The 56175-nt window shown below is 46.2% G+C and carries 64 protein-coding genes; 46 read left to right on the plus strand and 18 right to left on the minus strand.

Translation table 11 applies throughout. The features are described from left to right. Nucleotides 1-249: 249 nt before the first annotated feature. The 8 genes from AC6ESP_RS18555 to AC6ESP_RS18590 all read left to right on the plus strand — a co-directional run bounded on the left by AC6ESP_RS18555 (nt 250) and on the right by AC6ESP_RS18590 (nt 7633). Complete coding sequence (locus tag AC6ESP_RS18555) at nt 250-843, plus strand: TetR/AcrR family transcriptional regulator (RefSeq protein WP_497098225.1); 594 nt, start codon at nt 250-252, stop codon at nt 841-843. A gap of 81 nt (nt 844-924) precedes the next feature. Beyond that, a complete protein-coding gene (locus tag AC6ESP_RS18560) occupies nt 925-2310 on the plus strand; it encodes a DHA2 family efflux MFS transporter permease subunit (protein WP_497098354.1) in 1386 nt (461 codons plus the stop codon). Between the two features lie 132 nt (nt 2311-2442). Then, the gene (locus AC6ESP_RS18565) at nt 2443-3774 is read left to right on the plus strand and encodes a sensor histidine kinase (protein WP_497098226.1); all 1332 of its coding nucleotides are present in this window, start codon (nt 2443-2445) and stop codon (nt 3772-3774) included. Between the two features lie 3 nt (nt 3775-3777). After that, nucleotides 3778-4419, plus strand: a complete 642-nt coding sequence (locus tag AC6ESP_RS18570) for a response regulator (protein WP_497098355.1) — start codon at nt 3778-3780, stop codon at nt 4417-4419. A gap of 106 nt (nt 4420-4525) precedes the next feature. Further along, complete coding sequence (locus tag AC6ESP_RS18575) at nt 4526-4978, plus strand: thiol-disulfide oxidoreductase DCC family protein (RefSeq protein ID WP_497098227.1); 453 nt, start codon at nt 4526-4528, stop codon at nt 4976-4978. Beyond that, nucleotides 4975-5880, plus strand: a complete 906-nt coding sequence (locus AC6ESP_RS18580; RefSeq protein WP_497098228.1) for a DoxX-like family protein — start codon at nt 4975-4977, stop codon at nt 5878-5880. The genes AC6ESP_RS18575 and AC6ESP_RS18580 overlap by 4 nt, the downstream gene beginning before the upstream one ends. Before the next feature lie 25 nt (nt 5881-5905). Further along, entirely contained in the window at nt 5906-6577 is a 672-nt protein-coding gene (locus AC6ESP_RS18585; protein WP_497098229.1) for a DUF4166 domain-containing protein, read from the plus strand. 99 nt (nt 6578-6676) lie between these two features. Next, a complete protein-coding gene (locus AC6ESP_RS18590) occupies nt 6677-7633 on the plus strand; it encodes a phosphotransferase family protein (protein ID WP_497098230.1) in 957 nt (318 codons plus the stop codon). Between the two features lie 39 nt (nt 7634-7672). Here AC6ESP_RS18590 and AC6ESP_RS18595 read toward each other — a convergent pair whose 3' ends face one another. Both AC6ESP_RS18595 and AC6ESP_RS18600 read right to left on the minus strand, forming a co-directional pair. Next, complete coding sequence (locus tag AC6ESP_RS18595; protein ID WP_497098231.1) at nt 7673-7891, minus strand: hypothetical protein; 219 nt, start codon at nt 7889-7891, stop codon at nt 7673-7675. Between the two features lie 83 nt (nt 7892-7974). Beyond that, entirely contained in the window at nt 7975-8397 is a 423-nt protein-coding gene (locus AC6ESP_RS18600) for an organic hydroperoxide resistance protein (protein WP_497098232.1), read from the minus strand. A gap of 228 nt (nt 8398-8625) precedes the next feature. Between AC6ESP_RS18600 and AC6ESP_RS18605 the strand changes: the two genes are divergently transcribed. The 3 genes from AC6ESP_RS18605 (at nt 8626) to AC6ESP_RS18615 (ending at nt 12370) form a co-directional block, all read left to right on the plus strand. Then, the gene (locus tag AC6ESP_RS18605) at nt 8626-9525 is read left to right on the plus strand and encodes a glycerophosphodiester phosphodiesterase (RefSeq protein WP_497098233.1); all 900 of its coding nucleotides are present in this window, start codon (nt 8626-8628) and stop codon (nt 9523-9525) included. Between the two features lie 159 nt (nt 9526-9684). Continuing rightward, nucleotides 9685-10911, plus strand: coding sequence for an MFS transporter (locus AC6ESP_RS18610; protein ID WP_497098234.1), 1227 nt, complete (start codon nt 9685-9687; stop codon nt 10909-10911). 184 nt (nt 10912-11095) lie between these two features. Further along, the gene (locus AC6ESP_RS18615) at nt 11096-12370 is read left to right on the plus strand and encodes a Na+/H+ antiporter (protein ID WP_497098235.1); all 1275 of its coding nucleotides are present in this window, start codon (nt 11096-11098) and stop codon (nt 12368-12370) included. Nucleotides 12371-12529: 159 nt separating this feature from the next. Here AC6ESP_RS18615 and AC6ESP_RS18620 read toward each other — a convergent pair whose 3' ends face one another. Further along, nucleotides 12530-13576, minus strand: coding sequence for a ParB/RepB/Spo0J family partition protein (locus tag AC6ESP_RS18620; protein ID WP_497098236.1), 1047 nt, complete (start codon nt 13574-13576; stop codon nt 12530-12532). A gap of 308 nt (nt 13577-13884) precedes the next feature. On the opposite strand from AC6ESP_RS18620, the gene AC6ESP_RS18625 reads away from it, so the two are divergent. Both AC6ESP_RS18625 and AC6ESP_RS18630 read left to right on the plus strand, forming a co-directional pair. Beyond that, entirely contained in the window at nt 13885-14517 is a 633-nt protein-coding gene (locus AC6ESP_RS18625) for a nitroreductase family protein (RefSeq protein ID WP_497098237.1), read from the plus strand. Nucleotides 14518-14551: 34 nt separating this feature from the next. Further along, nucleotides 14552-15094, plus strand: a complete 543-nt coding sequence (locus AC6ESP_RS18630; protein ID WP_497098238.1) for a GNAT family N-acetyltransferase — start codon at nt 14552-14554, stop codon at nt 15092-15094. 55 nt (nt 15095-15149) lie between these two features. On the opposite strand, the gene AC6ESP_RS18635 is transcribed toward AC6ESP_RS18630, so the two are convergent. Both AC6ESP_RS18635 and AC6ESP_RS18640 read right to left on the minus strand, forming a co-directional pair. Then, on the minus strand, nt 15150-15674 hold the full coding sequence (locus tag AC6ESP_RS18635) for a GNAT family N-acetyltransferase (RefSeq protein WP_497098239.1): 525 nt from the start codon (nt 15672-15674) through the stop codon (nt 15150-15152). Nucleotides 15675-15898: 224 nt separating this feature from the next. Then, a complete protein-coding gene (locus AC6ESP_RS18640; RefSeq protein WP_497098240.1) occupies nt 15899-16090 on the minus strand; it encodes a hypothetical protein in 192 nt (63 codons plus the stop codon). 214 nt (nt 16091-16304) lie between these two features. Between AC6ESP_RS18640 and AC6ESP_RS18645 the strand changes: the two genes are divergently transcribed. The 6 genes from AC6ESP_RS18645 (at nt 16305) to AC6ESP_RS18670 (ending at nt 22479) form a co-directional block, all read left to right on the plus strand. Further along, nucleotides 16305-16964, plus strand: coding sequence for a class I SAM-dependent DNA methyltransferase (locus tag AC6ESP_RS18645; protein WP_497098241.1), 660 nt, complete (start codon nt 16305-16307; stop codon nt 16962-16964). After that, entirely contained in the window at nt 16961-17884 is a 924-nt protein-coding gene (locus AC6ESP_RS18650; protein WP_497098242.1) for a PLP-dependent cysteine synthase family protein, read from the plus strand. The genes AC6ESP_RS18645 and AC6ESP_RS18650 overlap by 4 nt, the downstream gene beginning before the upstream one ends. 1 nt (nt 17885) lies before the next feature. Continuing rightward, nucleotides 17886-19022, plus strand: coding sequence for a bifunctional cystathionine gamma-lyase/homocysteine desulfhydrase (locus AC6ESP_RS18655; protein ID WP_497098243.1), 1137 nt, complete (start codon nt 17886-17888; stop codon nt 19020-19022). Nucleotides 19023-19319: 297 nt separating this feature from the next. Next, the gene (locus AC6ESP_RS18660) at nt 19320-20798 is read left to right on the plus strand and encodes an Lsa family ABC-F type ribosomal protection protein (protein WP_497098244.1); all 1479 of its coding nucleotides are present in this window, start codon (nt 19320-19322) and stop codon (nt 20796-20798) included. 99 nt (nt 20799-20897) lie between these two features. Beyond that, the gene (locus AC6ESP_RS18665) at nt 20898-21887 is read left to right on the plus strand and encodes an inorganic phosphate transporter (protein WP_497098245.1); all 990 of its coding nucleotides are present in this window, start codon (nt 20898-20900) and stop codon (nt 21885-21887) included. 220 nt (nt 21888-22107) lie between these two features. Then, the gene (locus AC6ESP_RS18670) at nt 22108-22479 is read left to right on the plus strand and encodes a winged helix-turn-helix transcriptional regulator (RefSeq protein WP_497098246.1); all 372 of its coding nucleotides are present in this window, start codon (nt 22108-22110) and stop codon (nt 22477-22479) included. Between the two features lie 58 nt (nt 22480-22537). On the opposite strand, the gene AC6ESP_RS18675 is transcribed toward AC6ESP_RS18670, so the two are convergent. Together AC6ESP_RS18675 and AC6ESP_RS18680 are read right to left on the minus strand one after the other, a co-directional pair. Continuing rightward, entirely contained in the window at nt 22538-23608 is a 1071-nt protein-coding gene (locus AC6ESP_RS18675; RefSeq protein ID WP_497098247.1) for an SDR family oxidoreductase, read from the minus strand. A gap of 136 nt (nt 23609-23744) precedes the next feature. Beyond that, a complete protein-coding gene (locus AC6ESP_RS18680; protein ID WP_497098248.1) occupies nt 23745-24644 on the minus strand; it encodes a LysR family transcriptional regulator in 900 nt (299 codons plus the stop codon). Nucleotides 24645-24746: 102 nt separating this feature from the next. On the opposite strand from AC6ESP_RS18680, the gene AC6ESP_RS18685 reads away from it, so the two are divergent. The 4 genes from AC6ESP_RS18685 to AC6ESP_RS18700 all read left to right on the plus strand — a co-directional run bounded on the left by AC6ESP_RS18685 (nt 24747) and on the right by AC6ESP_RS18700 (nt 28721). Further along, nucleotides 24747-26027 (plus strand): adenylosuccinate synthase, encoded by a 1281-nt coding sequence (locus tag AC6ESP_RS18685; protein WP_497098249.1) that lies wholly within the window; start codon nt 24747-24749, stop codon nt 26025-26027. A gap of 316 nt (nt 26028-26343) precedes the next feature. After that, nucleotides 26344-26934, plus strand: a complete 591-nt coding sequence (locus tag AC6ESP_RS18690; RefSeq protein ID WP_497098250.1) for a GNAT family N-acetyltransferase — start codon at nt 26344-26346, stop codon at nt 26932-26934. Beyond that, nucleotides 26921-27349, plus strand: coding sequence for a GNAT family N-acetyltransferase (locus AC6ESP_RS18695; RefSeq protein WP_497098251.1), 429 nt, complete (start codon nt 26921-26923; stop codon nt 27347-27349). Before AC6ESP_RS18690 ends, AC6ESP_RS18695 begins: the two co-directional genes overlap by 14 nt. 31 nt (nt 27350-27380) lie before the next feature. Next, the gene (locus AC6ESP_RS18700; protein WP_497098252.1) at nt 27381-28721 is read left to right on the plus strand and encodes a phosphotransferase; all 1341 of its coding nucleotides are present in this window, start codon (nt 27381-27383) and stop codon (nt 28719-28721) included. A gap of 123 nt (nt 28722-28844) precedes the next feature. Here AC6ESP_RS18700 and AC6ESP_RS18705 read toward each other — a convergent pair whose 3' ends face one another. Further along, nucleotides 28845-29249, minus strand: a complete 405-nt coding sequence (locus tag AC6ESP_RS18705; RefSeq protein ID WP_497098253.1) for a LysM peptidoglycan-binding domain-containing protein — start codon at nt 29247-29249, stop codon at nt 28845-28847. A gap of 142 nt (nt 29250-29391) precedes the next feature. Beyond that, complete coding sequence (gene clpP / locus AC6ESP_RS18710; RefSeq protein WP_497098254.1) at nt 29392-29976, minus strand: ATP-dependent Clp endopeptidase proteolytic subunit ClpP; 585 nt, start codon at nt 29974-29976, stop codon at nt 29392-29394. Between the two features lie 179 nt (nt 29977-30155). Here clpP and AC6ESP_RS18715 point away from each other — a divergent pair, with 179 nt between their 5' ends. Further along, the gene (locus AC6ESP_RS18715) at nt 30156-30824 is read left to right on the plus strand and encodes an RNA polymerase sigma factor (protein ID WP_497098255.1); all 669 of its coding nucleotides are present in this window, start codon (nt 30156-30158) and stop codon (nt 30822-30824) included. A 250-nt stretch (nt 30825-31074) separates the two neighbouring features. Here AC6ESP_RS18715 and AC6ESP_RS18720 read toward each other — a convergent pair whose 3' ends face one another. Further along, nucleotides 31075-31359, minus strand: a complete 285-nt coding sequence (locus tag AC6ESP_RS18720) for a DUF4183 domain-containing protein (RefSeq protein ID WP_497098256.1) — start codon at nt 31357-31359, stop codon at nt 31075-31077. Nucleotides 31360-31443: 84 nt separating this feature from the next. Continuing rightward, nucleotides 31444-32193: a DUF4183 domain-containing protein gene (locus AC6ESP_RS18725; protein ID WP_497098257.1), complete on the minus strand. Its 750-nt coding sequence runs from the start codon at nt 32191-32193 to the stop codon at nt 31444-31446. Between the two features lie 378 nt (nt 32194-32571). Here AC6ESP_RS18725 and AC6ESP_RS18730 point away from each other — a divergent pair, with 378 nt between their 5' ends. From AC6ESP_RS18730 to AC6ESP_RS18745, 4 genes are all read left to right on the plus strand, one after another. Then, nucleotides 32572-32871 (plus strand): GNAT family N-acetyltransferase, encoded by a 300-nt coding sequence (locus tag AC6ESP_RS18730; RefSeq protein ID WP_497098258.1) that lies wholly within the window; start codon nt 32572-32574, stop codon nt 32869-32871. A 231-nt stretch (nt 32872-33102) separates the two neighbouring features. Continuing rightward, entirely contained in the window at nt 33103-33567 is a 465-nt protein-coding gene (locus tag AC6ESP_RS18735; RefSeq protein WP_497098259.1) for a VOC family protein, read from the plus strand. 24 nt (nt 33568-33591) lie between these two features. Continuing rightward, on the plus strand, nt 33592-34287 hold the full coding sequence (locus AC6ESP_RS18740; protein WP_497098260.1) for an SDR family oxidoreductase: 696 nt from the start codon (nt 33592-33594) through the stop codon (nt 34285-34287). A 30-nt stretch (nt 34288-34317) separates the two neighbouring features. Further along, a complete protein-coding gene (locus AC6ESP_RS18745; protein WP_497098261.1) occupies nt 34318-34980 on the plus strand; it encodes a ThuA domain-containing protein in 663 nt (220 codons plus the stop codon). Nucleotides 34981-35090: 110 nt separating this feature from the next. Here the strand turns inward: AC6ESP_RS18745 and AC6ESP_RS18750 are convergent, their stop codons facing one another. Then, nucleotides 35091-35729, minus strand: coding sequence for an acyl-CoA thioesterase (locus AC6ESP_RS18750; RefSeq protein WP_497098262.1), 639 nt, complete (start codon nt 35727-35729; stop codon nt 35091-35093). A 138-nt stretch (nt 35730-35867) separates the two neighbouring features. On the opposite strand from AC6ESP_RS18750, the gene AC6ESP_RS18755 reads away from it, so the two are divergent. The 5 genes from AC6ESP_RS18755 to AC6ESP_RS18775 all read left to right on the plus strand — a co-directional run bounded on the left by AC6ESP_RS18755 (nt 35868) and on the right by AC6ESP_RS18775 (nt 40986). Continuing rightward, complete coding sequence (locus tag AC6ESP_RS18755; protein WP_497098263.1) at nt 35868-36773, plus strand: LysR family transcriptional regulator; 906 nt, start codon at nt 35868-35870, stop codon at nt 36771-36773. A 70-nt stretch (nt 36774-36843) separates the two neighbouring features. Further along, nucleotides 36844-37854, plus strand: coding sequence for a TIR domain-containing protein (locus tag AC6ESP_RS18760; RefSeq protein ID WP_497098264.1), 1011 nt, complete (start codon nt 36844-36846; stop codon nt 37852-37854). Continuing rightward, complete coding sequence (locus tag AC6ESP_RS18765; protein ID WP_497098265.1) at nt 37851-38021, plus strand: hypothetical protein; 171 nt, start codon at nt 37851-37853, stop codon at nt 38019-38021. The genes AC6ESP_RS18760 and AC6ESP_RS18765 overlap by 4 nt, the downstream gene beginning before the upstream one ends. A gap of 78 nt (nt 38022-38099) precedes the next feature. Next, a complete protein-coding gene (locus tag AC6ESP_RS18770) occupies nt 38100-38606 on the plus strand; it encodes a metallophosphoesterase family protein (protein ID WP_497098266.1) in 507 nt (168 codons plus the stop codon). 163 nt (nt 38607-38769) lie between these two features. Next, nucleotides 38770-40986 carry a heavy metal translocating P-type ATPase gene (locus AC6ESP_RS18775; RefSeq protein WP_497098267.1) on the plus strand — a complete coding sequence of 739 codons (2217 nt, stop codon included), beginning with the start codon at nt 38770-38772 and terminating at the stop codon, nt 40984-40986. Between the two features lie 108 nt (nt 40987-41094). Here AC6ESP_RS18775 and AC6ESP_RS18780 read toward each other — a convergent pair whose 3' ends face one another. Next, nucleotides 41095-41496 (minus strand): dienelactone hydrolase family protein, encoded by a 402-nt coding sequence (locus AC6ESP_RS18780; RefSeq protein ID WP_497098356.1) that lies wholly within the window; start codon nt 41494-41496, stop codon nt 41095-41097. Between AC6ESP_RS18780 and AC6ESP_RS18785 the strand changes: the two genes are divergently transcribed. The 3 genes from AC6ESP_RS18785 to AC6ESP_RS18795 are packed head-to-tail and all read left to right on the plus strand — an operon-like array spanning nt 41488 to nt 42771. Beyond that, complete coding sequence (locus AC6ESP_RS18785; RefSeq protein WP_497098268.1) at nt 41488-42258, plus strand: metallophosphoesterase; 771 nt, start codon at nt 41488-41490, stop codon at nt 42256-42258. The two genes, AC6ESP_RS18780 and AC6ESP_RS18785, sit on opposite strands and share 9 nt — an antisense overlap. 16 nt (nt 42259-42274) lie before the next feature. Next, complete coding sequence (locus AC6ESP_RS18790; protein WP_497098269.1) at nt 42275-42469, plus strand: hypothetical protein; 195 nt, start codon at nt 42275-42277, stop codon at nt 42467-42469. A 17-nt stretch (nt 42470-42486) separates the two neighbouring features. Beyond that, a complete protein-coding gene (locus AC6ESP_RS18795; RefSeq protein ID WP_497098270.1) occupies nt 42487-42771 on the plus strand; it encodes a HesB/YadR/YfhF family protein in 285 nt (94 codons plus the stop codon). 53 nt (nt 42772-42824) lie between these two features. Here AC6ESP_RS18795 and AC6ESP_RS18800 read toward each other — a convergent pair whose 3' ends face one another. Both AC6ESP_RS18800 and yxiS read right to left on the minus strand, forming a co-directional pair. Continuing rightward, nucleotides 42825-43472, minus strand: a complete 648-nt coding sequence (locus AC6ESP_RS18800; RefSeq protein WP_497098271.1) for a metal-dependent hydrolase — start codon at nt 43470-43472, stop codon at nt 42825-42827. A gap of 102 nt (nt 43473-43574) precedes the next feature. Next, nucleotides 43575-43883: a protein YxiS gene (gene yxiS / locus AC6ESP_RS18805; RefSeq protein ID WP_497098272.1), complete on the minus strand. Its 309-nt coding sequence runs from the start codon at nt 43881-43883 to the stop codon at nt 43575-43577. A gap of 73 nt (nt 43884-43956) precedes the next feature. On the opposite strand from yxiS, the gene AC6ESP_RS18810 reads away from it, so the two are divergent. Together AC6ESP_RS18810 and AC6ESP_RS18815 are read left to right on the plus strand one after the other, a co-directional pair. Continuing rightward, complete coding sequence (locus tag AC6ESP_RS18810; RefSeq protein ID WP_497098273.1) at nt 43957-44550, plus strand: YdeI/OmpD-associated family protein; 594 nt, start codon at nt 43957-43959, stop codon at nt 44548-44550. Between the two features lie 49 nt (nt 44551-44599). Beyond that, entirely contained in the window at nt 44600-44968 is a 369-nt protein-coding gene (locus AC6ESP_RS18815) for an ArsR/SmtB family transcription factor (RefSeq protein WP_497098357.1), read from the plus strand. Between the two features lie 95 nt (nt 44969-45063). Here the strand turns inward: AC6ESP_RS18815 and AC6ESP_RS18820 are convergent, their stop codons facing one another. Beyond that, nucleotides 45064-45954, minus strand: a complete 891-nt coding sequence (locus tag AC6ESP_RS18820) for a cation diffusion facilitator family transporter (protein ID WP_497098274.1) — start codon at nt 45952-45954, stop codon at nt 45064-45066. A 233-nt stretch (nt 45955-46187) separates the two neighbouring features. Between AC6ESP_RS18820 and AC6ESP_RS18825 the strand changes: the two genes are divergently transcribed. From AC6ESP_RS18825 to AC6ESP_RS18860, 8 genes are all read left to right on the plus strand, one after another. Then, nucleotides 46188-47390, plus strand: a complete 1203-nt coding sequence (locus tag AC6ESP_RS18825) for a D-alanyl-D-alanine carboxypeptidase family protein (RefSeq protein ID WP_497098275.1) — start codon at nt 46188-46190, stop codon at nt 47388-47390. A 230-nt stretch (nt 47391-47620) separates the two neighbouring features. Then, nucleotides 47621-48580, plus strand: a complete 960-nt coding sequence (locus AC6ESP_RS18830; RefSeq protein ID WP_497098276.1) for a nucleoside hydrolase — start codon at nt 47621-47623, stop codon at nt 48578-48580. A gap of 70 nt (nt 48581-48650) precedes the next feature. After that, nucleotides 48651-49163: an acyl-CoA thioesterase gene (locus AC6ESP_RS18835; protein ID WP_497098277.1), complete on the plus strand. Its 513-nt coding sequence runs from the start codon at nt 48651-48653 to the stop codon at nt 49161-49163. Nucleotides 49164-49524: 361 nt separating this feature from the next. After that, nucleotides 49525-50097 (plus strand): hypothetical protein, encoded by a 573-nt coding sequence (locus tag AC6ESP_RS18840; RefSeq protein ID WP_497098278.1) that lies wholly within the window; start codon nt 49525-49527, stop codon nt 50095-50097. A 282-nt stretch (nt 50098-50379) separates the two neighbouring features. Continuing rightward, entirely contained in the window at nt 50380-51192 is an 813-nt protein-coding gene (locus tag AC6ESP_RS18845; RefSeq protein ID WP_497098279.1) for an alpha/beta fold hydrolase, read from the plus strand. Nucleotides 51193-51216: 24 nt separating this feature from the next. Next, a complete protein-coding gene (locus AC6ESP_RS18850; protein ID WP_497098280.1) occupies nt 51217-51651 on the plus strand; it encodes a YciI family protein in 435 nt (144 codons plus the stop codon). After that, complete coding sequence (locus tag AC6ESP_RS18855) at nt 51648-52910, plus strand: RNA polymerase sigma factor (RefSeq protein ID WP_497098281.1); 1263 nt, start codon at nt 51648-51650, stop codon at nt 52908-52910. Before AC6ESP_RS18850 ends, AC6ESP_RS18855 begins: the two co-directional genes overlap by 4 nt. Before the next feature lie 2 nt (nt 52911-52912). Next, nucleotides 52913-53254 (plus strand): DUF1801 domain-containing protein, encoded by a 342-nt coding sequence (locus AC6ESP_RS18860; RefSeq protein WP_497098282.1) that lies wholly within the window; start codon nt 52913-52915, stop codon nt 53252-53254. Nucleotides 53255-53789: 535 nt separating this feature from the next. On the opposite strand, the gene AC6ESP_RS18865 is transcribed toward AC6ESP_RS18860, so the two are convergent. Beyond that, nucleotides 53790-54467: an NAD(P)-dependent oxidoreductase gene (locus AC6ESP_RS18865; RefSeq protein WP_497098283.1), complete on the minus strand. Its 678-nt coding sequence runs from the start codon at nt 54465-54467 to the stop codon at nt 53790-53792. A gap of 20 nt (nt 54468-54487) precedes the next feature. Beyond that, nucleotides 54488-55075, minus strand: a complete 588-nt coding sequence (locus AC6ESP_RS18870) for a TetR/AcrR family transcriptional regulator (protein ID WP_497098284.1) — start codon at nt 55073-55075, stop codon at nt 54488-54490. Between the last annotated feature and the right edge of the window lie 1100 nt (nt 55076-56175).

Here is a 56175-nt window from a genome sequence, read left to right on the forward strand (position 1 = left end):
CCATTTTTCTTGCTTGTATAAAATTCGAAACGGCATAGGACTATTTCCTATGCCGTTTCGGATTCATTTTCTATTCACGATCTTGTCTCTGAGTTTAACTTAATGACATTGTCCTAATGGGCAGCCTTTTTTGTATAGGGTTTGAACATTCTGTTATCGAACGTATGTGCTTGACTAGTATTGACAGGAGAAACGAAAGCATGCTAATAATATATAGACCAATCGTTATAATGAAGGTGGTGTTAATAAGTGCCGGGGAAAACGAATTCGCGTCAGTCTATTGTAGAGACAGCCTCTCGTTTGTTTTTCACACAGGGTTATCATGCTACTGGACTGAATCAGATTATTAATGAGAGCGAATGCCCCAAAGGCTCGCTGTACTATTATTTTCCGCATGGAAAAGAAGAACTGGCTTTAGAGTGTATCGAGCGGACCAAGCTTATCGTTATGGATGCATGGAAGTCCACATTCGCTTCGGAGCTGAACGTTGTAAAAGCCATTCAATTGTTCATTGCGACTGCTGCGGAGGATGCTGCGAAGGAGCAGTTCGAAGGCTTCATGCCCTTCAGCTTCTGGATGGCGGCCGAGACGTCCTGTATTAGCGATAAGCTTCGCACGGCATGCAAGCAAGTGCTGAGCAGCTGGCAGCTATTATTAACAGAAAGGCTGCTGCAAGAGGGGGTCAGTCCTTCAGTTGCGACTGAGCTGGGTACCGTGCTTATTTCCTTGATCGAAGGTGCTTTTATTATAACCCTTACGAATCGGGACAAGCAGCCGCTAATGAATGCAGCTAAGTATGTACCTTTACTATTACAGGGTATGAATGAGAACGAGACTTACTAGAGAACTATCAGGAGGATGGAAACCGTGCAAGCCACAAGTACACAGGAAACAATAGATCAGAGTGATAAAACATTCAAGGTTATGCCCATTATGGTAGCCTTGCTAATTAGCGGATTCATCGGGATGTTCAGTGAGACAGCGCTTAATGTAGCTCTTACTGATCTTATGCAGGTCCTGCAAATTTCGTATTCAACCGTACAATGGTTAACGACGGGTTACTTGCTTACATTAGGCATACTGGTTCCGATCTCGGGACTGCTGCTGCAATGGTTCACAACACGCCAGCTATTCATTGCTTCAGTCAGCTTCTCGATATTAGGCACGCTCGTAGCCGCGATGGCTGGCAGCTTCGAGGTATTACTCGTTGCTCGTGTGATTCAAGCAATCGGAACAGGCATTATGCTTCCACTAATGTTCAATACGATACTCGTTATTTTCCCAGCAGAAAAAAGAGGAGCAGCAATGGGAATCATCGGACTTGTCATTATGTTCGCTCCAGCTGTAGGGCCGACCATTGCCGGCATGCTTATTGAAAATTTAAGCTGGAACTGGATATTCTGGGTTTCACTTCCTTTTCTAATCTTATCGCTCATTAGCGGTGCTTTATTCATGCAGAATGTCTCGACCATAACGAAGCCTAAGGTTGATATTCTTTCTATTCTTTTATCCTCCTTCGGGTTCGGCGGAATTGTGTTCGGATTCAGCAGCGCAGGTGAGGGAGAAGGCGGATGGAGCAGCACGAAGGTCATTGCAGCTCTCATCGTAGGGATTGTGTCGCTCGTCCTGTTCTCCATACGTCAATTGACGATGAAGCAGCCGATGATGAATCTTCGCGCCTTCAAATATCCCATGTTCATCGTAGGGGTATTGATGGTGTTCATCTGTATGATGATTATTCTGTCCTCCATGCTGGTATTGCCGATGTACTTGCAGAATGGGCTTGCGTTATCTGCCCTCTATGCCGGGCTTGTCATGCTCCCTGGCGGTATTATCAACGGGATTATGTCTCCAATTATGGGGCGCTTGTTCGATAAATATGGTCCCAAATGGCTCGTTATTCCAGGCCTAGTGATTGTGGCTGCAGCACTCTGGTTCTTCTCCGGTATTACGACCGCTTCGACAATTGCACTCATAATCGTTCTGCATACTTTATTGATGATTGGTATTTCGATGATTATGATGCCGGCTCAGACGAACGGATTGAATCAGCTGCCAAGACAATTCTATCCGGATGGCACGGCAATCATGAACACGCTGCAGCAGGTTGCAGGTGCGATAGGCACGGCGCTTGCGGTAAGCATTATGACAGCTGGACAAGAGAAGTATATGCACACAGCGGCAGATGGCAATATGGCTAATGCATTGACTGCTGGGGTTCAGAATGCGTTCATGTTTGGTATGATCATGGCTGTAGTGGGTCTGATCGTTGCATTCTTCATTAAACGCGTTAATGTTAAACGTCATTAATTATCAATGAAATGAAATGAAGGTTCTGAATTCGGAGCCTTCTTTTTTTGTGGTATAGTTGGGCTGTAACGAAGACAGTCTCATACGCTTATGGTACGATAGAGCTATCATATCAACATAGGACGGTATAAGATGCTGTATTATTTCTTCTCGCTGCTCACGGCAGCTATCATTCTGCTGCTCAACAACCCGCGCAGCGAGACTAACCGTTGGGCAGCTTTCTTCTTATTTTGTGCCTCCATCGGAGGATTAAGTGATATAGCACGGGAGACAGGCTATTCGTCCTTATCCCATGCGGTTCAATTCATCAACCATACGCTGACACCTTACGGCGTGCTTGTATTCAGCATGGTGTATTCGGAGAGAGTGTCCTCCCGAGCAGTCAGATTGTATCTTAAGCTTGCGCTTCTTCTACCTGTAGTAATAATGCTCATGGTAACGCCGTTCAGTCCTGAGCTTCGTATGCCATTCGGACTCTTATTGATCTGGACAGCTCCCTATTACATGCTGTCCTGTTACTGGATGCTAGTTGCCATGTGGAAGGAGGAGAACCGCCGCAAAAGACGGAATCGATTCGTAGCGACAATCATCATTGTTCCTACTATCCTTGCGGTGCTGGTTCTTATTAATGTAGCGAAGGTGTTCGTTCCGGAGTTTGATTTCTTTCGCTATATTTCCTTATTCATCGTGTATTCACTTGTTGCTGCGCTGCTCTGTACGTTCGTATACGGCGTGCTTGGCGTCAAGCTGCGCTTCGAGAGCGATCCGCTTCAGAGCACGATGAAGGCTGTCAGCTCGGGTACCTCGCTGCTGAACCATTCCATTAAGAATGAAATTGGCAAGATCGCGATTAGCTCTCATAATTTGAAGCAATCGCTGCATGATTCGGATGATGAAGCTGCACAGCATTTGCGCATTATATCGAATGCATCTGAGCATATGCTGGACATGGTCTCCCGCATACATAGTCAGACGAAGGATATTACCCTGGTTGAGAAGCCTATCAGATTGGATCTGCTCGTCGATCAGGTGCTGCAGCAGCATACAGGGTATCTGGACGAAGCAGCTGTCGACGTTATAGCCACCTATGCTGTCCATCCATTCGTTAAGTGTGACTCCGTTCACCTTAGTGAAGCGTTAGGCAATGTTGTCATGAATGCAATAGAAGCGATGCCGGGGGGCGGGTCCTTGCAGGTTCACTTGGATACGGGACGAAAAGGCAGCATACGCTTATCCATTCAAGATAGCGGACAGGGCATTCCATCTGAGGTGCAAGGCCGCGTATTCGATCCCTTCTTCAGTACCAAGAAGCAAGCTCGCAACTTCGGATTGGGATTATCCTATGTGTATAATGTGATGAGGAAGAGCGGAGGCTCCGTAGAGCTAAGCAGTAAAGAGAATATAGGAACAAGCATTACGCTGCATTTTTCAAGTGGCAAAGTAGTTCATAGGATGGAGGGGTGACGTCTGAGTCATATCAGGGTGCTGCTGGTTGAAGATGATCCCGATTGGATTAAAGGGATGACGACTTTCTTGAACAAGGAAGAAGATATACTAATTGTAGGTGCAGCGACTACTTCTCAAGAAGCGATCCATCTGGCACAGACGCTTGCATTCGATGTGGTGTTGATGGATATTCAGCTTACCGACAACCAGTATGAGGGTATTTATACAGCGATAGAAATCCATCACATTCATTCCGCCAAAATCATTATGTTAACCTCGGTAAGCGATGAAGCCGTCATGACGCAAGCCTTCACAGCGGGCGCTGTGAATTATATTGAGAAGACGAACTTCAAGGAGCTGCCTCATGCGATTAGAAGCGCGTTCCATCATCCTGCAGCAATGGAGGCACTTCTTAAGGAATATACGAGGCTGAAGCGGGAAGAGCAGCTGAAGGAGCTGACCTCCGCGGAGAGGGAAGTATTCGAGCTGATCGAGGAAGGCTATACGCAATCACAGATAGAGAAGAAGCTGTATAAGGCAGAGAGTACATTGAAGAATCAAGTGAACAAAATGCTGAAGAAGCTTGGTGTCAAAAGCAGTAAGGAAGCAGTAGACAAGGTTAAGCGGAGAGGCTTGACTCATCAGCAGGAAGATAAGAGGTAGGGGTACTACGAATCGTAGTACCCTTTTTCTATGCGTACTATAGAAGTCAGTACTGATCAACCAATTGGCAATCATCTACAATGGTAGAGAGAGGAAGCGATGCAGGATGAACAATACGAAGCGATTACCTACACTCGATAAGCCTATTATTCTTCTAGTTGATGGCCATTGCCATCTCTGTCATTGGATAACGAAGTTCGTGATGAAGCATGATGAAGCGATGCGGTTTCAATTCGCTACTCTGCAGTCGGAGGCGGGGAGAGCGCTCCTGCAGGAAGCTGGCTTGCCGCTCGATGATCTGAATACATTCGTTATGGTAGCAGGTAAGCGCCACTACACGAAATCGGACGCTGCGTTTCGCGTATTTCGCAAGCTTAACGGCTTATGGCCGCTCCTATACGTTGGACTCATTATTCCTGCATTTATACGGAATGCTGTATATGACAAGATTGCAGCTGGCCGTTATCGCTGGTTCGGCAGAAGAGAGGAATGCTTGCTGCCAACCCCAGATGTAAGGAATCGGTTTGTAGAATCAGTAGAAGAGGTGAGGAAGCGATGAAGAGCAAGCCCATTTATGTAGAGCTTAAGATGAACACGACGATGGAGAAGCTATGGGAGCATACGCAGAATCCTCAGCTCCATCAGCAATGGGATTTAAGGTTCTCAGAGATCACCTATTTACCTCGCAGCGACCAAGTAAGCCCGCAGCGATTCCTTTATAAGACTCGAATTGGCTTCGGCCTGTCTATTGAAGGCACTGGCATGACGAAATCTAGAATCCATGCGAACACAGGCGAGAGAATATCGACCTTATCTTTTGCATCGGACCACAGAATGTCACTTATTAAGCAAGGGAGCGGATTCTGGAAGTATAGCGGGCATGAAGATAACGGCCTTACGTTTCTTACGCAGTATAATTACGGCACTCGATTCGGAGCCCTGGGCAAATGGTTCGATCGCCTGCTGTTCCGTCCGTTATTCGGATATGCGACAGCTTGGAGCTTCGATGCACTGCGATTATGGCTTGAGAAGCAGATTGCTCCTGCTATTAGCATTCAGCGGACACTGCTGCATAGCTTCAGCGTGCTGATCCTTGTTCTTCTATGGCTCTATCAGGGCATAGTGCCTAAGCTGCTCTTCCCGGAAGCCGGGGAGCTGGAAGTGATGCAGGAGCTGCATTGGTTCACTGGACATGAGGAGCTCATGCTTGTCTTACTAGGGATTACGGAGGCTGGAATTGGAGTCGCTGCATTACTCTGGCATAGGCGACCCTTTGTATGGAGAGCTCAGATTGGATTTCTCATTCTGCTTGCGGCAGGAGCACTCGTAGGAAGTCCTGAACTGCTTAAGCAGCCTTTTAATCCAGTAACATTGAGCGGCTCTATGATCGCCTTTTGTCTGATAGCAGCTTGGACGATCCGCGATCTTCCAGATGCCAGCCGCTGCAAGCGTCATGAATAACACTCTGCCAAGGGAGGAATCACGTATGAAATCGATATATGAAGAGGCTCTAGGAGCGGAATTCCAGAAGCTGCATCCCCGTATCCAGCAGCGATTCGGCTTCAGCAGCAAAGATCGGGTAGCATCCATAGGGCATGGTGTGATGAAGCGGATCTGGTTCTCCAAATGGGTTGCTATTCCACTGTTAGTTGGGAGCACCAGACATATTATGTTCCCACAAGGCGGAAGACAGATTCCGTTCACCATCGAGAACTTTGCTTACACGGACAGCTTCGGTCGAGAGACGGTGACCTGGATTCGGAAGTTCAAATTCAAGCGGGCGATTCGCTACTTCGATGCAACGATGGTCTACAGTCAAGAACGCAGTAAGATTGTAGATTATTTGGGCAATAAGCAGCATTTGGCGGTAGACTTGGAGCTGTCAGCAGCACCAAATGGCGGTATTCGCATCCGCTCAGGGGATCAACGGTTTTATGAAGGGCTGCTCCAGTTCCGATTCCCGAATCTGTTCACCGCGGTTGCAGAGGTGAACGAATGGTATGATGATCGCGAAGAAACCTATCGCATCACGGTAGAGGTTAACAATCCACTTATCGGAACGGTATTCCAATATGAAGGCTCATTCGATGCGCATTTCGTCGATACATTTCATGTTCCACTAGATGTTAAGCCGCTGAGGGAGGAGTGCAGAGAATAACGATGTTCAGATTTTGATAGTCTTGCGCAAAAGTTAGGATATAGATTCAGCCATACTTCCCTTATACTGTATTCAGAAACGATATAAAGGGGGATTGCTGTGGACAGCACGACGAAGATGAGACTGGAAGCCGATCAATTAAGCAGCATCGTGAAGCAGGCCTGCGGGGCTGGTCTAGCAAGCTTTAAGGAGCTAACGGACGGATGGGCGAATGCTGCGTATGATCTCCTTATGGATGATGGTCGAACCGCTATATTGAAGGTAGCTCCACCTGCGCAGATATCGACTATGAGGTACGAGAAGAATATAATGACCGCGGAAGTAGAAGTGATGCAGCTTATGGCAGGGATCATACCTGTTCCCCGCATATTCGCTCATGACAGCAGCTTAAGTCTTATCCGAGCACCCTATTTCTTGATGGAGCGGCTGGAAGGGAAGCCGTACAATCAGATAAAAGCAGCCTTAAGTGATGAAGAGCGTTCGGTAATCGAACACGAGCTTGGAGAATATAATGCTGAGCTCAACAGGGTTCGAGGGAAACGATTCGGTTATTACTCGGCAGATTTGCAGAATAGCAGCTCGAACTGGAAAGATGCTTTTGCCCATATGATCTCTGGCGTGCTTGCAGATGGAAGGGATGAAGGAGTCGAGCTTCCCGCTTCTTATTCGGTTATTGAAGCGGCTATCTCGGATCTGCTTGAAAGTCTGACAGATGTGAGAGAGCCCCATTTGCTGCACTGGGATTTATGGGACGGTAATGTGTTCGTGCATGAAGGGCGTATATCTGGAATAATCGATTTCGAGAGAGCTTTATGGGGTGATCCGCTCATGGAGCATTACTTCAGTCACTTTGGGGCGTCCGAGGCGTTCCTGCGGGGCTATGGCCAACCGAAGCTAGCAGAGAAAGAGCGGATAAGAAGGGGCTTGTATGACCTTTATCTTGATCTGATCCTCTGGATCGAATGCGCTTACCGTAAATATGAGGATCCTAACCACCTTGCGTGGGCACGAGACAATATAGAGTCAGGCTGGCAACGATTCATCAGCCTTCGCTGACTGCTGAGGCAGCATACATGGTATGGCGTAACCTTAGACTCATGGATGACGTCTAACTGGATTGCCGCGCTGCAAGCGCATAGAACGACGAATGAGCATCGGAGCGAACATGCTGCCCGCCATAGAAGCAAGAGTGGAATGGAAGGGCAGCAGAATCGCATAGTAGCAAGCCATTCCAGCAACGATGTCGATCATTACAAATTTTGTGATATCAGACTTTGTAATGACCATAACGACGAAATCTGTTTTGCCTCTCACTATATCAGCCTCCTGTTCTTGCCACTGTTCATTCTATTATCGCTCCGACTTGTCTCATTCAAGTAATTGCAGATTATAGCCTATTATTCATTGCTTATCGTGACTTCAATATTGCCTCTCGTTGCTTTGGAATATGGACATACCTGATGAGCAGCTTGAACAAGCTCGGACGCTGACGCTTGATCTACGCCCTTGATGGTGACTTGCAGCTGCACAGCAAGCTTATAGCCTTCATCGGCAGGGTCCTTCAATAAAGAGACATTCGCAGTTACCTCTGTTCCTGTAACTTCCTTCAGCTTCTTCCTTCCAATAACAAGCTGTAGAGCACTATCGAAGCATGCGGCATAGCCAGCAGCGAATAATTGCTCTGGATTGGTGCCAGCTCCTCCAGCCCCTCCTAATTCCTTCGGCATAGACAGCTCCAGATTAATTGCTTGGTCCGACGATACGACCTTGCCCTGTCTTCCTCCTACTACGGTAACGCTTGCTGTGTAAAGAACGCTCATGAATGTGGCCTCTTTTCTATACAAAATATAGTTAAAGGATGGATGAAAGGGGCTCGAATTATTCCACCCCATGAAGATTTTTGAATGGAGTATGCTTTTCAAAGCGAATAGATGAGGGTAAGAATAGGAATTAAATGCTTATTAGGCATTTACAGATGCTATAATGGAAGATCATGAGGCGGCACCACAACTATAAGACAACCAGACTGTAACAGGAGGACGATTGCGTTGCGCAAGAAAGAAATTAATGTGATTTACTTTTATTCGATTCATGTATGTCTTGTTATTGGACTAATAGGAGCGATATTCTCTTTTCTAGGCAAGCCCATTTCGCTCAAAACCTTATTCTCACCCAATATGAAAGTGGCTACCGTTGCCCACCGCGGCGCATCAGCCTATGCTCCCGAGCATACGATTCCATCTTATAGGTCGGGTATCAGATCCGGTGCAGATTATATTGAGATTGATCTGCAGATGACCAAAGACGGTGAGCTTATTGCCATGCATGATGAGACAGTCAGCCGGACAACCAATGGCACAGGCAGAGTATCTGCTCTAACACTCGAAGAAATTAAGCAGCTGGATGCCGGCTCCTGGTTCAATGAATTGCATCCGATCTACGCGAGAGATGAATTCGTGAATGAGAAGGTTCCCACGCTTAGAGAAATATTCGAAGCCTTCGGTGATGAGATTGATTATATGCTGGAGACCAAGGCGCCGGAGTACAATCCTGGGCTTGAGGAGAAGATGCTGGAGCTGATCGAGGAGTTCAAGTTAACAGACCATGTTGCCGTTCAGTCCTTCAGTAAGAGCAGCTTGGTCAAAATACATAAGCTAGATGCGGATATTGAGCTGTTTCAATTAATCTGGTACAACACCTCTGCCTTTATAAGCGCTGCACACTTGAAGGAAATCAAGAAGTATGCAACAGGAATAAGTCCTAACTTCCAGCAGATCAACGCGGCCTACGTGCAGAAGGTTAAGAATGCTGGACTGCTGGTCTTCCCGTATACGGTTAATTATCAGGTGAATATGGACAAAGCGCTGAGCTGGGGAGTGGACGGTCTGCACACGGATTATCCAGACCGATTCCGCGAGGTTATTGAGGAAGTCAACAACAGGCTATAAGCATAAGTATGGTGCATGGACATGAAGAGACTGCTAACACCACCTGCGGTGAGAGCAGTCTCTTTATTATCAGGTGAGCTCAGCAGCTACATACTGAGCGAATATTACGGGTACATTGAAGGCAGAGGATGACTGAAGGGAAGGGAGGAGTATTAGACCATGCAACAAGTCTCTTTACTCCGTGAAAAGAAATATAGAAAGCTAATATTCAGTACAGGAATTAGCTGGCTGTTCGATGCGATGGATGTTGGAATGGTATCCTTCATTCTCGCCGCACTCAGCTTAGAGTGGGGACTGGGCGCTGAGCAGATTGGATTATTAGTCGCCATCAACTCAATTGGGATGGCCGTTGGAGCTGCTGCTGCTGGCACTCTAGCCGATCGATTCGGCCGTAGAACGATTCTGCTGTGGACCCTTGTTATCTTCTCCGCTGCAAGCGGCTTATCTGCACTAGCTACCAGCTTTGCTGTGTTATGTGTGCTTCGATTCATTACGGGGATGGGACTAGGAGGAGAGCTGCCAGTTGCATCGACCTTAGTCTCGGAATCGGTGCCTGTGAAGGAACGTGGGAGAGCGATCGTGCTGCTGGAGAGCTTCTGGGCAGTTGGATGGATCGTTGCGGCGATTATTGCTTATTTCATTATTCCTCATTATGGTTGGAGGGTCGCCTTCGCCATTGGGGCTCTTCCTGCCTTCTATGCCCTGTATCTACGGCGTGCAGTGCAGGATTCTCCCCGCTTCACCTTGCATGGAAGCAAGAGGCTGTCGTTGAAAGCAAGAGTTGCATCGGTCTGGTCAGCGTCTTACAGGCGATCAACCATTACGCTATGGATATTGTGGTTCACGGTCGTATTCTCGTATTATGGGATGTTCCTATGGCTGCCGACAGTCATGGTGCTTAAAGGGTTTGGGCTTATAAAAGGATTCCAGTATGTTCTGATTATGACACTCGCTCAGTTGCCTGGATATTTCACTGCTGCTTATTTCATTGAAAAATTCGGACGCAAGTTCGTTCTTGTCATTTACCTGCTGTTCACTGCGGCTAGTGCCATATGGTTCGGGACAGCACAGACAGAAGGTATGCTCGTAGCAGCAGGCATTTGCTTGTCATTCTTCAATCTGGGTGCATGGGGTGCGATGTACGCCTATACCCCCGAGCTCTATCCGACTGCCATACGCTCAACAGGAGTTGGCCTGGCTTCGGCCTTTGGTAGAATCGGGGGTGTAATCGGTCCTTACCTGGTGGGGGTGATGGTTGCAAGAGAGGCGAATATTCAATCGGTGTTTATCGTCTTTTTTATCGCGATTCTCATTGGGGCTGCGACTATTCTATTCTATGGCAAAGAAACAAAAGGGGTCGACCCTGATCTCGCTGGACAAGCTTAGCAAACATTCATAGGTGGGTAGAGGCTGCTGCACGTCCAAGAGACGTGTATCGGCCTCTTTTGTTGTGCACATCTTTCGAGGAATTCAAGAAGGAGGTGTAAGTTTAGCAGATTTCGGTTATGTAGTAGTAGGTGCATGCTTCTTGAAGCCAATACAGCCTCCTATTACAGAAAGGATGATACCTATGGAATTGTTTCTAGCTATACTGGGGCTGCTCGCGCTAATTGCATTATCGAATGTTATCCATCGCGTGATACCGCTCGTTCCGATTCCACTCATACAAATTATGCTAGGAATCATGATGGTTATCGTGCCGCTTGATATGGAAATTAAGCTTGAACCGGAGCTGTTCTTTGTCATGTTCATTGCACCGCTTCTGTTCAATGATGGGACGAGGATACCGCGTGATGAGCTATGGAAGCTCAAAGCTCCAATATTGCTGCTAGCCGTTGGGCTTGTATTCGTGACGGTGGTCATTGGCGGTTATATGATCCACACGTTGATTCCAAGCATTCCGCTTCCAGCAGCTTTCGGACTAGCGGCTATATTGTCTCCCACAGATGCCGTATCCGTTGCAGCTATATCCGCACGATTGAAGCTGCCGAAGCGGATTCAACGATTGCTGGAGGGGGAGTCATTAATGAATGATGCATCAGGGCTTGTTGCATTCAAATTTGCGATAGCTGCAGCCGTGACGGGTGCTTTTTCCGCATGGGAAGCTTCCTTGAGCTTCGTTGTTATCTCACTAGGCGGATTGATCTTTGGGGCTATAATGGCGATGCTCTTCATCGGGCTGCGTCTCCTTTTGAGACGATTTGTTCTTGAGGATGCGACCGTACATATGCTGATTATTATTCTGACGCCGTTCTCCCTGTATATACTGGCGGAGGAGCTTGGATTATCCGGCATATTGGCTGCTGTAGCAGGCGGGATTGTTCATGCGATAGAGAAGGATCATTCGCGGACGGAGATGCTTGAGCTTAAGAAAGTGTCTGACAGCACATGGTCCGTTATCGTATTCGTGCTCAACGGACTCGTCTTTCTCATACTTGGTCTTCAGGTTCCAGAGGTCATGAATGCTATATTCGAGAATGAAGCGTACAGCAATAGTCATGCCATTGGCTATATCGTGCTCTTGTATGCCTTATTAATTGCGATTCGATTCGTATGGTTATATCTGGCTAGTCGGTTGCGGTGGAAGGTCGTCTTCGGCCAAGAAGAGGCCAGCGCACAGCTTCCGCTGAAGTCACTGCTGATCTTGTCAGTATCCGGCGTTCGGGGAGCCATTACACTTGCCGGAGCTTTCTCCATACCGCTGTTCTTGGACAATGGCGAGCATTTTCCACAGAGGGATCTTATTATATTTCTAGCTGCTGGAGTAATTCTGCTCTCCCTCTTAGTTGCAAGTGCTGCGCTGCCGCTTCTTACTCGAAAGACCAAATCAGGGCCTTCTGGTTGATCGGTAAGCTGTCTACGGAGACTAACTCAGATGGGGAAAATAAGGTGTGTGGACTTCACAAGCTTTATCCGTCTTGAAGAATGAGCAAACGCCGCACCATCCATTAGGAGGGTGCGGCGTTTGGTCGTCTATCCACTATTAGGCCGACTTCTATATGAGTTATGCTTTATCAGCCGAAGCTGATGGGGATAGCAGCAAGTCCTGAACCTGCTTCCACTGCGCCAAATGCTGCTCAAGCTGCTGGATTAGCAGACTAACATCACTTCTGAATGCTTCACTATTCTGATCTGATACGCTAGATACAGATTGGATGACATCCTCAGTCAATGGTGAACCTCCAGGGATATTAGCGAGCAGCTGGTGGAGCACGCCTTCGATTGCTGTTCCTGCAACGGCAGCAGGTGAAACAGCTGGAGTAGGCGAAGACGTGTCCTCCTTCATACTCTTGTCCTTCTTCACGACCTGCGGCTTAGGTTCGACTGGCTTAGCTTTCTCGGCTTTATTATGCTGGTAGACCGACCAAGTCTCGAGCAGGCCAGGGCCGCTCTTATACAACAATTTGTCCTTGGTTGCCGCAGACAGCTCTTTGTCCTTGAACAAACGGGCTATCTTCTTCACATCGCTGACCGGCATCTCATCTCTTGCCATAATGAGAGCTAGCGGATCGCGATGCTCGATGGGAAGATCCTTAAGAGGAATGAGTTGATCCTCTGTCAGCTTATCTTTCTTAATCTCGCTGCCGCTAATAATCAGTTTCTTGACAGCATTGCTGAATTTAAGGAGATCACATTTGTTCTTTATGTAAGCTTCAGGCTTGCCGAATTTGCTGGATAAGTATTTGGTAGATCTGCTGAACTTCGGATCATTCATCAGCTTGTTGAAGGCCTCGGCTTCCTCAATAGGGGAGAAGCCCTCGCGAGTTAGATTCTCGGCTACTTGCTCCAAATAAATCTCCAGCTCGTCCGTTACTTGAGATACGATACAAGGGATATGGGAATGACCAAGCGTTACACAGGCTTTGTAGCGTCTATTGCCATAAATGATCTTATAACGCCCGTTATCGATTGTTCTTACTTTGATCGGTGATAATAGTCCGATTTCTTCGATATTTCTCATTAGCTCTAGTAAAGCTTCCTCATCGAATTGGTATCTGGGTTGATCGCTATCTTCATCAATAAGTGCAGTTGGAAGTTGAATGATATCCATATTCTAATATATTCTCCTGTCGTTCGCTTAAGCAGCGTGATCTATCTATTATAGCATGCGGGTGCAGCATTTTATAATAGAGTAGGGGGAGAGTTCCTGCGAATTGTACATTCAAGAGTAGGGTTGCAGAGACACTTATTGACGAATTCAGTTTCCAATGTTAGTATACAGGTATTCCAACAAGAATAGTTGGTTTAATAACAATTAGCAGCTATGCTTTCTAGTCCACTAGAGGCGTGCATGACCGATGAATCATTGGTGTATGGCGTCTTTTTTTACATGTTCCTACTTGAGAAGGAGAGATACTTATGAGTTCGAATGCTTCCTTGAACCATTCTGAGAGCAAGAATCGTGATTATGACGCTCAAGTCACGAGCAATCGCATTCCGGAGTACCCCGTTAACCCGCTCATTCTGAATCGCTGGTCACCTCGTTCCTACTCAAGCAAGGAGGTTTCTCGCGAAACCTTATATACGGTGCTCGAGGCTGCTAGATGGGCACCTTCATCAAGCAATTTGCAGCCATGGAGATTCTATACGGCCGTTACACCAGCCGAGCATGAGCTCTTCAAGGCCTTCATTAATCCTCGGAATCGTCTATGGACCGACCAAGCACCAGTGCTTCTGCTAGTAGCCTCTACCCGATTGAAGGATAATGGTGAACCACATAGCTCTCACGCCTTCGACACAGGCGCTGCTTGGGCGACGCTGGCTCTGCAAGCGCGGCTACTAGGATTGTCCACCAGAGCGGTTGGAGGCTTCGATCATGCAATCGCCCGCAAGCTTCTGCAGGTGCCTGATGTCCTTGAACTGCATGCGGTTATCGCGCTTGGCTATCAAGGCTCGGCTGATGAGCTTGATCCTGCTTATCAGGAATTGGAGAAGCCAAACAGCCGTCGCCCCATAAGCGACAGCATACTGCCTATACCGAATCAATCCTAGATATAAGGCGAACTATAATAACGAGGTGACAACGATGGGAGACCTATTCAGACTGGCAACACCAGCGGATGCCGAGAATTTGCTTCAAGTAACGTATGACGCTTATGTGACTATCCGGGAGCTTGAGCTGCACTGGCCGGCTGCGAATGCAGACTTGGCGCTTATCGAGGATAATATTTCGAAGAATGACTGCTTCGTTCTTGAAAGTGATGGCCTTGTTCGAGCAACCGTAACGTTGTCGAAGACGGATGATCTCAGGCCCATTACAGATCTGCCATTTATTAAGTGGTTCGCTGTCGATCCTGCCTCGCAAGGCAAGGGCTATGGAGGAAAGCTGCTGGATTGGGTAGAAACGTCCATCATTCGAGATAAGCTTGGTGCTCCGGCTCTTACACTCGCAACAGCAGAGAAGCATCCATGGCTGCTGCCGATGTACGAGAGAAGGGGATATGAGCGTATCTACTCGTTTGATCCAGGCAATGGTGACGGGATCATGCATGTATTGCGTAAGATTGTGAATCCTGATCAATTCCAAAGCTACTTAAAGGATAATACAGCTGAGGAAGCCGCTCTCTAGCTGCAATTAGAGCATTCCACTCATTGGGTTGCACCTATATGCTGCTAGGGAATGATCATAATGGCTTGGCATAGCAATGCCGAGGTTTGCCGTCGTACATGCTCCGTGTGAACCGGAGGGTTAACCCAGCACTTTCGAGGTTCCTGATGCTTGCCTGATTGTCTGGGTGAACGGTCGAGTAGAGGAAGCGACAACCGCTCTCCCGGGCACGTGACTCACGCAGCCGATGGAACAATCGCTGCAGCCCTAGACCGCGCACAGATTCGTGCACAATCGTAGCATCCAGCACGGCGACATACGGCAATTCTGTATCTGGCAGCCCAAGCTCATTTCCAAGATTCCCGCTACTAAGCCCAGGGAACGCTAGAACGGTATAGGCTACGAGCTCTTCACCTAGATAAGCACCATAAATTTCTCCGTTGTGCTCGATAAGAAGACTTAGGCTCTCTTCATCGTCCATCGCGAACAGTTCCTGTGAGGGAAGACGGGACACAACGTCCGTCATAAGAGCCTGTATAAGCGTGACTTCTGCATGCTTCATACGGCGAATTTCGATAGGCATACCTTCTCTGTTATACATCTCTAAATCTCCTTCCCATACTTTTCGAGTGATTCATAGCATGATGTTCAGTTATTAATCGCAGCTTCACTCATCGTATCAAAGGAATGATTGTACGCCTAGTCGTAAGAAGTACAATCGTAAACAGACGAGAACAGGGCAGCCCATTGCTGGGCAGCCCTGTTTGTTTGTGATATAAGCAACATAAATAATATTATGTTAACTAATTTGCGAATCCCACTCATTCACTGTTCATTACTGCTGCGGGAACCCAATAAGTACTTATTGATTCTGGCTACATTAACGATGCCAACTAGATTAATGAACAATAGAATAATTCCCTCAGCATGCGAGATTGTACCATCATAGGCGAACAATATGATCGTGAATGCTGACAGCCACAAGTTAAGATGGATATACCTCGATAGGATCTTCACTTGTCACAACACACCCCTTTCCCATCTCAGCTCCAGTTACAGAACTGTCCTTATGAACTAAGTGTACCGCTTTCATACATCTATACGCAAAACGTAATTTTTGGTGTTTATTGGGCGGGCAAAATAACTTAATCACCCTTAGCGGAAGTCAGCATAACATACAACAATAATTCCTATTGCATTAGTATCCATTAACGAAGGGATTGATTGAGCTATGGGGAGAGAGTTCATAGAGCTATTCGACAAATGGTCAGAGGATTACAATCAAACTGTCACGGGTCACGATATAGAGTACAGAGAAGTATTCAAAAATTATGATGCCATACTGGATGCTGTAGCTTCTAGGTCGAGCGGTACGGTTATTGAATTCGGAGTAGGTACAGGCAATCTAACGGAAAAGCTGTTGAGTCAAGGCAGAAAAGTATACGGCATCGAGCCATCAGCCGGCATGCGTGAACAGATCGGGAAGCGGGAGCTGGACGTGATCCTGCTAGACGGAGATTTTCTTCAGTTCCCACATGTTCCAGAGCGAGTGGATTCAATTGTGAGCACCTATGCCTTCCATCATCTGACGGATGAGGAGAAGGAGCTTGCGATCGCAAGCTATGAGAAGCTGCTCGGCAAGAGCGGAAGAATCATATTTGCAGACACGGCATTCCGTCACGCTGAGGATCGAGAGCAGACGGAAGCAAGTGCGGAAAAGTCGGGTTACCTCAATCTTCTTCATGATCTAAAAACTGAATATTATACAACCTTAGATAAATTAGAGGCTATGTTCACCAAATATGGCTTCACTGTTACGTTCAGTAAGCTAAATCGCTTCGTATGGTTAATGGAGGCTGTCAAGCACAGGGATGGAGGCGAGCGCAATTGACCGTATATCGCCGTGTGAAGGATATGATCGGACATACGCCACTCGTTCAGCTAAGTGCATTCCCGCTTCCGCCTAAAGTACAGCTATTCGCTAAGCTTGAGTTTCTTAATCCAGGAGGCAGTGTGAAGGATCGTCTCGGTCAGAGTCTGCTTGAGGATGCCTTCGAGAAGGGTTATCTGCAGCATGGGGGCACTCTTATTGAAGCAACCGCGGGCAATACAGGAATCGGACTTGCCTTGGCCGCAGTTGGCAGAGGCATATCGGTTATTTTCGTCGTTCCTGAGAAATTCAGTGTCGAGAAGCAGCAGCTGATGATTGCGCTGGGCGCTACAATCGTTCATACTCCCACCTCCGAAGGCATGACGGGTGCTATTCGTAAGTCAGAAGAGCTCTTGACTCTCGTTCCTGGCTCTTATAGCCCCCGTCAATTCTCCAATCCAGTGAATCCCGACACGTATTATAAGACATTGGCTCCAGAGCTATGGGACGAGATGAATGGTCAGATCGATATCTTCGTGGCGGGGGCTGGCTCTGGCGGCACCTTCATGGGAACGGCGAGGTACTTGAAAGAGAAGTGTCCCCATATGAAGACGGTTATTGTAGAGCCGGAAGGGTCCATTCTAGGGGGAGGACTACCGCGCTCCCACAAAACGGAAGGTATAGGTGTCGAGAAGCTGGCCCCCTTCATGGACACTGCTTATTTCGACGCTGTACACACGATTAGAGACGAAGACGCTTTCACCCGAGTGAAGGAGCTTGCTCAGCTAGAGGGCTTGCTTGCAGGCAGCTCTTCGGGAGCAGCGCTGCATGCTTCCTTATTGGAAGCGGCACAGGCGGAGCCGGGAAGCCGCATCGTGACTGTTTTTCCTGACGGCAGTGACCGTTACTTGAGCAAACAGATCTACAACGGGGGGATATAGCATGAAGCGATTAACGAGGCTTATTCACGGCGGCATTCCCATAGATCCACATACAGGGGCGGTAAGTGTGCCGATCTATCAATCAAGCACCTATAAGCAGGAGGATGTTGGGGTTCACAAAGGCTATGAATATGCCCGGACAGGGAATCCTACTCGTCATGCCTTGGAAGAATTGATTAAGGATCTGGAGGAAGGGTCAAGGGGCTTTGCCTTCAGCTCAGGGATGGCAGCTATACAAGCTGTGCTGATGCTGTTCAATTCTGGCGATCATCTGTTATTCAACGATGATGTATACGGAGGCTCCTACCGAATTGCGACGAAAGTGATGAACCGGTTAGGGATAGACGTTACGTTCGTGGATACAACAGATCTATCTGAGGTGGAGAAGGCCATCCAGCCGAACACGAGGGCACTGTTCATAGAGACTCCTACGAATCCTCTGCTCAAAGTGACAGATATCGAGGCTGCTGCCAGACTGGCGCATGCACATCAGCTGCTCCTGATCGTCGATAATACATTCAGCACGCCTTATCTGCAAACGCCGCTGGCCTTGGGTGCGGATATTACGGTACATTCTGCAACCAAGTATCTTGGTGGACATAGCGATGTAGTTGCTGGTCTAGCTGTCGTGAATACGATGGAACTTGGGGAGAAGCTGCATTTTGTGCAAAATGCAACCGGCGGCGTACTCGCTCCTCATGATTCGTGGCTGCTTATTAGAGGGATGAAGACACTTGGGCTGCGGATGGAGGCACATGAGAAGAATGCCAGAGAGATCGCCAGCTATTTGTCGAAGCATCAGAGCGTTCGGAAAGTGTATTATCCCGGTCTTCCTGACCATCCTCAGCACAGTCTTGCGTTGCGGCAGGCGAGAGGATTCGGGGGCATGCTGGCATTCGACATTGGCAGCAAGGAGAGGGCGGCGGATATCGTCAAGAAGCTTCGTTACTTCACACTTGCGGAGAGCTTGGGAGCGGTAGAGAGTCTCATCTCGATACCGGCGAGAATGACTCATGCCTCGATTCCTGAGGAGCGGCGCAACAGCCTGGGTATCACGGACGGACTAATCCGTATATCTGCCGGAGTTGAAGATATCGATGATCTGATTGGAGATTTGGCAGAGGGTCTGGAAGGATAACTGTGCTCAGGCGTTGGATGTTAGCTGTTGAAATTGAAAAACAGTTGTGTTAAGCTTCTCTATACTTTAATGAATGGAGTTGAAAAGCATAATGTAATATTTCTTGCGATTCTATAAAACAATAAAAAGCGATTATTTCGCATGTTTATTTTTTATACGCAAGAAAGTTACTTATCTTTTCACTCAAACGATATCCTTATCTAGCCCGTAGTGGGCTTAGATTTGCTGTATTTATTTGAGCTACAAGAAGGTAACTTTCTTGTAGCTCTTATATTTATGGTATTGGAGGATGATTTCATGTCATTAATTAATGTTGCAAACCTGACTTTTGCCTATGATGGCAGTTACGATAACATATTTGAGAACGTAAGCTTTCAGATCGACACCGATTGGAAATTAGGTTTTACGGGGAGGAACGGCAGAGGAAAGACGACTTTTCTTAATCTACTGCTTGGCAAGTATGAATACAGCGGATCGATCTCTGCGCAGGTAAGCTTCGACTATTTCCCATTTCATGTAGAGAATAAGGAGCTTAATACGATCGATATCATCAGCGACATCTATCCCGATTATGTGCACTGGGAATTGATGCGAGAGCTAACATTACTTAAGGTGTCTGAGGATGTGCTGTATCGGCCCTTCGAGTCCTTATCTAATGGTGAGCAGACAAAGGTGCTGCTAGCTGCGTTGTTCCTGAAGGACAATAGCTTCCTATTAATCGATGAGCCTACCAATCATCTGGATATGGCTGCAAGAACGCTTGTCAGTCATTATCTGAACACGAAATCCGGGTTCATCCTCGTGTCTCACGACAGAGCCTTTCTGGATAACTGTGTCGATCATATCCTTGCAATCACTAAGACGAATATCGTTATTAGGCAGGGTAATTTCTCTGATTGGTGGGAGGATAAACAGAGACAAGATCAGTATGAGCTGGCAGAGAACGATAGGCTGCGCAGAGACATTAAGCACTTGTCGGAGTCTGCTAAGCGTACGAGCAATTGGTCTCACGAGGTAGAGCGAACGAAGAATGGCACAAGAAATTCAGGCTCTAAGGTAGACAAGGGATACATCGGACATAAGGCTGCGAAAATGATGAAGCGTTCCAAAGCGTTAGAGCACAGGCAGCATGCCGCTATGGATGAGAAATCCAAGCTACTTACCAACATTGAAAGCTCTGAGAGCTTGAAGCTTACACAGCTTCCTTTTCATAAAAATCAGCTTGTAGAGCTCGACAATGTATCGATTGAATATGATAAGAAGGTGGTTTGTCAACAAATAAGCTTCAGTATTGAGCAAGGTGATCGAATTGCTCTTTCAGGTAGGAACGGCTCAGGCAAATCAAGCATTATCAAGTTGATATGTGGTGAGGATATTCACTATACGGGTACCTTCAGAAAAGGAAGTCAGCTGAAAATATCGTATGTTTCACAGGAAACCTCGCATTTGCAAGGCAATTTAACGGACTATGCTAGAAATCACGACCTCGATGAGAGTCTATTCAAAGCGATCCTAACCAAATTGGATTTCTCCAGAGTGCAATTCGAGAAGGATATTGCAGCTTTCAGCGGTGGTCAGAAGAAGAAGGTGCTGCTGGCAAGAAGCCTCTGCGAGAAAGTGCATTTGTTCATTTGGGATGAACCGCTTAATTATATCGATGTTATTTCTCGCATGCAGATTGAAGAGCTGCTGCTGGAATATTCACCGACTATTCTGTTTGTAGAGCACGACCGTGAGTTCTGCAGCCGTATGGCAACGAAGCTCATTAAGCTCTAAATCTAGCTTTAAGCGTATGAGAAACTCATCCACTAGTAACACTAATGGGATGGGTTTTTTGTATGGCATTAGGGTACGTACATACGAAGGGGAATTGGAATGGAAATAGCAGTATGGGTCTTAGTCATCGTTATTGTTCTCGCGCTATCCTTTGATTTCATTAATGGCTTCCATGATACAGCCAATGCGATTGCAACGGCAATCTCAACTAGAGCATTAACCTTACGAACGGCCATTATTATGGCAGCGGGCATGAACTTCCTGGGAGCCATGCTGTTCACTGGCGTTGCCAAGACGATAGGCGGCAGCGTCGCGAATCCAGCTGATCTAGATAATGGGATTGAGATTGTCATTGCTACGCTCATAGCCGCTATCATCTGGAATCTAGTCACCTGGTGGCTCGGCATTCCATCTTCATCCTCTCATGCGCTAATTGGCGCACTTACGGGTGCTGTATTCGTAGGGGCAGGGTCAGACATGGTGAAGTGGGGCGGATTCATCAGTATCGTCAAGGGCTTGCTGCTCTCACCGTTGATCGCCTTCGCGATCGGATATGTCGTTATGACGGTTCTGAAGTGGATCTTCGCACATCGCAGTCCGCACTCCATCAATAAGGGCTTCCGCACCATCCAAGTGTTCACGGCGGCTCTGCAATCCTTCACACATGGGACGAATGATGCGCAGAAAGCGATGGGGATCATTACGTTCGCACTTGTTACGGCAGGAGCACAAGATACGCTCGACGTGCCTCTGTGGGTCAAAATCGCTTCGGCATCTGCGATGGCGCTAGGCACTTCCATTGGCGGGCGGAAGATTATTAAGACGATGGGAACGAAAATATTCAAGATCGAGCCCATTAATGGCTTCGCGGCAGATATTTCAGCGGCGAGCGTTATTTTCTCCGCTACATTATTGCATCTGCCAGTTAGTACGACTCATGCGATTACATCAGCGATTCTGGGGGTAGGCTCAGCCAAGCGCTTCTCCGCAGTCAATTGGTCGCTTGCTGGACAGATTGTATTGACATGGTTCATCACTATTCCAATATCTGCCTTGTTGTCTGCTCTTATATTTAAGGTGCTGTTCTAGAATTGATGAACATAATAATTATTATGTTAACTTTGTATGAATGACTTTGTTTGAGGTACAGATAAGCTTCATAGGTCAATGACCAACTCAGCCTAGTAAGCTGACTTTTTTGTTGTCGCCAAATTCAGATTCGAACATGATAATATGGCAATAGATGCCTTATTTACTTCAGTATTAGAGAATAAATCAGAGCTAGAAAGAGAAGAGGAGATTACAGACCATGCAGGTGCCAGATAAAACCTATAATACTGCGGTGGAAGCCACCCTTGAAGTGATTGGGGGCAAGTGGAAGCCTGTTATCTTGTTTCACTTGACGTTCGGCAAGAAGCGGAATGGAGAATTCTTACGATTAATGCCAGGGATCTCACAGAAAGTGCTAACCCAGCAGCTTGGGGAACTCGTTGATGATGGCATTGTGTACCGTATTTCTTATAATCAAGTACCACCAAAAGTGGAGTATGAGCTGACGGACTATGGATGGAGCTTGAAAGCTATTCTTCATCTCATGTGCAGATGGGGCGATGCGCATATTGAAAGGGTGTACGGCGATAGGGGAAGGATATTGTTCGAAGCCCCTCTGTCGGATGAATAAGGTACCATTAACCGGTCCCTTTATTAGAGGAACCGGTCATAGTCCTAGTACTATTGAATTAAGGAATGATCTTTCGATCGCGGAAGTCTTGAAAAATGTCTATAAACATTTTTTCGGTATCTACGTAGTCATGGAAGCCGAAGCGGCGCGCTTTGGAGCTGTCAGCGAAAAAGTCGTAATCCCAAGAGAACACAAAATCTCCGAACTTCCACGAGGAAACATCCTTATAGCTATTATTCATTAAACTATATTTCTCCACCATGGAGCGCCATAGCTCCTCCTTATCAGCCATAACAACATCTAACGTCATCGGCAGTGGCGGGGCAGTCTCGAGTTCGAAAAATGCTGCAATTTTCGGCCAAAGCTCATTCCATCGGAATAAATCTCCGTTCGTAATATTGAATGCCTGATTCGCACACCGTTCATCCGTTGCCGCCCAGACTGTCGCGTGAGCGAGTAAGGTCGCATCCGTCATCTCTAGCAGCGTATTGTAAGCTCCTGGCTTCCCGGGAAAACGCAGTGGTATTCCGAGCTCCTTCGACATGGAAGCATAGATGGCGATAACCATTGCGAGGTTCATCGGATTGCCTAATGCAAACCCACTGACGACAGATGGACGAAGGGCCGACCAAGTCCAACTGCTTCTGGGTTGACGGCTTTCAAGGAATTGCTGCTGATCAATATTGAATTCTGGAGGCATGTGGTTCGCATCTGTCTCCCGCGCAGGCGTCTTGAAGGGACCTAAATGTGCACCATACACCTTATAGCCTTGCATTAGGCTAATGTGCTGCAGGTTGTAAGCGATCGGTTCAATTGCATTGACCACGTTAACGAGCATAGCCAGATTGGGTTCAACCAGTTCGGCCCATGTAGGGCGATCCTGATAAGCAGCGTAGAAAATATGAGTAACGTCGGTAACACTGCCAAGCTTTGCGCTTGTATCCTCTTCATTCAGCAGATCTACTGCCACATACCTGACCTTACCGGAGTCTTCTCCACCACGCCGCGATACGCCTATGATATTCCATTCAGGGAGGGTTATCAGATAATCGATGAGATTCCTTCCGATTACTCCATTAGCTCCAACGACAAGAGCCGTTTTAGTTGAATTCGTTGCTTGTTGTATCATAGGTAATTCCTCCTCTGCTTTATGATGGTTATTGTGAGGCAGAAGAGTAAATCTGTGAAGTACGCACTTTGAACTCCTATAGTTACTTGAAAGTAATATTTAACTGTGGATGGAGGGAATGAGTCGACACGGTATTTTATGCTTCTCCCTTAAGCAATAAAGCAATAATCGACCTCGATGCAGCCGAGAGCGGGACACCGCGAAGTGTTGCGATACCAATATGGCGCTCTGGAAGGGAAGGCTTGAGTGGAATTTCCACAAGCTCACCACTGCTTAACTCCTCTAATATATAATTTCGAATGACGAAGGAGAGCCCGAATCCGCTTCGAGCGAACTGAACCAAGAGATCAATACTTCCCAGCTCGAACTCGGGCATTAGCGTAACACCATTAGAGGTGGCGTATTTGTCCAATGAACGTCTCGTGCTGCCTCCCTGCTCCAGCATAAGAAGAGGATAGTGATGGATGTCTTCGAGTGTTAATGCAGGGCCCTGCGCTAATCCAGCATAAGCCTTGCCGCCAACCAGACAGTCCTGGATTGAGCTGCAGAGATGGACATCAATCTGTTTATCCGATGCAGGCAAGCTGACAATTCCGAAATCGATAGCCCCTTCCTTGAGAAGGGAAATAGTCTCAGGGGTCGTTCGGTTCGTTACACGAATACGAATCTCTGGATATAGCTCGTGGAATTGCTCAAGAAAGGGAAGCAAATAGTGTTTGCACAGGGTATCGCTAGCGCCGATATTAATCTCACCACGCTGTAGGTCATGCAGATCAGCTAATGCCTTCTCGCCAATATCTACGTAATGGAAAGCTTTCTCTACATACTCGAATAGTACCTCACCCTCGGTCGTTAGCTTGACGCCTCTTGCTGTGCGGAAAAATAAAGCTCCTCCAAGCTTCGCTTCCAGCTGCTTGATGGTATGGCTCACAGCTGGCTGCGTGATATGCAGCTGTTGTGCTGCACGAGACAAGCTGCCTGTCCTTGCAGTCCAGTAGAAAACGCGATACCATTCCAAATTCACTTCCAATACCATTACCTCACTTTATATCAGATATTAGTAATATCAATTATTCTAATAAGTTTATTGCCATTATAATAAGCCATGTAATGGAAAACAAGCTGGGAGGCGGAGTATTTGACTGTAACCGCAATCGTAGGTGCGAATTGGGGAGACGAAGGCAAGGGGAAGATGACGGATGTTCTAGCTGCACAATCCTCTTATGTGGTTCGTTATCAAGGTGGAAGCAATGCAGGGCATACCATTATCAACGACTATGGCAAATTCTCGCTGCATATGCTGCCCTCTGGCGTGTTCTACCCGAATGTGACGAATATTATTGGTCCAGGAACCGCTGTAGATGTGGAAGTGCTGCTCGGAGAATTACAAGAGCTCGCCGCTAGAGGTGTTCCAGAGCCGAAGCTGATTATCTCAGAGCGTGCACAGGTGGTCTTGCCCGTGCATCGACTGTTCGACGAGCTCGAGGAAGAACGTCTCGGCGCACAGAGCTTCGGTTCGACGAAGCGTGGGATTGCACCATTTTATTCGGATAAATATGCGAAGCTGGGTATCCAGATAGGTGAGCTCCTTCACCCTAACCGGTTGAAGGAACGATTGATTCAAATGCTTGCCAGCAAAAATGTTCTGCTGCAGCATTTGTACGAACAGCCTCCGATTGAGCTGGATTCTTTACTCACATATCTACTAGAGCAAGGTAACGCTGTAGCATCATTCGTCGGCGATTCGACGGCTGTCTTGCATAATGCCTATAAGTCGAAGCTGCCCATCTTGCTCGAAGGGCAATTGGGAGCACTGCGTGATCCAGACCATGGCATTTATCCCTATTCGACTTCTTCATCCACACTGGCGGGATACGCACCAGTCGGAGCCGGGCTTCCACCCTATGCGATTACGGAAGTCATTGCGATCGTTAAAGCTTACTCCAGCTGTGTGGGCGCGGGGCCGTTCGTCTCTGAGATTCAAGGAAACGAAGCAGATGAGCTTCGACGCCTTGGCGGCGACGCGGGGGAATATGGAGCAACGACTGGGCGACCAAGGCGTATGGGATGGTTCGACGCAGTAGCCACGCGATATGGGTGTATGCTGCAAGGGGCAACAACAGCAGTATTGACCAATCTTGACGTTCTTGGCTATTTGGAGCAGATTCCGGTATGTGTAGCGTATGAGCTGGAGGACGGCAGTAGGCTGGATCACTTCCCTGTGACGTCAATCCTGCATACAGCCAAGCCTGTTCTTCATTATCTGCCAGGCTGGGGCTGCGATATTTCTCAGATTAAGCGATATGAGGACCTGCCTGAGAACGCCAAGAGCTATATCGAATTTGTACAATCTGCTATTGGGGTGAATGTCTCATCGGTGTCCGTTGGTCCAAGACGGGAACAAGTCATTCATCGTTAAAATGCCAAATTACGGACATGCAAACATACGTTCTATTTTGTTTATTTTGACCATTATTATAGAAAAAGCTGCGTTTTGCAGCTTTTTTTCGTTGAATATGCTGCCGTTTCATTATAAAAACTAGGTGTCATTGATCAATAAAATGCCCTAATTTACGGACTAAGAACATACGTTCTACTCTTTTTTTAATTAGGCCTCTTCAGAACTCCTGCTATAAAAGAATCTTATTTGAACAAGAAAAGGGTGAATTTGGAAGTGTGTGATGATATCATTAGTCATATAAAGCGAATCGCGTGATCGTAAGGAGGATACACAAATGACAGCAATCGAAGCAGGAATTATTCTACAAGGTAATGACATTGTTCTGCGCTATGCTCATGAATCTGATGCTGCTGCCTTTTATGAATTGATGCAGAATGCAGAGCTAACTAGGCTTACGGGGACGCAGCAATCGTATAGTTATGATGAAATCGTTCGTTGGATCAATCGAATTGCTATTCCAAGTGAAGAGCGGATCGACTTGATGATCGTATCGAAGGAGACGAACGAGCTGCTTGGGGAGGTTGTATTGAATGAGATTGATTCCATGAATCGCAGTGCTAATATTCGTATTGCTATCGGGGAGAAGCATACAGGCAAGGGCTTCGGATCAGAGGCGATGGCTCTCATGCTAGGGCATGGATTCTATACGTTAGAGCTACACCGGATTCATCTAGGTGTCTTCGCGTTTAATCCAAGGGCAATCCATGTCTATGGGAAGCTCGGATTCCGTCAGGAAGGCGTACAGCGTGATGTCCTGTTCGCATCAGGGCAATATCACGATATGATCATGATGGCCATACTCGAGGATGAATACAATGAAATGACGAAACGACAAAAGAGGAGCAACAATGATGCAGCTGAATAAAGCCACTATAGAGGATTTAGAAACCGTCTGTAGATTAGACAGTCTAATCATGGGCAACCAGAACAGGCGTATTATGCTCGCAGCAGCAATTGAGCGGAATGAGTGTATCCTAGCAAGACAAGAAGGGGCTGCAGTTGGATATGCCACCTTTGATTTATCCTTTTTTGGATACAGCTACATATCGCTAGTCATCATACATCCGGAATACCGAAGACTCGGTGTAGCCTCGGAGCTTATCAGCTATATCGAGGACAACTGCCTCACGGAGAAGCTATTTACTTCCACCAACGAATCTAATCTTGCTATGCAAAAGGTATGTGAGAGATTGGGCTATACGAGAAGCGGTGTCATTGAGAACCTGGATGAAGGCGATCCTGAACTCATTTATTTCAAAAGAGTAAGCTCGCCTAACTAATATTGATGGCATAGAACGGAGGAGGCTTCCAATGGATTTTAAAGCGCTTACTATGTTTCGTAATACGATTGCTGAAATAAAGAAATTGCAAAAAACACCCGATTCCATGCTTGTAGAACCGATTGCTGAAGGGAAATGGTCGATTAGAGAAATCATTGGGCATCTTTATTATTGGGATAAATTCAATCTGGAGCATGTGATTCCAGCCATGAGTAATGGCGCTCATCTGCCAGCCTATCCAGATCATGATCTGCATAATGAAGAAGCCATCCGCTACATAGAGAAATTCGACTCCGTTAACAGTATCATTAATCAGTTCGCGGACACTCGTCATTCCTTAGTAGAACGTATAAGCGGAATAGATCCAGAGGCCATATTTACAATTGGTGAAGAGCATCACACCTTCTCAGCAACAATTTTTTTAGATATTTTTGTTGAGCATGATCTTCATCATTTGAAGCAAATTGCCACCAAGCTGCAGCAGCCCGCGAATGATCTTCTTCAATCCATTACATGGCACGAGAGAAGTAATGCACTAACCGAATTATTAGACAGTAATCATCCCTATCAAACCTTGGCAATGGTTTCTGGACTGGAGGCAGAGGTAACTCAGATTAAACATGGTGATACCCTTATGGTGCTGAAAGTATGGAATAAGCAATCCAAGCCTGATATCTACAAACAATATCATTTGCTGGATCAGATGTTTAAGCAAGGGCTGGCTGTGTCACAGCCGCTCGGATGGGGGGAGGATGTCGATCGCAATGCGGTATTACTGATGAGCTTCGACGGGAATCCGTTAAGTAAGGTTAATTCCACTGTATGTAATAAGCTTGCGACCATTCTTATGGATATCCATCAATTGCCGCTTACAACGCTTGATCCTTCCACCCTGCAGCTCTATGATTTTATCAGCTATTTCTATCCAGCTGTCGATAAGCAGGAGGATATCTATGCTGTACTTCATCCGCTTGTGGAACAATGTGATATTACTCAGAATAACATCATTCACGGTGATTATAATCTCGGCAATATTGTTGAGGGAGCTAACGGTTATACGGTCATTGACTGGACGAATGGGCAGCTTGGTGATCCAAGATTTGATATCGCCTGGTCGGTATTTATAATTAACATATACATCGGGCCACGGTACGGGAAAATGTATCAGGACGCCTTTGCCGCAAGACATAGCTATTCGACAGACGAGCTCGAGAGGTTTGAAGCTCTTGCCTGCTTGAGATGGCTCTTACTCTATAGAACCGTGGAGGCTCTTCCTAAAAATAAACAAACCTTACCAAGGATCGTTAGCATACTGAAGAGCAATGCTTATCTAAATACGCATGTGTTGTCCCATGAAACCAGTCTAGCCTAGCTCGTAAGGTGAGACGCAAATAACCCCTAACCGAATCATACAGCTGGTTAGGGGTTATTAGGTATTGATTCCTTTACCTCATGTTACATATGTGCTTGGTACAGCCATTTCGACTCATTTTATTTAGTATGGCCGCGGTTGTGGCTGTGGTTGATTCGATTCACTCTGAACAGGCATATCTTGTTCCATATACGTTTTGTGACAGTACATATGGGATATACGCGGGATCATGACGGTCTCGCCAGCTTGCAGCTGATGCGGGTTAGCGATATGAGCATTAGCTTCTTCAAGAATAGGGTACGGCATGTTGTACATGTGTGATACACTCTCTAAGTTCTCTCCTGCTTGCGCTTGATGTTGAGCGAAGTACATGTCATTACGCGTGTCGTCTTCCCGGAAGAACGGAAAGAAAAAAGGGGAAAAGAAGAAGAAAGGAAATAAAGCACGCCTAGGGAAAAACGGATGACGAAAGGGACGGAACGGACGGCGGAAGCCGCCTCCACCAAAAGGGGTAAACGCACGATTCATTTTAACAACCTCCGTTAACATAGTCATTTGACTATTTACTCTATGTGTTGGAGTCATAATTGGTTCATGAATAGGTCAGGATTTCACAACTGAAAGTGATCTAGGCAAGCTTCGACATGCCTAGATCATTTGCTGTATACCACTATAGAGATCTAATCACTTTATCAATCATGCCGTATTCTACCGCTTCATCTGCGGACATGAAGTAATCACGGTCCATGTCTTTCTCAATGCGTTCTAACGGCTGTCCTGTCCGCTCAGCAGCGATCTGATTCAAGGTTTCTCGAATGCGGACGATCCTTCTCGCACTTATCGCGATATCGCTGGCTTGCCCTTGAGTGCCTCCATGAGGCTGATGAATCATAATTTCACTGTTCGGAAGCGCTGTGCGCTTGCCCTTGGCGCCTGCCAGCAGCAATATGGCAGCGAAGGAGGCAGCAAGCCCTGTACATATCGTATGCACATCGGGCTTAATGAATTGCATCGTATCGTAGATTGCGAAACCAGCCGAGGTTGAACCTCCAGGGCTATTAATGTACATGAAGATATCCTTCTCTGGGTCTTCAGCGGTGAGGAATAGCAATTGTGCAGTAATGCTGTTCGCAATCTGGTCATCGATTGCAGAGCCAAGGAAGATAATGCGATCCTTCAGCAGACGGGAATAGATATCATAGGAGCGCTCGCCGCGGTTCGTCTGTTCAACAACATAAGGGATAGGGATACTCATTGTTATAACCTCCATGGGGAATTGGTTTGCTTTCTCCTTGTAAACGAATAAACACTGCTATAAGATACGGCTTATAGAGCATTAGCACATCATTCAGAATCAAGTTGGATGTCGCGTATCTTTTGAACAGCTTCATTCGTTTATGAATTAAGGAATATACCGTTGAAGGAGGATGCGGCATGACGAATGAGAACAGCAAGCAGATCCAGCTCGCAGTATACCGTTACTGCTTATCGATAACAGGCTCTAATTGGGACGCCGAGGATTTGGTTCAAGATGCATGGGTGAAGGCATGGGGGATGTTGAAGGAGAATAAGCATGCGAACCCCGAAGCTTTGCTGATGAGGATTGCTCGGAATACGTGGATTGACCAAGCACGAAGAAACAAGGTGTTCACTAAAATAAGCAGATCTGAGAAACCACAAACGGTTACTTGGCCGGAATATGGTTCTGTAGAGCTTGAACATGCGTTTCAGTCTCTCGTTAAGCACTTATCCCCGCTCCAGAGGACCGTGTTCCTGCTGCGCGATGTGATTGGCTATTCCATAGAGCAGACAGCGGCTAGGCTCGGGATGTCAGAGGGTGCAATCAAGGCTGCCTCGCATCGGGCACGTCAGTCCCTAGGAGCTGTTCGAGATGAGCTCGAGCGGAGTGAGGAAGCAGCACCTGTAGATGAAGGGATGAGGGATTATATCCGAGCGATTGCTTCCGCTTATCAGTCAGACGATATGGATACACTAATAGCGTTAGCTCAAACTGATGGAATACCGCCCACAGTCGTTGCCGGAAGATTGCTTGGGAAAGTGGTTAATACAGCGAAGCAGCCAGCTATTCGTATGGCTGCTTAATAGACGAATGCATGACAAGGAAGGCCTGAAAACAGCTGGATTTGAATGACATGGTGGAAAGGTGATATAAGTATAAAATGAATATCAAGCGTACAAGGGGTTCCTCGTTGAGAAGAAATCACTGATTGAAGAGATTGAGGTAGTAATTTCTGAAGCTGGAACCGAACAAAATGGGTGGCCTTTTGGTATGTATTTAGTGATAAATGCCGACAATCCCAAGAAAAGGGGTTGTCAGCATTCTCATCTTGAATTAGTTTACAACGAATTCAATTACAATTGGAGTCGCTGGATCGAGTGTGTCTCCATCAGGAATAGTGATTTCAGCAGTGGTAACAGTTGAAGTATCAGCTGATTGGATCTGAGCATTAATATAAAGATTATAATATGCAGGTGCAGTTGGAAAGGCTGTGGCAGCAGCACCGGCATCATTGGTGGTGGCAGTAGCAAGAATATTATATGCAACGCCGACACCTGTACCGTCTCCTGCTGTAGCAGTAAATCTTCTGGCAGCCATAAAGGGTTTGACAATAGCCATAGTTCTCACCCCCTTTCTCAGTATTATTATATGAAAGTTACTAAGAAGGTTGAGGGCTTATCAATTGATAGAAATACACCAATTTTATGAGACTTGAGCAATGAATTGCATGATATTTACTATAATTGGTGAACCTGCATAAATAATGTTTCCTTGGGGGTAGAGATTTAATGCATTTGGATTTACGCTATATATGCTGCCTTCTTGCAATATCCCGTTAATGAAAAGATAGTTACAACTATTTATGCCCAAACTTGGAAAGGAAGTAATAGAATTTCCATTATCATCTGTGAACAGACTAGCTGAAATAATTATAGGGTCAGATAGTACTAGATCTGAAAGCGGAATATAAAAGAATCTATCTATCGAAGGTATAATGGTGACATCGGGCAGCGGACCAGGAGGTCCTTGTTCACCCTGAGGTCCCGGTGCCCCTTGCAACCCAGTAGGCCCCTGTACACCTTGAGGTCCCGGTGCCCCTTGCAACCCAGTAGACCCCTGTACACCTTGAGGTCCCGGTGCCCCTTGCAACCCAGTAGGCCCCTGTACACCTTGAGGTCCCGGCGGTCCTTGCAACCCAGTAGGCCCAAGTTCACCACGAGGTCTTTGCGGTCCTTGTATTCCTGGTGGAACTAGAATCGGAACATTAACTTTCTTTTGTACACATAACTTCTTTCGTACACACAACTTCTTTCGGATTAGCTTACATTTTTTTTTAGTGTTTTTCCTTTTCAGGGAACAAACGAATTTATTCCTTGTAAATAATATTACTTTTTTTCTTTTCTGTGTACGACATTTATGCTGTCTCTTTTTATGGGTTTTAAAGCATTTCAAATACAAACACCTCCCTGTACATTATGCAGTATGCAGAGCCAATTCTTCATGGATAGGCCGTAATTTCGATAAAATATTCCTTATTTCTCCTATGCCTATATTATGTCATCAATTAGTTAGATGAATGGACCATTGTCAGATAATTAGTAGACTGAAACCTATCTTCCCTAAAATAGGCTTGGTAGGCAAGGAGGAAGTATTAGATTAACCAACGGTAAGGTAAGAGAAGTTACGGAGTTAGCAGCAGTAGCAGAAGAGTCTTCTACTATAACCATTGATGAACTGGCGGAGGATGAACTTGAGCTGTATGCGACTATTCATTGCCGTGGAACGGGACTGTCCGAAGAGGGGATTCCAAGCATTGCTGCCAACAATAAAGTGGTCTACAACCGACCAGGATGGATCTTCTACGTCGCTCGCATCAGTGGTCATCCCGCAGCAGTTGGCGTCATGTATTTCCATAACGGCATCGCCTCTCTAACCTTTGCGGCAACGCTTCCCGAATATCGTAGGCTTGGCCTGCAGCAGGCGTTATTGCGCAGAAGAATTAGAGAGGCCTGCGATCAAGGCTGTGGACTTGTCGTTAGCCAATGCACGCTGCTGTCACCGAGTCATCGCAATATGGAGCGGGTCGGAATGAGAATCGGTTCTGTGAGATCGACATGGACAGAACTGTAATTCAACTTCGACAACCATTGATCGCAGTATGGTTTACATAATAAATTTTATGTAACCTTTATTTGGGTAACTATATCATTCTGTTCCTACCGGAATTAACGGAAATATAGTTTTAACCAAAAAGATGCAGGGAAACGATTGTGCACGAAGAATCTAGTATATGGAGCATGAGAACGCTTACGCTTCAGATGCTGGGTCTATACTACTTTACTCACAGAGAGGAAGTTGAAGATGACTATTCTTGGCAATCGTACGATTACACAGATTGGTATTCTCGTACGTGATATTGAGGCTACGAGTCAAGCCTACGCTGACTTCTTCGGCGTAGACAAGCCGCAATGGTTCCTAACCGATACGCCAGAGGTTGCTCAGACGGAGTATATGAGGGCGAAGTCAGAAGCGAGAGCGAAGCTTGCATTCTTCGATATGGGTTCGCTGCAGCTGGAGCTGATAGAACCGGACCACCACCCTAGTACTTGGAGAAACTATTTGGATGAACATGGTGAAGGACCGCATCACATAGCCTTTGTTATTGAAGGAATGAAAGAAAAGATTGCATTAATGGAAGCTAGAGGGATGGCTTTACAGCAAAAAGGTGAATATACAGGCGGGCGGTATGCGTATATGGACTCTTTTCCCCAGCTTAAGGTACTTATTGAACTGCTCGAGAACGATAAGAATGAAGCGAGCGAATAATACGCTTAGAGAGGAACGGCCTAGATGAACAAAACGATTCTAATCACAGGAGCTAATCGGGGACTTGGCTTGGAGCTAGTAATGGAAGCGCTTGAGAGAGGGCATTCCGTTATTGCTGGCGCCAGAAGCTTAGATGCGAACAGCTCTTTATCGGCCTTGAAGACAACCTACCCGGAACGATTAACGATCGTGACGTTGGATGTCGCTGATGAGTCCTCGATCGCAGAGGTTGCGGATGCGTTGACTATTAACGATCACTCAATCGATGCGATCGTGAACAATGCTGCAATACTCGCTGGGCGGGATAAGTCCATTGAACAGCTGGATATGGAGCAGCTCTCGTTATCTTTTGAGATCAATGTATTCGGCTCCATTCGAGTAGTTAAGCATCTGCTGCCTCTCATGAGACAAGGCGGAGGAACGATAATCAATATTTCCTCAGAAGCGGGAAGCATAACGAACGCTTATGGCGGCGACTATCCCTATGCGATGTCCAAGACCGCTCTCAACATGTTCTCCCAGCAGCTTAAGCATGCCGTGAAAGCAAGAGACATTGCTGTCTATGCCGTACATCCAGGCTGGATGCAGACGGATATGGGCGGCAGTAGTGCGCCTACCCATCCTCGTCAAAGCGCGGCAGGCATTATCGATCTCATAGAAAGAAAGGTTGTAACGGATACGACCTTCATCGATTACAAAGGAAATGCTATGCCCATTTAGATCATCCGTATAAAAGGAGCTATCCCTATAGTGAATACTCGAACGATTGTTGCAATTGTTGGCGATTATTATCACGCGGAGAGTATCATCACAGAAGCGATTGAGCATAGCTTAGCCTCATGGATTAGAAGCGGGAATGTACACATTCGTTATACCTCTGTAGAGCGATTGTCAGTGGAGCTGGAAGCGAAGCCGGATGCCGTTATCTTATTTAAGGATGATAAGCTGAATCCTTCGGATGACCATTGGTTAACGGAGGAGATCGAGCAGCAAATGTTAGCTTACGTTCATGAAGGCGGGGGCTGGCTTGCTTGGCATTCGGGTCTTGCTTCTTATCCGGTTGATGGTGCTTATGTATCCATGACACGCGGGTACTTCGATTATCACCCAGAGCAGACTCTTGTTCGGTTCGAGCCTGTTCAGCATACCGTTGATGATGCAGTAGCTGCAGATTCATCAGTAGCTTTCGAGTCCTTCGAAGAGCAATATTTCGTTCAGTGTGACGAAGAGAGCACTACCGTCTTCCTGAAGACCTCATCTAAGGACGGAGAATCCATCGGAGGCTGGTCGCATCCTTACGGTGATGGACGTGTATGCTGCTTAACCCCTGCACATAATCAGGCAAGCTTACTGCTGCCAGAGATGGCTAGGCTGCTGGAGATCTGTATTCGATGGTGTGCAAGAGCAGACTAACTTAGCTGAGCTGAGTAACACTACAAACCCAAAAATCCTCTAGCCTATCGTTTCACTCAAGAGTGACAATGGGCTAGAGGATTTCTTTTGTCCATATGGTTAAGTGTAAGCTACCATTCCGTATCCCATGCGCTTGCATAAGCGCTAAGACGACTGCTCTCGGTATTAGATGCTTCATAGCTCCGTTCTCTGTACGCTTCATTGCGTCTAGTGCCAGAGCCTAATCGTGTATCCACATCCATGATGTTAGCGAACATTTTGCTTTCCTGTCTTCTGATTTTGCGGGCTTCTTTTCGTTCCTGAGCAGTCTCGAATAGCTTAATCTCCTCATCTGTTTCTGGGAGAACCTCGGGTACAGGTGTTGGCTTGCCATCCTCGCCAAGTGCAACGAAGGTCAAGAAGGAGGTTGCGCACACTTTGCGTTCTCCAGTGAGGAGATCTTCTGTAATGACGCGAACGAATACCTCCATTGAAGTTGTATGCGCCCAAGTTACGAAGGCAGACAGACATACAGCGTCGCCTTTGCGAACAGGGTGGAGAAAGTCAACGGAGTCAGTCGATGCAGTAACAACCGGGTTACGTGCATGTCGAGTTGCGGCAATAGTGGCTACATCATCAATATAAGCCATTAATTTGCCGCCAAATATCGTACCATGATGATTCGTATCCGGTGGCAAAACAATGGAAGCTTTAATCGTATAGGATGCACTCGATGGTTTGCGCGAGCGCCTGTCAGTTGGGGTAAACATATGATTTCCTTCTTTCGGGTGTTTGATGTACAATGCTACTGAACTAATTTACACCCGAATGATGAATAGGTAAAATACATATATCGAATGGTTTTCATTCCTTTTAGCTATAACAGAAACTTGCGGAGGCCTGCGCATATGGATTTTCGACATTTGAAATATTTCACTGCTGTCGCTCAGCAAGGCAGCTTCACGAAAGCAGCTGAGGTGCTGCATGTCAGTCAGCCCACATTGTCTAAGATGGTAAGACTGCTTGAAGAGGAGCTCGACTGTATCTTATTCGATCGATCGGCGAAATCCATTAAACTAACCGATGCAGGGCAGACGATTCTGCGCTCATCGCAGCAGATTCTGAAGTCGATGGACAACATGACCGATGAGCTTAATGATCTCATGATGCTTCAGAAGGGAACGCTTCGTCTGGGCATTCCCCCTATGGTGGGCGGGCACTTCTTCTCTTCTATCATTGAGCGGTTCCATTACGTATACCCCAATATACAGATGAAGCTGGTCGAGCAGGGTGGAAAGCGCATTGAGGCGGATATCAAGAGCGGTGAGCTGGATGCTGGGCTTGTTATTCTACCAGTAGAAGCAGAGGATTCTTTTCACTTTCAGTCCGTTATGAACGATAAGCTCATGCTGGTTACAGATCCTTCCCATCGGCTGGCTGGAAGAGAGCGTGTGGATCTCATGGAATTGGAGCATGAACCGCTCATATTGTTCCGTGAGGAGTTCAGAGTGCATCATCTCATTAAAGACGCTTGCAGAGCGGAGGGATTCGAGCCTGAGGTTGTGTTCGAGAGCTCCCAATGGGATTTCATGACGGAGATGGTATCTGCGAAGCTAGGCATAACACTACTTCCTAATCGAGTATGCCGATCTCTTGACCGGGAGAGATTCAGGATCATTCAACTGGAACGTCCTGTTATTCCTTGGAGACTGGCCATGATCTGGAGTAAGGATAATTATATATCGTTCGCAGCAAGAGAGTGGATCAGTTTCGTTCAAGCAGATACCACTGACGCAGATACGGTTTCCTACTAGCGACTCCTTCTCGCTCCATGCATTTGCTAGTATAATAAGTGTCACTACTGTCAATTAAAGGAGACCAGACGTGACGAAGCCGAGATTATTCATTGGTTCTTCTAGAGAGGCGATCAAATATGTGAATGCCATACATAGAGCGCTACATTATTACGCAGAGGTAACTCCGTGGCATGCAGGCACGTTCAAAGCGAATGATTATACAATAGATGCACTTGAGCGTCAGCTTCAGGCAAGTGATTTTGCAGTATTCGTGTTGGCATCGGATGATATCGTGTTCATGAGAGGCAAATCGTATTTGGCTCCACGGGACAATACGGTTTTTGAGATGGGCATGTTCTGGGGTAAGCTTCGACGAGAACGGGTATTCTTTCTTATACCGGAAAGTGTACCTCATGAGCGAGAAGGGCAAGCTATTGATGAGTTTCATCTACCCTCTGATCTACAGGGATTAACGGTCCTGCATTATGAGCAGCGCTCAGACAACAATTACGATGCCGCTGTCAACTTAGCTTGTGATGAGGTTATGAGCCGAATTCAAGCGCTCGGTTTATTCAAAGATCCGGTACAGCTGCTTCAGCAACAGGTAATTGAGAAGAAACGTCGACAAAATCTGCTTCATTTTTTTTATGAATTCAACAAAAACACGTTCAATAAGCCTAACCACTATGAACAGATGTATGAAGCGATTCGCATAGCCTATGATCCATCACCACTGGAGGGCTACCGCGTTACGGGTGCAGCCATCTGGCAGGCTGAAATGGACGGAATGCGACAAATCGCAGGAAACGTTGGCAAAGGCCGGTTCTTTCCCTATCATACGAATGAAGGCAAAGCCGAAGGGGAGTCCAAGGTGCTCGTCGTGGATGCGTTCCTGAATAGCACAATGAGATTCCTAAAAATGGGAAAGCTTGTTGCGACAGGTTATTTGCTGTGTTATCCTGTTGGTAAGGAATATGTTATAACGGTTCATCTGGCAGGCTCTCATGCAGCCTCAGAATTTGAGCTGGCACAGCTTGCGGATCATAATAGTGAGCTTATGGACACCATTCATTATTTGTTTGGAGGGGATTCACAATGAACAAGACGAATGGAAGCAAGGAGAAACTTGGACTTATTCGTAAATCTACATCTAAGAAACGTAATGAGGATTCGGTGTATATCGCTCCTTCGTTAGATGGAAGCGACAAGGAATATGTTGTCGTCTTTGAACGCAAAGCGGTATATAAGAAGCCATCCTATATTTAATCAATCATAATCTAATGAATATATACCCGGAGCAATCCGGGTTTTTTGCGGTCTATAGCTAGGAGGTGGCCTGTCGTTATGAAGATCGTAGTGGTGTCTGATACGCATATGCCGCGTATGGCCAAAGCCTTGCCTCCAAGACTTCGACAGGAGCTGGATGATGCAGAGCTAATCATTCATGCCGGTGATTGGACTAGTCTGAATGTGTATGCCGAGCTTTCTCGCTATGCGAAAATTGTAGGAGTTGCTGGGAACAATGATGGTGAATCAATGATTAATAAGCTTGGACATCAGAAAATAGTGACCTGTCATACGAAGCGTATCGGTCTCCTTCACGGTCATCTGCCATCTCCCAAAAAAACAGCACAGCAAAATGCCGTACAGGCCTTCTCTGCTTCGGATGTAGACGCAATTGTGTTCGGACATTCACATATACCGCTGCTTAAGCATCACAATGGGATCCTCTTGTTCAATCCAGGATCGCCAACGGCTAAGAGGAAGCAGCCGCGGTACTCTTTTGGTATTCTAGAGATAGGCGAGGGTCCGATTCGAGCCAAACATGTTTATTACGACAATAAGGAATAATGAGGAACCAGGCTAATGCGAGTAATCAATCGCAGGCCTGGTTTTTTTTATAAGGTGAAAAGCTTATTGACATACCCCTATGGGGTATTATAAGATACAGTCATAAGGTTATACCCCCCTAGGGTATACGATACAACAGACAGAAACTGAGGTGGGTTATACGATGGACAATAAGCAAGCAACGTTAGAAATATCAGGCATGACCTGTGCCGCTTGTGCTAATCGGATCGAGAAGGGTTTGAATAAATTAGAGGGGATAACACAGGCTACTGTGAACTTCGCGTTAGAAACAACCCTTGTGGAATATAGCTCGGAAAAAATTGATGTCAGCGATATGATCAAGAAGGTCGAGCAGCTGGGTTACTCTGCGGTCATTAAAGTTGAAGAACAGAAGAGTGCTGACAGACGTCAACGCGAGCTGCGCAGGCAGATGGTGAAATGGATGAGCGGTGCGATCTTGTCATTCCCGCTTCTGTGGGCAATGGCTGGACATTTCTCCTTCACCTCGTTCTTATGGGTTCCAAGCCTATTCAACAATCCTTGGTTCCAATTCGCGCTCGCAACACCTGTTCAATTCTTGCTAGGCTGGTCTTTCTACAAAGGGGCTTATAAGGCACTGGCGAATCGAAGCGCGAATATGGATGTGCTCGTTGCACTAGGCACATCAGCTGCTTATTTCTACAGCTTATACTTAACCTTAACGTCTACTGGTCATGATTCACATGGTGCTATGATTGAGCTGTATTATGAAACGAGCTCCATACTCATTACATTGATTCTACTGGGCAAATGGTTTGAAGCTTTAGCGAAAGGTCGTTCTTCGGAAGCAATTAAGACATTAATGGGCTTGCAGGTGAAGACGGCGCTCGTATGGCGGAATGGTGAAGAGCTGCTCATTCCAATTGAACAGGTTGCGATTGGTGAACTCATTATGGTTAAGCCCGGTGAGAAAATACCAGTTGACGGTCAAATTATCGAGGGATCATCGGCAATTGATGAATCGATGCTGACTGGAGAAAGTCTCCCAGTAGACAAACGACCGGGAGACAATGTATATGGCGCAACGATTAATAAGAATGGCAGCTTCCAGATGAAGGCAACGAAGGTTGGCCGAGATACTGCGCTTGCTCAAATCATAAGAGTAGTCGAAGAAGCACAAGGCTCCAAAGCACCGATTCAACGGATTGCAGACCAGATATCGGGAATATTCGTACCGATCGTGGTAGGCATTGCGGCAGCAGCTTTCTTACTCTGGTACTTCTGGCTGGAGCCTGGGCAATTCGCTGGAGCGCTCGAGAAGGCGATTGCTGTGTTGGTCATTGCTTGTCCATGTGCGCTGGGATTAGCGACGCCCACCTCGATTATGGCTGGCTCTGGACGTGCGGCAGAATTCGGGATCTTGTTCAAAGGCGGGGAGCATCTGGAGACGACACAGCAGATTACAACCGTCCTGCTGGACAAGACTGGAACGGTTACACAAGGGAAGCCGACATTGACGGACGTTGCTGCATCACCGGCTTACACAGAGCATGAGCTGCTTGCTGTTGTAGGTGCGGCCGAGAATCGATCCGAGCATCCGCTTGCGGAAGCTATCGTCACGAATATTACGGCAAGAGGTATCCCGCTGCCTCAGGTTCAACAATTTGAATCTTTGCCGGGCTTCGGAATACATGCCGTCGTTGAAGGTAAGGAAGTACTCGTAGGAACTCGAGCTCTATTGCGCAAGTATGCGATTGAACAGCTGGATGAAGAAGCTTTGGCTAAAATGACTGAGTTGGAGGAGTCTGGTAAGACAGCCGTGCTCGCCGCAATTAATGGTCAATATGCCGGTCTTATTGCCGTAGCTGACACAATCAAGGATTCGTCTGTAGGAGCTGTTGCTAGAATGCGTGAGCTCGGACTAGACGTTGTGATGATTACAGGCGATAATGCTCGGACGGCTGCAGCTATTGCCCGTGAAGCTGGTATTGAGCATGTTATTGCAGAAGTGCTGCCTGAGGGGAAAGCGGATGAGGTCAAAAAGCTGCAAGCAGCAGGCAAGAAAGTCGCGATGGTAGGGGACGGTATTAATGATGCTCCCGCACTTGCGACAGCTGATATTGGCATGGCGATCGGTACAGGCACAGACGTTGCGATGGAAGCGGCGGATGTTACCTTAATGCGCGGTGACTTGAACAGCATTCCGGATGCGATATGGATGAGCAGAAGGACGATGAGTAATATTAAGCAAAACTTGTTCTGGGCACTTGCCTATAATGTGATTGGCATCCCTATTGCGGCTGCGGGCTGGTTAGCGCCGTGGGTGGCAGGTGCTGCGATGGCATTAAGCTCCGTATCGGTCGTTCTTAATGCATTAAGACTGCAGAGAATGAAGCTCTAAAGTGGAAAACTTGTCCTACCTCGTTCAAATCAGGTATTCTTAATAATAGCAGGCAAGCGATAACAACCGGAGGCTAGCGCTTCCGGTTGTTATCTTGCTTATAGTAGCTTATGCGTTGCGTAAGCTGGCTTCTAGGAAGGCCATCGTCTTCTCCCAGGCGTCTACAGCAGCCTCTGGATGATAGCCATCGCCCGTATCGTTGAAGAATGCATGCTTGGCGTTCGTGTAGATCACATAATCGAAAGCCTTCTCCTGCTGCTTCATCGCTTCAGCGAAATCCGGCACGAGAGAAGTAATACCCGTATCGAGTTCACCAAAGAAGCCAAACAAGGGGCTATGTATTCCAGCAGCAAGCTGAGCAGGAAGACGACCATAGAATACAACAGCTCCGTTAAGCTCTGGCTCAGCCGCGGCCAGTTCTGCGGAGATGGCGCCTCCCATACAGAAGCCTACGGAAGCAATCTGCCCCGAGCACAGCTCGCTGGAGTAAGGAGGTAATTCATGTTCTATATTGCGATTCTGGCTCTAATTGTCGTTTTGTTGTATATCTTTCTTATCTTCCCAACGCAGTGGTTGAAGGTAGAAAGGGTCAGCTTCAATGCAGGCCTCGGTCTCAAGATCATGCAAATTAGTGATTTACATGTGGAGAAAATCAGAATTAGCGCCAAGCGCATACAGAAGCTGATTCAGAGCGAGCAACCATCGTATATTGTTCTAACAGGGGATTTTACACAGAATGTACGTTATCTGTCCAAAGTGCAGCGCTATATCCATGCAATTGTCTCACAAGGTATTCCTGTATTTGCAGTCTTAGGCAATCATGATCACCGGCTGAAGGCGATGGAATTGGATAGGCTTATGATGATATTCAAGGCAGAAGGTGTTGAACTTCTGTCGAATCGGCATTATGATTGTGGAAAGTTCCATATGATTGGCATAGATGATTGGGGAACGAGACATAGCAAGGAAGATAAGGCCTATGGGAAGGCAGCACCTGACAAGCCGACCATCGTGTTGTCGCATGATCCGAATATCGTGCTTCACATGAAGCACAAGTATACGTATTTGATGGCAGGGCATTTCCATGGCATGCAGTTCCATGTGCCCTTCTTATTCGGGTTCATTAATAAAGGCAAGCTTGCTGCCAGCGGTGTCTACAAAGGCATGCATACCACCGAGAATGGCACCTTTTATATATCTAAAGGGATTAGTCAGGCCGGACCTAATGCTCGGTTCCTTATCCGGAGTGAAGTGACCCTTCATGAATTGTAAAGAGGAGAGGGTACAGATGGGTAAGCCGCAGGAGCAAGACAGCCATTGCCAGATCAAGCGAGTCGGAATCGTATTGGCCGTGCTGGAAGGCTATTATCTCATCGAGGTACACGGCAAGCAGCTCCGGATTCCGCACGAGAAGGCAGCAACAGATCTTATGGCCTCTGACAAAGTGGTATGGAACGGCAAGGTATGGATCATTACAGAATAGGATAAGAGGCGATTAGGATGAAAATGAAGGTGACAGCTGCCGCTACAGCCTGCTTCAAGCAGGAATGGGGCTTCAAGGACGAGGATAGCATACGCATCTATGTGAGATACAGCGGCGGAGGCGAGGATGCCTTCTCCTTCGGTATTATGAAGGATCAAGCGCGCTACCCACTCGTGTCAACAACTGCAGACGGCATCTATTTCTATATGGAAGAGAATGACGCATGGTATATGGATGGGAAGGATCTCACGATTGACCTTCGCCATGATAATATCGTATTCCTCCGGCACGATACACTGTAATAGCATAAGACGCTTCCTTCCACCGAATTGCTGGGAGGGAAGCGTCTTTTCGTTTAGGGTAGAGGAATCTTAATTGATTTTTTATAAATCGGGTAGAACCATTTCACTCCACTAGGTGTAAGTGTATCTGCAACTAAATGAGAAATATAGCCCCAGATAGCCACATTCATAATACCTGCTAATTGAAGCTGCTGCTGCAGGCCCCAGCCAATAGCTCCCCAGATCACAACAGCCCATACGGTATGCGTCATCCCGCGATGCTTAAGCCAAGGTGCTACGGCAACGAATGCACCGAACCCTATGAGCCAGTTCATACCATAATTAAAGCCTCCATAGATGAAACAAGCGCCTATCAAGCTGACCAGTCCATTGCGAATATTGCCTTGTCGCGCGACTAGTCCAAGCATTACGATAGCAACGGAAGCGATAGTGAGCTTCATGTTCACATAGCCGTCTGACAGATACAGATAGATAACAGCAGCGACTAATAGCCAGCCTCCCCAGTCAAGCGTTCTGTCCAGCAGCTTGGATAGCTTGCCGAGCTTGGAGCTTAGCAGACTTGGGCCATCCAGATCCGCACTTAAGGCGGATAGTGCGGCAACCGCGACGTAGGCGGCAGCATTCGTGAACGTGAACGGGTAGTAGATAGAGGCTGCTGCACCAATGGCAACCCCGATTGTAAGATGAGTAGAGCCTTTCATAATTCCTCCTGTGACTGACTATTCAAGTGTCAAACATACGTTCGCCATCTTATTATACAGGCTTCACAGGATTCGAACAATAGTGCGTACTGACTAGCGAGCTTAACGATGGCGGGGAGGACGGCGGTTGATTACTTCGGATACGACGAAGGCAAGCTCCTCGTTGCCGAATAGAGACAATACCTGAAGCACTGTATCGTCGTCAATGTCTTGGGCTTCTTCCTTGGGTATCGTCAGATCGATAGCCTCTTGTAGTGCAGTATTCATCACTTGCCCTGGATGCGCACGCTCATAGATTTCAAAAGGGTCCAGCTCCTGATTCACACACCACTGGGCGAACAAAAGGATCATCGTCTGTTCGTCGCGTTGATATTGATCAATAATGAATTGATCCATTTCTTTGTTATTCATTGCTAATTCCCCTTTTTGGCGTTAATATGGGTTCATTATATCGAATATTCTGCTTGAGGACGAGGGGGATACGATGAGCGAAACGATTCAGTTCTTCGCAAGAGCGCAAGAGTGGCGGAAATGGCTGGACGAGTATCATACGCAGGAAGCATTCCTATGGGTAGGCTTTTATAAAAAGAATACAGGCAAGCCGTCCATCACATGGCCAGAGTCTGTTGACGAGGCGTTATGCTACGGCTGGATAGACGGAATACGCAAAGGAATAGATGAAGAGAGCTACAAGATTCGCTTCACCCCTCGCAAATCCGGAAGTATATGGAGCTCTGTGAATATCAAGCGGATCGAAGAGCTAGAGCGTCTAGGACTTGTGCAGGCTGCAGGTAAGGAAGCCTATAGCAAGCGTAAGGAAGTAAGGTCTGAGGTTTACGCATATGAGCAACTAGGAGAACTCACATTAGGAGAATTAGAGGAACAGCAATTTCGGGCGAATGAGGGAGCATGGCTGTTCTTCGGCAAGCAAGCCCCTGGCTATAAGAAGACAGCCATCTGGTGGGTCATTAGCGCGAAGCGAGAGGATACTCGATTACGCAGACTACAGACACTCATTGAAGATTCTGAGCAGGGACGTAAGCTTCGTCAAGCGACTTGGAAGTCGAAAAGTGACTAAATGGAATGGAAGAGATGAGCAGGCAAGGATAATAAGGCGGTGGATGGACTTGGATAAAATAGCAGAAGAGCAATGTGAAGATACCTGTGAAGGTACGACCGAAATAGCAATGGTCGATCTGGAATCCTTGCGAATTGATGAACAGAAAGCAGTCGATTTGGCTGAGCTGTTCAAAGCGCTCGGCGATCCAACACGAGTAAAGCTGATCTATACCCTAATCAACAATGAATTGTGTGTGCATGACTTATGCGTAGTGCTCGGAATGACACAGTCTGCCGTATCCCATCAGCTTCGATATTTGCGTAACGTACGAATGGTGAAGCGCCGCAAAGCAGGGAAAACGGTCTATTATTCTATAGATGATGACCATGTGAAGGAAGTTTTTATGCAAACCCTCAAGCATTTGGAGCATGCTTAATTAATCAGTTCACTCCTATAGATAAACATCAGAAAAGGGTAACCCCTCAGCAGTAATAACTGCTGGGAGGTTACCCTTTGTCGTATGCCTGCCTATTATTTGTTGGTCTTCAGACTACCTTCATAAGGCTCAATATGGATATGAACATGGGAGATCTGATGCTCCTCGTGCATGCGTTGTTCAATCTCCTCGGTAATATCGTGACTCTCCACCACATTCAGCTGATGGTCAACACCAATTGTAACATCAACCAGCTTATTATTGCCGTGGATCCTTGCTTTAATATCTTTGATCTTGCGAACACCTGGTATAGTGCGGATCGTTTGCTTAATCGTCTGCAGCTCCGAATCATCGAAGCCATCCGTCAGGGCATGTGTGGCATCTCGAAAAATTCCCCATGCGGTTTTGCATATAATAAAACCAACGAGCAGGGCAGTCACTGGATCAAGCCATGGAAGGCCGAATTGAGAGCCAACAATTCCGATGAAGGCGCCGATGCTTACGAACGCATCTGAGCGATTATCCTGAGCAGCTGCCATCATGGCGTGACTTTTTATTCTTCTAGCCAGACGCACATTATATACGTACACCAGATAGATCACAGCTGCGCAGAACAGCGCAGTCCATGCAGCGATCATATCGGGGGATTCAATGATTGGCGTGCGGAAGTTCTGGAACGATTGATACAACACCTGTAATCCAACTGCGAACATAATGAAGGATGCGATCAATGCAGCGACTGTCTCTGCGCGATAATGGCCATACCGATGATCCTCGTCGGGCGGTTTGCGCGATATGCGAAGTCCAACTAGAACGGCAATGGAAGCAATAATATCCGTGGAGTTATTCAGCCCATCTGCTGATAATGCCTCGGAGCCTGAGAACCAACCGACCGTAAGCTTGAGAGCGGCCAAGCTAATATAAGCCATAATACTGAGCCATGCACCTGTTTCACCTTGCTTAATATCTTTGTAGCTGTTTTCCATGATTACCCCACTCTCAACAATGTACAACTATCATAATTGACGACAGGCGTGTGGGTCTAGAGAAACAGTGTTGTTACTAACTTAGAAAATAGGGGAGAGTAAACATTGTTGCACTAGTCTAAAACCATAGTTATATGTTAATCTTTGTGTGTATGTGTTGAATAAAACAGGATGGAGAGATAAGAATGCGGTCATTATACCGTTCTATCGCAATAATCTGCATTTTATTTAGTATGTTTACTCTGTTTGCTATACCCGCTCATGCCAATGCCGAAGTGCTTCATCCTGAGACAGAAATGACGGAGACCGTTCCAGAGATAGTACCCGAAATAAGAGCAGAGGCTGCGATTCTTATCGATGCCCAGACCGGTGTTGTCTTATTTGCCCAAAATGAGAATGAACGCTTATATCCCGCAAGCATCACGAAGATCGTGACTGGGATAATTGCACTTGAACAGTCACATTCAACCGACATTGTAACCGTATCCAAAGAAGCCCGCTATGAAGATGGAACACGGGTCTATCTGGCTGAGGGTGAGCAGAAGCCCATGCAGGACTTAATTGAAGGGATGCTCATTAATTCAGGCAATGATGCGGCAACAGCGATTGCCGAATATGTAGATGGGACCAAGGACGAATTCGCTGTAAGGATGAATATGTTCGTTCAGCAGCTAGGGCTATCCAACACAAACTTTGTTAATCCGAGTGGTCTGCATGACCCTAACCAATACACCACGGCATCCGATATGGCGGTCATTGCCCGCTACGCGATGAAGAACGAAAGCTTCAGAGAAATCGTCTCCACGAAGTCCAAGCCTTGGGTTGGATTGGAATGGGATTCTGAATTATATAACCATAACAAAATGATATGGAACTATGAAGGCTCTACCGGTATCAAGAATGGTTACACGAGTGCAGCTGGCTTCACTCTCGTATCATCGGCCAAACGAGGCAATAACGAATTTATCGGTGTAATTCTCCAATCGTCACGTGATAAAGACATATATAGTGATATGAGCACACTGCTTGATTACGGCTTCGAGCATTTCGACAGCACTATGATTCTGGATGCGAATGAGCCTAGAACCTATTCTACGCTCGACAAGGGTGAGAATGTGGAATTCTATGCTGCGGAGCCGGTATGGATTACGGTTAACAAGAACGACCAGCCTGTAATTAAGGTTAACTCAACTGGGCAATTATTCGTGCAATATGCATCGACTTATAGCGCAATAGAGCCTGTTGCAGACTTATTAAGTGCTGAGCCGATTAAAGAAGTTCAAATCGCATCAGTAGCTGGTGTGGACACCATAGAAGAACCTGGATCCAAATGGCCAATCGCCATTATGGCGGTGTGGCTGCTCAAGATTATGTTCATGCTGATGTGCGCAAGACTAATCATTAGGAAAAAGCGAAGAAAAGGCAGCTTGCAATAAGTAGATATAGGAGAAGAGGCTTCGTGGATCATGAAGCAATCTTCTCTTTTTTTTAGGGAGAAACGATTATTAATGTCATAAAATAGATTAGTTTATGACATTAATAATAAACATCGTATATTTTCGACAGCATTTTCTGTGCAAACTATACAAACCTGATAACAACCTTGGCAGTGATGACTTTATTCGTTTACAATAGGGGTATAACAAGAAATTGGAGGAATACAACAATGAGCAACAAAACTCGTATGATTCTGGACGTAGATACAGGAATAGATGATGCATTAGCTATTTTATACGCGCTTCTGTCACCAGAAATTAAGATGGAGGGAATTACGACAGGCTTCGGCAATATTGAGGTTGGACAAGCTACGGAGAATACGCTTCGCATCATTAAGCTTGCGAACTGTGGTTATGAGGTACCTGTAGCTGCTGGAGCTTCGAAACCATTGGAGCGCGAGTATGGGGGAGCCGTGCATCAGGTTCATGGACATAACGGTATTGGTGATGCTGAGATTCCGTCCTCGGGGCAACAGCCGATCGATGAATCTGCAGCTGACTTCATTATAAGAAAAGCACATGAGCTTCCAGGTGAGCTTGTTATCGTTACTGTGGGAAGAATGACTAACCTAGCATTGGCCTTGAAGAAGGACCCGTCTATTGCAGGCAAAATAAAAAATACGGTCGCGATGGGTGGAACTGTATTCGCTCCAGGGAATGTGACTCCAGTAAGTGAAGCGAATCTATGGGGAGATCCAGAGGCTGCGGCAATTGTGTTCGATTCTTCTGTCCCACTCACTATCGTAGGGCTGGATGTTACGATGAAGACGCTTCTAACCAAAGATCATCTAGCTTATCTTAGTCGTCATGCTCCTGCCCACAAGCAAAAGATCGTTACCTTCCTGCATGAATCCATGGAGCATTACTTCGAATTCTACCGTCAATCGAATAATTTCTTAGGGGAATGTCCGATGCACGATCCATTAGCAGTAGTTGTTGCTGTTAATCCATCGCTGGTATCGATAACCAAGATGAACGCAGTCATTGACACAGGTACAGGGCATACAGCTGGAATGATCATGACAGATCGCAGAGTGCGTTCGTCTGTCGGACGAGAAGTGGAATTCTGCCTGGAAGTTGATGCAGACAAGGCTCTTCGCCAAATGCTGTCTGTGTTCCTTGCAGAGTAGAGTTTATCTAATATTGGTTTAGTGACAGTATGCCCTATTACATAGTGCTCGAAGGGACGATTCAATCACCATGGAACATCGTTATTCACGTGAATCAAGATGCTATAAGACATCCAGAGTTTTTCCTACTGACGTCAATAATCACAATACCTTATTCGGCGGGAAATTAATGGCTTATATCGATGATATTGCTTCCATTGCTGCAACCAAGCACTGTAGAAAATCGGTTGTTACTGCATCAACAGATTCTGTCGATTTTCTGCAGCCCATCAGACCTACTGATTCTGTAAGTCTGGAGTCATTCGTTACATGGGCTGGACGTACTTCAGTAGAAGTGTTCGTGAAGGTCGTGAAGGAGGATTTGCTTGAGGGACACCGGATAGTAGCAGCAACATCATTCCTAACCTTCGTTGCATTGGATGAGAATAATAGGCCGGTACCTGTACCGGCGATTATTCCGGAGACAGAGGAAGAGATTAAGCTGTATGAAACTGCACCTCATCGTGCCGAGATGCGCAAAATACGCAGGGACGAGAGCAAGAAATTCGCTGGATATTTGACCGTACGACAGCCCTGGGATTGAATCAAATAGATATGAAAAAACGGCGCAGAGGATTAATTCTGCGCCGTTACTACGTAGTTCAAGCATATATATACAAACAAGGCAAGAATGACACATACCCCAAGTAATGAATATACAATTTTCCGTCCGTTCATAGCTGGCACCAACTTTCTATTCCTGATTGTTATTGATTATTATAAACGAGTTAATCCATAAAGTCATGAATGTCACGTACCTGTCACTTTCCAGTCTTTTTCCTTGCTTAGCTCTCCGCCTCGTCCTATACTTTTATAATCGGGATGGGCAAGCTATATGAACTGAAATCTTGCCCTTGCTGCGAAATTTATAAAGGTATGAAATGGCAAGAGGGGAATGAATCTCAATGGAAGAAGATTTACGCTTAGAAGAGCAGGAAGAGACCTCCATTACACAGGAAGAGTTTTTGGCTGCTGCAGAGCTGTTCCGGACAGCGTTTCCAAGCTTTGTCGGCGAAATTGAACGGGTAGAGGCGGATCGAGGCAAATTAAACGATTTTCAACTGATGTTAGCTGTGACTAGAGCCAAAGAAGACCTTGTTATTCTTGGCTGGGATTGTCGTAAAACAGTTAATGCGATATTCGATAATTACGTCGAGATTTATAAATCTGAAGGCAGGGGCGCCGCCGATGAATGGGCTGAATTCACATTCGGCTGCAGCAGAATTATGGTGCAACCACCTGAATATGTTAGCTACGTTGACGATGATAATGATGTCGAAATACCCGTAACGGTCACATTAGAAGCGAGAATAACAGAGCTTACAGCTCAAATTCAACAACAGGAAGTAGAGCTGCTGCAAAATTATCGCGAGCTATATCGCCTTCGAATTACAGCGAATCGCGAAGCTGGCATCGAAGAGAAGGTCGATCAAGCTCCTGACCCTGATCCTCTTGATAACGCTGACAATGGGGAATAACATAATCTTAGAAAAGGCTGTCTCAAAAGCTACTGGCTTGTGGGGCAGCCTTTTTGACGTGGCTAATGTTTGAGAGCAATAAGTCATTGCCTAACTCGTTAGCTTACTCTATTATAATTCTATAATCTTCCAGATACCTCATCTCATTCACGAAGAACTCCTCCAAATAATAAATTGAAAAGTTTTTTTGAGACTGTGTCGATTATGTCTTCTTCGGTTCGTCGTCTATATAGAGGCTGAGATTGAGCCCATATAACAAATCAATTAGTAAGGAGAGATACGATGTTCATAGCAGTGTCAAAAGACGGCACAAAGATTGCTTATGACAAGGCTGGTCAAGGGCCTCCCTTAGTACTTGTAGCAGGAGCGTTCAGCTATCGGAATTTCCCAGGTCAAGTGCAGCTAGCGAAGCTGTTGTCAGAGCACTTCACTGTTTACAACTACGACCGTCGAGGCCGTGGCGATAGTGGGGATACGCAGCCGTATGCCATAGCTCGTGAGATAGAAGACCTTCAAGCTATCATTGATGAGGCTGGAGGCGAGGCCTATGTGTGGGGACTATCATCCGGGGCGGTTCTTGCCTTGCAAGCAGCAGCAAGTGGACTAAACATTACCAAGCTGGCGCTTCATGAGCCTCCTTTAGTGGTTGATGGAGGAGATCGTAGGCCGCCGAATAACTTCGTAGGTCATGTTACTGAGCTCATTGCTCATAATCGGCGTTCCGAGGCTATCACCTATTTTATGACTAAGGGGATGGGGGCGCCTTCCTTTATTGTCGGTCTTATGCGTATTATGCCAGGTGTATGGTCTAGGCTCATGGCAGTTGCACACACACTTCCATATGATGCTGCGTTGTTAGAGGGATATATGGAAGGGAAGCGGCTTCCTGCCGGTTCGTGGAGCACGGTGAATATGCCAAGTGTAGTGCTCGAAGGTACAGAGAGTCCGATTGCACTGCGGCATGCCGCACAGAATGTAGCAGAAGTTCTCCCTAATGCGAAGCTGCTTAGCAAAAAGGGTCTGGGTCATACGAAGCAGCTCGATGCTCGCAAAATATCTATGGAGCTTATAGGATTCTTTTTAAACCATCGCTAATAGATCGAAGAGGAGGAATATATGATGAGATTTATGATGATTGTGAAAGCTACAACAGATTCTGAGGCTGGGGTTATGCCGAGCCAGGAGCTTATTGAGGCCATGCAGAAATACAATGAAGAGCTGGTTAAGGCTGGTGTACTGCTCGCTGCTGATGGGCTTCAGCCTAGTTCAAGTGGAATTAGAATTACTTATCCAGAGCCAGGAGGGAAATCCAAGGTTATAGATGGCCCATTCACGGAGGCCAAAGAAATGATTGCCGGATATACACTTATTGAAGTGAAATCGAGAGAGGAAGCAATTGAATGGGCACTTCGGATGCCTGATCCACACGGTAATGGGCAGGGAGAGATTGAGCTTAGACAAGTATTCGAGCCTGCTGAGATCATGGACGATCCCGATTCACTAGCGAGAGAAACGGTATTACGCAAGCAGGTTGAGGAGCAGAAAAAAGCGTGACTGCAACACATCGTACAATTGATGCGATATGGCGAATAGAGTCACCAAAGGTTATTGCGGCTTTGACTCGAATAGTACGGGATATAGGAGTTGCTGAGGATTTGGCACAGGATGCACTTGTTATTGCATTGGAGCGATGGCCAGAGACAGGCATTCCAGACAGCCCAGGTGCATGGCTAATGACGACAGCGAAGAGGCGTGCTATTGACCTGATTCGAAGGACCAAGGTTCGTGACCAGAAATATGTAGAGATTGCCCACAGCATGGATCTGTACGCGGAGGAAGACTTGGATAATGTGGGCATGGAGATTGGTGACGATCTCCTTCGTCTTATCTTTATGACTTGCCATCCTGTGTTATCTCAGGAAGCTAGAGTTGCTCTCACACTGCGTCTATTATGCGGACTAACAACTGACGAGATTGCACGATCGTTCTTAGCCGCCGAATCAACGATTGCACAGCGTATAGTTAGGGCTAAGAAAACACTTAATGTGGAGAAGGTTCCTTTTGAAGTGCCTGTTGGCGAAGAGCTGAGAGTTCGTATTACGGCCGTATTAGAAGTAATCTACCTCATGTTCAATGAAGGATATTCGGCCACCTCTGGGAATGATTGGATTCGACCATTATTGTGTCAGGAGGCTCTGCGATTAGGTCGCGTATTGGCTGAGATAGCGCCGCTTGAGCCAGAGGTTCATGGTCTAGTTTCCTTAATGGAGCTGCAAGCTTCGCGGCTCAAAACTCGTATTAGCTCTACAGGTGAACCGATACTATTAATGGATCAGAATCGCGCCTTATGGGATCGATTGTTAATTCGTCGGGGATTGGCCGCATTGGAGCGCTGTCAGAAGCTTGCACAGCCATATGGTCCATATGCTCTGCAGGCTTCAATATCTGCTTGCCATGCGCAGGCGACGGCGGTAGACAAGACAGATTGGATACGAATTTCTGCCTTATACGAAGCGCTGTCAAGGATTGCGCCTTCTCCAATTGTTGAATTGAATCGGGCAGTGGCCATTGCGATGGCCTTCGGGCCAGCATTTGGACTTCAGATTGTTGATCAGCTAAGAGCGGAAGGTTATCTGAAGGATTACCATTTGCTGCCGAGCGTGAGAGGGGATCTTCTAGAAAAACTCGGTCGATTCGCTGAAGCACGTATAGAATTTGAGCATGCTGCAACTCTAACCCGTAATGCCCGCGAGAAGAAGCTGTTACTTAATCGAGCTAATGTTTGTCAAATAAACCATGAAGGGGAGTATTAAGGATGAATCAAGAGGTTATAGATTTTATTGAAGCGTTGAAAGAGCCATGGCAGGTAGAGTTGTCTACAAAACTGCGAGAGGTCGTGCGGCAAGCTATTCCTGAGATGACAGAACGGATCCAGTATAAGAAGCCTCATTTTTTGAAGAACGGAAAATATGCTGCTGTTATTTCTACATCCAAAGACGCAGTTAGCTTTACGATCTTCAATGCTGCTGGATTGGAGCTCCAGGAAGGCATGTTCGATGGTCCTCCAGAAAGAAAAACGCTTAAGCTGCGTAAAGATGATTCCGTTGATTCACAGCTTTTGGTGACATTGCTTAGACGAGCTTCAGATTCGATCTAAGAGTGTTTGGCTTGCGATAATTTGGTTATGCTGGAAGTAGCGTTGTATGTGTAGCATTGGTATGACAAATAACTTCTTTGTTGCGATTAGATTAGCTCATGCAATATACAAATACTGGTAAGTGAATTGGTGATTTGAAAAGTACTAAAATAAAACTATGTGAAATTCACAATAAATTTGATTTAAAGTCTTAACGGTTTTAAAAAACATAATTTTAAAAAACAGCAGAACAGAATTAAATTTGAAGTTGAGCTGAGCTTTAAAAGTAATTAATAATGCAGATGAGTTGTGGAAAAAGGATTGATGCACAAGAAGAGATACACACAATGATCAATAATGACGTATTTACAAAAATGGGACAAAAAGGCTGAAGTAATAGTATCAGCCTTTTTTAACGGGCACTACTTTTACAAAATAGTATCAGCCTTTTTTAACGGGCACTACTTTTACACAAAACCCGTATTTTGTACATATGTCTATAAGTCTGTATAATTATCGTTACCACTCTAATGCGCGATGATGTCTGTGCAGCTAATCAGTAGGTAATCTCGATAGTGCCGCGAATCGATGCAGAATTGTGGAGCTGGGTAATCATGCATGCCGCTAGATCTGCTCTGGAAAGCCCCCTAAGCCCTTTCGGATTTTTCATCGGTTCGTTCAGTGCCACTCGATATTTGTCTGTGCGAGGACCATCGATTAATCTCGGCGGCCGGACAATCGTCCAATCCAGTTCGGACTTACGTACCCTTTGTTCCATGCGATCCATGTCTTCGTACAGGTGCTTGAATAAACGCATCACTACGTGTCTAGTGACCAGTCGCGACAACCAAGGGGTCTCCGGCGGTATTGCCAGAGTGGATGCAGATAAACAGACAAGTCGTCGCGTCCCCGCTTGACGCATGGCGTTCATAATATTATCTGTTCCTTCCGAGTACACGGTCGTCGGATTGCGGTGATTCACCCCAAGCGCCGATAATACGACCTCCATCCCCTCCATTGATTTATTCAGGGAGGAAGGATTCAACACATCCCCTTGCAAGACACGTAATCTATCATGCGACTTCTTAAACTGATCAGGTTGCCTGACAACAACAGTCACTTCGTGGCCTGCAACCAGCAACTGCTCTACCACCTGTAACCCTGTGCCGCCCGTGGCCCCGTAAACGATAACTTTCATTTCAACAACTCCCTTTATTATTGTGATAGTTATCATTAACTAACATATTAAAAAAATTATAGTGCCCATCCCTTGCAAAATGCAGAGATTGTCTCCCGGATGAATCGTTCCCTGTCCTCATCAATAAATTGCGTTCCCCAGAGAGAGGTGGATGAAAAATAGCCATACAGCATCGTAAGAAAGATCATAGCTTGTAAATGCGAATCGGAGGGAACCATTTTCTTCTGTTCTTGCATATTCACAAAATATTGAGCAATATACGTTTTTAGTTCCTTCGTATTGTAGGAAATCAACTCGGCGAGCTCCGGCATTGTCGTTCTTTCCTGAACAGCGATGAGAAAAACAGCCTTGTTGCGATACATCGAGTCGAGGTAGCCGTGCGCAATGTTTTCAAGATCTATTGTCAATTCCCAGACGATTTCTTCATCGAAAAGGTTTTTGAAGCTGGGAATATACGAATACCTTTTTACAGCCTCTTCCAAAATCTTTTTCTTCGTTTCAAAATGGCGGAAAACGGTCATTTCGCTGATTTGGCATGCTTGGGCGATTTCTTTGATTGACACCGACTTGAATCCTTTTTCCTGCATCAACTGAAGTGTTGCCAACAAGATTCGGTCGGCGGTACCTAATTCCGTTTCATTCATCTAAAAACCTCTTTCCACTCTATGTTAGTTATTAATAACTATCATTTATTATATGGTAGCAACTTACTGAAGTCAAATTCCCGTGCAGATGTAGGAAGCCGATGCCGTCCTTTTCGATGAGCCTACTCTCGGAGCGTGAATCCGAAGTGGTGCTCTATTCCCGCAAGAACTCCTTATTCAAGCAGCAGATCCTTGAATGAATATTTGCAATATTCTATTCTAACAACAGAAACAATCACCTCTAACACTTCATAAACTGGCCCCAGCGTATGATTTGCCTACAGCTTCGGTTCCTTCCACCAAGTCCTCCAGGAACGGGTTTTTCAGCGCATCGTGTAATGCTTAGGTATTGCCCCCAGACAGATTACCGTGCGGCAGCAAGTGAAATCCCCTCTATTTCTCCTAGTAAAGGTGAAATAACGAGGAAAGAACGATGTGGCATCCCTTTATTTTAAAACCACAAAAAGCAACATCGCTAAGGATGCTGCTTTTTACATAAAAAAAAATGAATGAATTACGTATATTTTTCGAACTCTTCCTTCAGCCAAATTTGATTTTGTTCTGCAATATATTGCTCAGCATTAATCAATAATGAAATGAGTTCTCTTCTACTCAATCTGGAATATCTCTTTTTTACAGATTCAATATCTCTTCCTAGCTTGATATTTCTATACATTGAATCTTCAATGACAATTTTTCTTTTATCTCAACGTTCTAATGTGTAGTTTCAAGAGCTACAATGTTCTAAATAATAGGAATAAAGTTCTTCGTTAGACTTCACTGTATTCTCTCCTCTGAGTAACGTTCGAGAAAATGTATATCGTCATGTTTCCTGGTTCGAGTTGATATAAGTAATGCTCAGCACCTTCTCTTTGCAAATCGTATGCACTTTGGGTCTCAACCCTTTCATCATATTGAATACCAGCTTCATCGAGGACAGTCAACACGTCGTTTAATGTCTGTTCCTGAAGCATCTTTGTTTTGCTTCCACAAGCACATAAAAGAATGACAATAAAAATGAGGATAGATAAAATCTTGTCATACCCTTACCCTCCTTTAAAGGTAAGACGTAGTTAAAGTGGGAATGTTGCGTAAATCTG

This window comes from Paenibacillus xinjiangensis (genome assembly GCF_059686975.1).

Bases quoted from the DNA above. Each gene is read 5' to 3' on its own strand.
- AC6ESP_RS18615 (WP_497098235.1), top strand. From the start codon at position 11,096: ATGGAATTGTTTCTAGCTATACTGGGGCTGCTCGCGCTAATTGCATTA.
- AC6ESP_RS18820 (WP_497098274.1), bottom strand. From the start codon at position 45,954: ATGGAAAACAGCTACAAAGATATTAAGCAAGGTGAAACAGGTGCATGG.
- AC6ESP_RS18865 (WP_497098283.1), bottom strand. From the start codon at position 54,467: ATGATAACTATCACAATAATAAAGGGAGTTGTTGAAATGAAAGTTATC.
- AC6ESP_RS18560 (WP_497098354.1), top strand. From the start codon at position 925: ATGCCCATTATGGTAGCCTTGCTAATTAGCGGATTCATCGGGATGTTC.
- AC6ESP_RS18700 (WP_497098252.1), top strand. From the start codon at position 27,381: ATGGATTTTAAAGCGCTTACTATGTTTCGTAATACGATTGCTGAAATA.
- AC6ESP_RS18675 (WP_497098247.1), bottom strand. From the start codon at position 23,608: ATGATACAACAAGCAACGAATTCAACTAAAACGGCTCTTGTCGTTGGA.
- AC6ESP_RS18610 (WP_497098234.1), top strand. From the start codon at position 9,685: ATGCAACAAGTCTCTTTACTCCGTGAAAAGAAATATAGAAAGCTAATA.
- clpP (WP_497098254.1), bottom strand. From the start codon at position 29,976: ATGAGTATCCCTATCCCTTATGTTGTTGAACAGACGAACCGCGGCGAG.
- AC6ESP_RS18625 (WP_497098237.1), top strand. From the start codon at position 13,885: ATGAGTTCGAATGCTTCCTTGAACCATTCTGAGAGCAAGAATCGTGAT.
- AC6ESP_RS18665 (WP_497098245.1), top strand. From the start codon at position 20,898: ATGGAAATAGCAGTATGGGTCTTAGTCATCGTTATTGTTCTCGCGCTA.
- AC6ESP_RS18705 (WP_497098253.1), bottom strand. From the start codon at position 29,249: ATGAATCGTGCGTTTACCCCTTTTGGTGGAGGCGGCTTCCGCCGTCCG.
- AC6ESP_RS18630 (WP_497098238.1), top strand. From the start codon at position 14,552: ATGGGAGACCTATTCAGACTGGCAACACCAGCGGATGCCGAGAATTTG.
- AC6ESP_RS18580 (WP_497098228.1), top strand. From the start codon at position 4,975: ATGAAGAGCAAGCCCATTTATGTAGAGCTTAAGATGAACACGACGATG.
- AC6ESP_RS18695 (WP_497098251.1), top strand. From the start codon at position 26,921: ATGCAGCTGAATAAAGCCACTATAGAGGATTTAGAAACCGTCTGTAGA.
- AC6ESP_RS18680 (WP_497098248.1), bottom strand. From the start codon at position 24,644: ATGGTATTGGAAGTGAATTTGGAATGGTATCGCGTTTTCTACTGGACT.
- AC6ESP_RS18870 (WP_497098284.1), bottom strand. From the start codon at position 55,075: ATGAATGAAACGGAATTAGGTACCGCCGACCGAATCTTGTTGGCAACA.
- AC6ESP_RS18810 (WP_497098273.1), top strand. From the start codon at position 43,957: ATGAGCGAAACGATTCAGTTCTTCGCAAGAGCGCAAGAGTGGCGGAAA.
- AC6ESP_RS18835 (WP_497098277.1), top strand. From the start codon at position 48,651: ATGGAACATCGTTATTCACGTGAATCAAGATGCTATAAGACATCCAGA.
- AC6ESP_RS18860 (WP_497098282.1), top strand. From the start codon at position 52,913: ATGAATCAAGAGGTTATAGATTTTATTGAAGCGTTGAAAGAGCCATGG.
- AC6ESP_RS18715 (WP_497098255.1), top strand. From the start codon at position 30,156: ATGACGAATGAGAACAGCAAGCAGATCCAGCTCGCAGTATACCGTTAC.
- AC6ESP_RS18800 (WP_497098271.1), bottom strand. From the start codon at position 43,472: ATGAAAGGCTCTACTCATCTTACAATCGGGGTTGCCATTGGTGCAGCA.
- AC6ESP_RS18645 (WP_497098241.1), top strand. From the start codon at position 16,305: ATGGGGAGAGAGTTCATAGAGCTATTCGACAAATGGTCAGAGGATTAC.
- AC6ESP_RS18830 (WP_497098276.1), top strand. From the start codon at position 47,621: ATGAGCAACAAAACTCGTATGATTCTGGACGTAGATACAGGAATAGAT.
- AC6ESP_RS18795 (WP_497098270.1), top strand. From the start codon at position 42,487: ATGAAAATGAAGGTGACAGCTGCCGCTACAGCCTGCTTCAAGCAGGAA.
- AC6ESP_RS18620 (WP_497098236.1), bottom strand. From the start codon at position 13,576: ATGGATATCATTCAACTTCCAACTGCACTTATTGATGAAGATAGCGAT.
- AC6ESP_RS18690 (WP_497098250.1), top strand. From the start codon at position 26,344: ATGACAGCAATCGAAGCAGGAATTATTCTACAAGGTAATGACATTGTT.
- AC6ESP_RS18585 (WP_497098229.1), top strand. From the start codon at position 5,906: ATGAAATCGATATATGAAGAGGCTCTAGGAGCGGAATTCCAGAAGCTG.
- AC6ESP_RS18785 (WP_497098268.1), top strand. From the start codon at position 41,488: ATGTTCTATATTGCGATTCTGGCTCTAATTGTCGTTTTGTTGTATATC.
- yxiS (WP_497098272.1), bottom strand. From the start codon at position 43,883: ATGAATAACAAAGAAATGGATCAATTCATTATTGATCAATATCAACGC.
- AC6ESP_RS18790 (WP_497098269.1), top strand. From the start codon at position 42,275: ATGGGTAAGCCGCAGGAGCAAGACAGCCATTGCCAGATCAAGCGAGTC.
- AC6ESP_RS18735 (WP_497098259.1), top strand. From the start codon at position 33,103: ATGACTATTCTTGGCAATCGTACGATTACACAGATTGGTATTCTCGTA.
- AC6ESP_RS18825 (WP_497098275.1), top strand. From the start codon at position 46,188: ATGTTTACTCTGTTTGCTATACCCGCTCATGCCAATGCCGAAGTGCTT.
- AC6ESP_RS18850 (WP_497098280.1), top strand. From the start codon at position 51,217: ATGAGATTTATGATGATTGTGAAAGCTACAACAGATTCTGAGGCTGGG.
- AC6ESP_RS18635 (WP_497098239.1), bottom strand. From the start codon at position 15,674: ATGTATAACAGAGAAGGTATGCCTATCGAAATTCGCCGTATGAAGCAT.
- AC6ESP_RS18770 (WP_497098266.1), top strand. From the start codon at position 38,100: ATGAAGATCGTAGTGGTGTCTGATACGCATATGCCGCGTATGGCCAAA.
- AC6ESP_RS18670 (WP_497098246.1), top strand. From the start codon at position 22,108: ATGCAGGTGCCAGATAAAACCTATAATACTGCGGTGGAAGCCACCCTT.
- AC6ESP_RS18565 (WP_497098226.1), top strand. From the start codon at position 2,443: ATGCTGTATTATTTCTTCTCGCTGCTCACGGCAGCTATCATTCTGCTG.
- AC6ESP_RS18740 (WP_497098260.1), top strand. From the start codon at position 33,592: ATGAACAAAACGATTCTAATCACAGGAGCTAATCGGGGACTTGGCTTG.
- AC6ESP_RS18775 (WP_497098267.1), top strand. From the start codon at position 38,770: ATGGACAATAAGCAAGCAACGTTAGAAATATCAGGCATGACCTGTGCC.
- AC6ESP_RS18840 (WP_497098278.1), top strand. From the start codon at position 49,525: ATGGAAGAAGATTTACGCTTAGAAGAGCAGGAAGAGACCTCCATTACA.
- AC6ESP_RS18750 (WP_497098262.1), bottom strand. From the start codon at position 35,729: ATGTTTACCCCAACTGACAGGCGCTCGCGCAAACCATCGAGTGCATCC.
- AC6ESP_RS18755 (WP_497098263.1), top strand. From the start codon at position 35,868: ATGGATTTTCGACATTTGAAATATTTCACTGCTGTCGCTCAGCAAGGC.
- AC6ESP_RS18720 (WP_497098256.1), bottom strand. From the start codon at position 31,359: ATGGCTATTGTCAAACCCTTTATGGCTGCCAGAAGATTTACTGCTACA.
- AC6ESP_RS18845 (WP_497098279.1), top strand. From the start codon at position 50,380: ATGTTCATAGCAGTGTCAAAAGACGGCACAAAGATTGCTTATGACAAG.
- AC6ESP_RS18660 (WP_497098244.1), top strand. From the start codon at position 19,320: ATGTCATTAATTAATGTTGCAAACCTGACTTTTGCCTATGATGGCAGT.
- AC6ESP_RS18655 (WP_497098243.1), top strand. From the start codon at position 17,886: ATGAAGCGATTAACGAGGCTTATTCACGGCGGCATTCCCATAGATCCA.
- AC6ESP_RS18600 (WP_497098232.1), bottom strand. From the start codon at position 8,397: ATGAGCGTTCTTTACACAGCAAGCGTTACCGTAGTAGGAGGAAGACAG.
- AC6ESP_RS18765 (WP_497098265.1), top strand. From the start codon at position 37,851: ATGAACAAGACGAATGGAAGCAAGGAGAAACTTGGACTTATTCGTAAA.
- AC6ESP_RS18575 (WP_497098227.1), top strand. From the start codon at position 4,526: ATGAACAATACGAAGCGATTACCTACACTCGATAAGCCTATTATTCTT.